At 71.7% G+C, this 57,671-nt stretch carries 43 protein-coding genes (1 of these 43 running past the window's edge); 20 read left to right on the top strand and 23 right to left on the bottom strand.

Going from position 1 to position 57,671, the window contains the following annotated elements:
• Positions 1 to 2,916, bottom strand: partial view of a condensation domain-containing protein gene (locus tag G412_RS34590; protein WP_051338375.1) — the 5' portion only. It extends 468 nt beyond the left edge of the window; the window shows 2,916 of its 3,384 coding nt (coding positions 1–2,916); its start codon is at positions 2,914 to 2,916; its stop codon lies off the left edge, out of view.
• A gap of 443 nt (positions 2,917 to 3,359) precedes the next feature.
• Here G412_RS34590 and G412_RS0115205 point away from each other — a divergent pair, with 443 nt between their 5' ends.
• The 8 genes from G412_RS0115205 to G412_RS0115170 all read left to right on the top strand — a co-directional run bounded on the left by G412_RS0115205 (position 3,360) and on the right by G412_RS0115170 (position 17,919).
• Positions 3,360 to 4,766 carry an MFS transporter gene (locus tag G412_RS0115205; RefSeq protein ID WP_078606995.1) on the top strand — a complete coding sequence of 469 codons (1,407 nt, stop codon included), beginning with the start codon at positions 3,360 to 3,362 and terminating at the stop codon, positions 4,764 to 4,766.
• A 79-nt stretch (positions 4,767 to 4,845) separates the two neighbouring features.
• The gene (locus tag G412_RS34585; protein WP_051338374.1) at positions 4,846 to 6,726 is read left to right on the top strand and encodes a non-ribosomal peptide synthetase; all 1,881 of its coding nucleotides are present in this window, start codon (positions 4,846 to 4,848) and stop codon (positions 6,724 to 6,726) included.
• A 78-nt stretch (positions 6,727 to 6,804) separates the two neighbouring features.
• Positions 6,805 to 8,010, top strand: coding sequence for a cytochrome P450 (locus tag G412_RS0115195; RefSeq protein ID WP_028812834.1), 1,206 nt, complete (start codon positions 6,805 to 6,807; stop codon positions 8,008 to 8,010).
• A 1-nt stretch (position 8,011) separates the two neighbouring features.
• A complete protein-coding gene (locus tag G412_RS0115190) occupies positions 8,012 to 9,061 on the top strand; it encodes a methyltransferase (protein WP_244283008.1) in 1,050 nt (349 codons plus the stop codon).
• The gene (locus G412_RS0115185; protein WP_028812832.1) at positions 9,061 to 9,813 is read left to right on the top strand and encodes a thioesterase II family protein; all 753 of its coding nucleotides are present in this window, start codon (positions 9,061 to 9,063) and stop codon (positions 9,811 to 9,813) included. The genes G412_RS0115190 and G412_RS0115185 overlap by 1 nt, the downstream gene beginning before the upstream one ends.
• Positions 9,814 to 9,935: 122 nt before the next feature.
• The gene (locus tag G412_RS0115180; RefSeq protein ID WP_078606993.1) at positions 9,936 to 13,244 is read left to right on the top strand and encodes a non-ribosomal peptide synthetase; all 3,309 of its coding nucleotides are present in this window, start codon (positions 9,936 to 9,938) and stop codon (positions 13,242 to 13,244) included.
• Positions 13,241 to 14,086: a thioesterase II family protein gene (locus tag G412_RS34580; protein ID WP_051338373.1), complete on the top strand. Its 846-nt coding sequence runs from the start codon at positions 13,241 to 13,243 to the stop codon at positions 14,084 to 14,086. Before G412_RS0115180 ends, G412_RS34580 begins: the two co-directional genes overlap by 4 nt.
• On the top strand, positions 14,083 to 17,919 hold the full coding sequence (locus G412_RS0115170) for an SDR family NAD(P)-dependent oxidoreductase (RefSeq protein ID WP_208857881.1): 3,837 nt from the start codon (positions 14,083 to 14,085) through the stop codon (positions 17,917 to 17,919). Before G412_RS34580 ends, G412_RS0115170 begins: the two co-directional genes overlap by 4 nt.
• A 145-nt stretch (positions 17,920 to 18,064) precedes the next feature.
• Here G412_RS0115170 and G412_RS40500 read toward each other — a convergent pair whose 3' ends face one another.
• Entirely contained in the window at positions 18,065 to 18,541 is a 477-nt protein-coding gene (locus tag G412_RS40500) for a hypothetical protein (protein ID WP_208857880.1), read from the bottom strand.
• Positions 18,542 to 19,134: 593 nt separating this feature from the next.
• Here G412_RS40500 and G412_RS0115160 point away from each other — a divergent pair.
• A complete protein-coding gene (locus G412_RS0115160; RefSeq protein WP_028812829.1) occupies positions 19,135 to 19,980 on the top strand; it encodes a metallophosphoesterase family protein in 846 nt (281 codons plus the stop codon).
• A 23-nt stretch (positions 19,981 to 20,003) separates the two neighbouring features.
• A complete protein-coding gene (locus G412_RS34570; protein WP_051338398.1) occupies positions 20,004 to 20,723 on the top strand; it encodes a 4'-phosphopantetheinyl transferase family protein in 720 nt (239 codons plus the stop codon).
• A gap of 76 nt (positions 20,724 to 20,799) precedes the next feature.
• On the opposite strand, the gene G412_RS0115150 is transcribed toward G412_RS34570, so the two are convergent.
• On the bottom strand, positions 20,800 to 21,243 hold the full coding sequence (locus tag G412_RS0115150; protein WP_028812828.1) for a MarR family winged helix-turn-helix transcriptional regulator: 444 nt from the start codon (positions 21,241 to 21,243) through the stop codon (positions 20,800 to 20,802).
• Between the two features lie 159 nt (positions 21,244 to 21,402).
• A complete protein-coding gene (locus G412_RS34565; RefSeq protein ID WP_078606991.1) occupies positions 21,403 to 22,080 on the bottom strand; it encodes a helix-turn-helix transcriptional regulator in 678 nt (225 codons plus the stop codon).
• 80 nt (positions 22,081 to 22,160) lie between these two features.
• On the opposite strand from G412_RS34565, the gene G412_RS34560 reads away from it, so the two are divergent.
• Positions 22,161 to 22,841, top strand: a complete 681-nt coding sequence (locus G412_RS34560; protein ID WP_051338371.1) for a cysteine hydrolase family protein — start codon at positions 22,161 to 22,163, stop codon at positions 22,839 to 22,841.
• 254 nt (positions 22,842 to 23,095) lie between these two features.
• Here the strand turns inward: G412_RS34560 and G412_RS0115135 are convergent, their stop codons facing one another.
• The 6 genes from G412_RS0115135 to G412_RS0115110 form a co-directional block, all read right to left on the bottom strand.
• Positions 23,096 to 24,037 carry a hypothetical protein gene (locus G412_RS0115135; RefSeq protein ID WP_028812827.1) on the bottom strand — a complete coding sequence of 314 codons (942 nt, stop codon included), beginning with the start codon at positions 24,035 to 24,037 and terminating at the stop codon, positions 23,096 to 23,098.
• A gap of 108 nt (positions 24,038 to 24,145) precedes the next feature.
• Entirely contained in the window at positions 24,146 to 25,639 is a 1,494-nt protein-coding gene (locus G412_RS0115130) for an APC family permease (protein WP_037648896.1), read from the bottom strand.
• A 155-nt stretch (positions 25,640 to 25,794) separates the two neighbouring features.
• On the bottom strand, positions 25,795 to 26,961 hold the full coding sequence (locus G412_RS0115125; RefSeq protein ID WP_051338370.1) for an aromatic ring-hydroxylating oxygenase subunit alpha: 1,167 nt from the start codon (positions 26,959 to 26,961) through the stop codon (positions 25,795 to 25,797).
• A gap of 15 nt (positions 26,962 to 26,976) precedes the next feature.
• Entirely contained in the window at positions 26,977 to 29,439 is a 2,463-nt protein-coding gene (locus G412_RS0115120; protein ID WP_028812824.1) for a GcvT family protein, read from the bottom strand.
• Positions 29,439 to 30,524, bottom strand: a complete 1,086-nt coding sequence (locus tag G412_RS0115115) for an S-(hydroxymethyl)mycothiol dehydrogenase (RefSeq protein WP_028812823.1) — start codon at positions 30,522 to 30,524, stop codon at positions 29,439 to 29,441. Before G412_RS0115115 ends, G412_RS0115120 begins: the two co-directional genes overlap by 1 nt.
• 150 nt (positions 30,525 to 30,674) lie before the next feature.
• Positions 30,675 to 31,493 (bottom strand): IclR family transcriptional regulator, encoded by an 819-nt coding sequence (locus G412_RS0115110; protein WP_078606988.1) that lies wholly within the window; start codon positions 31,491 to 31,493, stop codon positions 30,675 to 30,677.
• Between the two features lie 166 nt (positions 31,494 to 31,659).
• Here G412_RS0115110 and G412_RS0115105 point away from each other — a divergent pair, with 166 nt between their 5' ends.
• Together G412_RS0115105 and G412_RS34555 are read left to right on the top strand one after the other, a co-directional pair.
• A complete protein-coding gene (locus G412_RS0115105) occupies positions 31,660 to 32,001 on the top strand; it encodes a bifunctional 3-phenylpropionate/cinnamic acid dioxygenase ferredoxin subunit (protein ID WP_028812821.1) in 342 nt (113 codons plus the stop codon).
• Positions 31,998 to 33,179, top strand: a complete 1,182-nt coding sequence (locus G412_RS34555) for an NAD(P)/FAD-dependent oxidoreductase (RefSeq protein WP_028812820.1) — start codon at positions 31,998 to 32,000, stop codon at positions 33,177 to 33,179. The genes G412_RS0115105 and G412_RS34555 overlap by 4 nt, the downstream gene beginning before the upstream one ends.
• 110 nt (positions 33,180 to 33,289) lie before the next feature.
• On the opposite strand, the gene G412_RS34550 is transcribed toward G412_RS34555, so the two are convergent.
• The 7 genes from G412_RS34550 to G412_RS0115065 form a co-directional block, all read right to left on the bottom strand.
• Positions 33,290 to 34,540: a glycoside hydrolase family 6 protein gene (locus G412_RS34550; RefSeq protein WP_037648894.1), complete on the bottom strand. Its 1,251-nt coding sequence runs from the start codon at positions 34,538 to 34,540 to the stop codon at positions 33,290 to 33,292.
• A 161-nt stretch (positions 34,541 to 34,701) separates the two neighbouring features.
• Positions 34,702 to 35,097 carry a ribosomal maturation YjgA family protein gene (locus G412_RS34545; protein WP_244283007.1) on the bottom strand — a complete coding sequence of 132 codons (396 nt, stop codon included), beginning with the start codon at positions 35,095 to 35,097 and terminating at the stop codon, positions 34,702 to 34,704.
• Between the two features lie 27 nt (positions 35,098 to 35,124).
• Positions 35,125 to 36,276, bottom strand: coding sequence for an XdhC family protein (locus tag G412_RS0115085; RefSeq protein WP_028812819.1), 1,152 nt, complete (start codon positions 36,274 to 36,276; stop codon positions 35,125 to 35,127).
• 40 nt (positions 36,277 to 36,316) lie between these two features.
• Positions 36,317 to 37,783, bottom strand: coding sequence for an NCS2 family permease (locus G412_RS0115080; protein WP_028812818.1), 1,467 nt, complete (start codon positions 37,781 to 37,783; stop codon positions 36,317 to 36,319).
• Positions 37,784 to 38,081: 298 nt separating this feature from the next.
• Positions 38,082 to 40,466, bottom strand: a complete 2,385-nt coding sequence (locus G412_RS0115075; RefSeq protein WP_028812817.1) for a xanthine dehydrogenase family protein molybdopterin-binding subunit — start codon at positions 40,464 to 40,466, stop codon at positions 38,082 to 38,084.
• Positions 40,467 to 40,469: 3 nt separating this feature from the next.
• Positions 40,470 to 41,078 carry a (2Fe-2S)-binding protein gene (locus G412_RS0115070; protein ID WP_028812816.1) on the bottom strand — a complete coding sequence of 203 codons (609 nt, stop codon included), beginning with the start codon at positions 41,076 to 41,078 and terminating at the stop codon, positions 40,470 to 40,472.
• Positions 41,079 to 41,080: 2 nt separating this feature from the next.
• Positions 41,081 to 41,971, bottom strand: a complete 891-nt coding sequence (locus tag G412_RS0115065; protein WP_028812815.1) for an FAD binding domain-containing protein — start codon at positions 41,969 to 41,971, stop codon at positions 41,081 to 41,083.
• 401 nt (positions 41,972 to 42,372) lie between these two features.
• On the opposite strand from G412_RS0115065, the gene G412_RS0115060 reads away from it, so the two are divergent.
• On the top strand, positions 42,373 to 44,100 hold the full coding sequence (locus G412_RS0115060) for a PucR family transcriptional regulator (protein ID WP_028812814.1): 1,728 nt from the start codon (positions 42,373 to 42,375) through the stop codon (positions 44,098 to 44,100).
• A 251-nt stretch (positions 44,101 to 44,351) separates the two neighbouring features.
• On the top strand, positions 44,352 to 45,125 hold the full coding sequence (locus G412_RS0115055; RefSeq protein ID WP_244283006.1) for a hypothetical protein: 774 nt from the start codon (positions 44,352 to 44,354) through the stop codon (positions 45,123 to 45,125).
• 40 nt (positions 45,126 to 45,165) lie between these two features.
• On the opposite strand, the gene G412_RS0115050 is transcribed toward G412_RS0115055, so the two are convergent.
• Positions 45,166 to 45,939: a GntR family transcriptional regulator gene (locus G412_RS0115050; protein WP_028812812.1), complete on the bottom strand. Its 774-nt coding sequence runs from the start codon at positions 45,937 to 45,939 to the stop codon at positions 45,166 to 45,168.
• Positions 45,940 to 46,093: 154 nt separating this feature from the next.
• Here G412_RS0115050 and G412_RS0115045 point away from each other — a divergent pair, with 154 nt between their 5' ends.
• Both G412_RS0115045 and G412_RS0115040 read left to right on the top strand, forming a co-directional pair.
• Positions 46,094 to 46,975, top strand: a complete 882-nt coding sequence (locus tag G412_RS0115045) for a (2Fe-2S)-binding protein (protein ID WP_028812811.1) — start codon at positions 46,094 to 46,096, stop codon at positions 46,973 to 46,975.
• Positions 46,976 to 47,168: 193 nt separating this feature from the next.
• Positions 47,169 to 48,227 carry a DUF2637 domain-containing protein gene (locus G412_RS0115040; protein ID WP_028812810.1) on the top strand — a complete coding sequence of 353 codons (1,059 nt, stop codon included), beginning with the start codon at positions 47,169 to 47,171 and terminating at the stop codon, positions 48,225 to 48,227.
• A gap of 32 nt (positions 48,228 to 48,259) precedes the next feature.
• On the opposite strand, the gene G412_RS0115035 is transcribed toward G412_RS0115040, so the two are convergent.
• From G412_RS0115035 to G412_RS34540, 4 genes are all read right to left on the bottom strand, one after another.
• A complete protein-coding gene (locus tag G412_RS0115035; protein ID WP_078607039.1) occupies positions 48,260 to 48,745 on the bottom strand; it encodes an ATP-binding protein in 486 nt (161 codons plus the stop codon).
• Between the two features lie 88 nt (positions 48,746 to 48,833).
• Positions 48,834 to 49,628, bottom strand: coding sequence for a hypothetical protein (locus G412_RS0115030; RefSeq protein WP_157839099.1), 795 nt, complete (start codon positions 49,626 to 49,628; stop codon positions 48,834 to 48,836).
• Positions 49,629 to 49,739: 111 nt separating this feature from the next.
• On the bottom strand, positions 49,740 to 51,488 hold the full coding sequence (locus tag G412_RS0115025; RefSeq protein WP_028812807.1) for a pyruvate dehydrogenase: 1,749 nt from the start codon (positions 51,486 to 51,488) through the stop codon (positions 49,740 to 49,742).
• Between the two features lie 103 nt (positions 51,489 to 51,591).
• A complete protein-coding gene (locus G412_RS34540; protein ID WP_037648890.1) occupies positions 51,592 to 53,388 on the bottom strand; it encodes a protein phosphatase 2C domain-containing protein in 1,797 nt (598 codons plus the stop codon).
• 299 nt (positions 53,389 to 53,687) lie between these two features.
• Between G412_RS34540 and G412_RS0115015 the strand changes: the two genes are divergently transcribed.
• Both G412_RS0115015 and G412_RS0115010 read left to right on the top strand, forming a co-directional pair.
• Positions 53,688 to 54,674 carry a helix-turn-helix domain-containing protein gene (locus G412_RS0115015; RefSeq protein WP_028812806.1) on the top strand — a complete coding sequence of 329 codons (987 nt, stop codon included), beginning with the start codon at positions 53,688 to 53,690 and terminating at the stop codon, positions 54,672 to 54,674.
• 87 nt (positions 54,675 to 54,761) lie between these two features.
• Positions 54,762 to 55,244, top strand: a complete 483-nt coding sequence (locus G412_RS0115010) for a DUF456 domain-containing protein (protein WP_028812805.1) — start codon at positions 54,762 to 54,764, stop codon at positions 55,242 to 55,244.
• 525 nt (positions 55,245 to 55,769) lie between these two features.
• On the opposite strand, the gene G412_RS0115005 is transcribed toward G412_RS0115010, so the two are convergent.
• On the bottom strand, positions 55,770 to 57,131 hold the full coding sequence (locus G412_RS0115005) for a DNA-3-methyladenine glycosylase 2 family protein (RefSeq protein WP_028812804.1): 1,362 nt from the start codon (positions 57,129 to 57,131) through the stop codon (positions 55,770 to 55,772).
• A gap of 237 nt (positions 57,132 to 57,368) precedes the next feature.
• Here G412_RS0115005 and G412_RS0115000 point away from each other — a divergent pair.
• A partial coding sequence (locus tag G412_RS0115000) for an IS5 family transposase (protein ID WP_106964107.1) occupies positions 57,369 to 57,671 on the top strand: 303 nt, incomplete at its 3' end.

The raw sequence follows: 57,671 nt of genomic DNA, 5'->3' as shown, positions 1-57,671 counted from the left end.
CACGTTGAGGAAGCAGCCGATCAACTGGTCTGCCCCACGCTGCGTACGGTTCGCCGTGGGAATGCCGATCACGATGTCGCTCTGGCCGCTCAGCCGTCGCAGCACGACGGCGACCGCCGCGCAGAACACGGTGAACGGGGTCGTACGGCAGGCGCCCGCCAGCTCGCGCACCATCCTGGCCGCGTCGGCGGAGGCGGGCCGCTCCAGGAACTCGCCGCGGAAACTCGCGCGGTCGCCGCGAGGACGGTCGGTGGGAAGCCGCAGCGCGGCCGCCCCCGCCAGCTCGCGGGCCCAGAACCGGCGCAGTCGTTCGCCCTCCGCACCGGCGAGGAAGTTCTCCTCGGCCCGGGCCAGGGTGGCGAGATCGACCTCGTGCGGGGGCAGGGCCGGAGCGTGTCCGGCAGCCCTGGCCCGGTAGGCGGTGCTCAGTTCCCGCATCAGCAGGGTCATGGACACCTCGTCGGTGACCAGGTGGTGGAAGAGGAGCTGGGCCTGGTGGCGCTCGGCGCCCAGCCGGATGATCCGGGCCCGCAGCAGCGGGCCGCGGGTGAGGTCGAATCCGGTGTACGCGATCTCCTGCTCCAGCCGCCGCAGCTCCGCATCGCGGGCGGCATCGTCGTCCTGGCCGGTCAGGTCGATCGTGGGTACGTCGATCGGGGTGTGCGGCTGGATCCGCTGCACCGGCAGGCCGTCGACCTCGACGAACGTGGCGCGCAGGCCCGGCTGGTGCGCCACCACGTCATTGAGCGCGGCGGCGAACGCGTCCGGCTTCAGCGGTCCTGCCAGGTCCAGGATCAGCGGGATGGTGTGGGTGAGCGCGTCCGGGTCGGCCTGCTGGGCCAGCCACAGCTGACGCTGGCCGGACAGCAGGGGCACGTCCACGGCGGTGTCGTTTCCGCTGGTCTCTGTGGCCGGGGTGGGCGCTTGTTCCGCCGGTGCGACGACGGCTTGCGTCTCCGCGCCGTCAGGCAGCTCGGCAATGAGTTCGAGCATGCCGTCGAGTTCGGGATGGGCGTTACGCAGGTGGGCGGTCAGCTCGGCCGGGGTCGGGTTTTCGAACAGGGCCCGTACCCGCACTCCCACCCCGAGCGTCTCCTGTATCTCGGCCACCAGGCTGGTGGCCAGCAGCGAGTGTCCGCCGCAGGCGAAGAAGTCGTCGTCCGGGGCGAGTCCCGGCTGTTCCAGCACCTGTGCCCAGATCTCTGTGACCAGTCCGAGGAGCCGGTCCGTGCCCGCCGTCGTGCGGGTGTCCGGCGAAGGAGTGTCCACCACGGGGGTGGGCAGTCCGGCCACGATCTCCAGCCGGCCCCGCGTGTCGCGCCGGGCGGTGAGGCCGGTGCGGACTTTGGCCAGCAGCAGCTCGGCGGGCTGGTGCACCGACAGTCCGGGCTCCAGTTCCAGATCTTCTGCCTGTGCCCCGCTCAGCCCGGTCAGCACCGGCCAGCGCTCCGGTCCGCGCGAGCGGTCGAGCAGGAGCGTGAGGGGGGTGCCGTCGGGAAGGTCGACCCGAAGCTCCTCCGCCGGTCCGCCGACCGGCTCCTGGCCGGCCGGTACGGGGCCGACCGGAACCGGCGCGTCCAGCTCCAGCTCCGGCAGCCGCAGCGCGGGCCGCGCCAGCCACTGCTTCAGCACCCCGGCGTAATCGTCCACCAGCGCGCGTACCCCGTCCGGGGTGTAGAGGTCGCTGTCGTACTCCAGCCACAACCGGACCTGCTCGTCGGTGACTTCGATCTCGGCGACGGTGTCGAACCGACCGCGGTCGCGTTCCACGTCCAGTACCCGCACCGGCTGTCCGCCCAGGCTCAGCTCACCGACCGCGTCCACACGGGGCAGGAACAGGTGCTGGATCAACGGGGTCCGGTCGGTCGGGCGCGGGGCGGCGGCGGCCTGCACGATCCGGTTGAACGGCAGCCGGACATGCTCGACCGCGGCGGCCACCCCGGCCGAGCAGCGCGACACCGTATCGGCCAGGTCCGGCGCGCCCCCGAGGTCCAGGCGCAGCGGCACGGTGTTGGCGAGCTGCCCGACGAGCGACTCCAGTTGCGGGACGGCCCGGTTGGCGGCGAGCACGCCGAGCATCAGGTCCTCGTCGCCGGTGGAGCGGGCGATCATGGCCGCCCAGCCCGCCAGGCACAGGGCGTACGGCGAGGCGTGCAGGGTCCGGGCGGTACGCCGCACGGCGGGACCGTCGACCCCCGGCAGGACGAACCCGGTGCGTCGGCCGGCGCCGCGACGGCTGCGGCGGCGCGGGAGGTCAGGCCGTACTTCCAGGGCGGTCGGCGCGGCTCTCAGGGTCTCCTGCCACCATGCGGTGTCGGTGTCCCGGGCGGCGGGGAGCAGGGATTCGCGCTCCCATTGGACGAAGTCGCCGTACTGCAGCTCGGGTTCGGGCACCGGTGAGGGGGTGCCGGCCAGCGCGGCGGCGTAGTCGGCGGCCAGTTCCGCCAGCAGCAGCCGGACCGCGGTGGCGTCCGCGAAGATGTGGTGGACGGCCAGTGCCAGGACGTCCTCGCCCGCCGGGCCGCCGCCGTGCAGCAGCAGGAACGCGATCCCGCAGCCGGCCGCGGGGTCGATCCCGGTGCCGGCGAACCGGGACAGCGCCCGGTCCCGGTCCTGCCGCGCGTCCGCGTCATGCTCGCGGGCCGGGAGGGTGACCTCGGTGAACGGCAACTGTTCGGGCACGGGGAGCACCAGTTGTCCCGGCCGCCCGTCGTGCAGGCGTACGGCGCTGCGCAGGATCTCGTGCCGGGACAGCAGCGCGCGGACCGCGGTGCTCAGGGCGTCCGGGTCCAGTCGGCCCGGCACCGCCAGCGCCACGCACTCGGTCAGCGGGGCCTGTTCGGCCGCTGTTCCGTCGGAGGACCAGAAGTGCTCCTGGATAACCGCAAGGGGTATGAAGTCTTCGTAGCCTCTCATGGAGATACGATAACGCGGCACGCAGACATTGCCCAGTAGTGTTGCGGTACGACGGCGAAGACCGGCCCCGGCCTCGTCGTCCACCCGTACGACAGTCGCCGTACGGACGATTCCCTTCCGGCCATGCCACAATCAGTTTCGGCCGGATCGCGTCTGCACAGTCATAGCAAGGGGAGCGGCGACTGTGCTGCCACCTGCCCCAACTTGCTTGCACTGCCTGCACGTTCGAATTCAGCAAGGCCTCGCGGTGCATGCGGCCCCGTCCGGCCGGCCGGCCCGGAAGCGCAGACTGTGCTTAAAGACTGGCTGTACCGTGCAGCCTGGCCGTACTGTGATGCCGTCCGCAGTTGTGGTGTGTGGTCAGGGAGCTCGCCGACCGACGCACACGCACAACTGAATACGAGCGTCTCGCACCGAATTCCTGCTATGAGGAGCCACAGGGCATGACCTCAACCAACTCGTCATCCGGGACCGGAACCACCCCGGCAGAGGCAGAGAGCGCCGGCGGGGGGGTCCCACCCCAGTCGCCGCCGGGTGCGTCCGGCACCGCGCCGCCTCCTCCTGCCGGTGGCAAGAGCGCGAAACAGCGCTCCGTCCTGTTCCGCAACCGTGACTTCGCCCTGGTCTGGGGCGGAGAGTCGATCAGCCTGCTGGGCAGCGAGATCAGCGTGGTCGCGCTGCCCCTGCTGGCCGTCATCGGCTTCGGCGAGGGCGCGGTCGGCGTGGGCATGCTGATCGCCGCGCAATGGATTCCGTTCGTCCTGCTCGCCCCGCTGATGGGGGTGTTCACCGACCGGCTGAACCGGCGGATGATGATGCAGGTGTCCAACGCGGCCCGGTTCGTCGTCCTGGGCTCGCTGCCGCTGGCCTGGGCGATGGACGGGCTGACGATGGTTCACCTGTACGTGGCCGCACTGGTCAAGGGCGTCTTCGACGTCGTCTTCCAGCTCGCCTACCAGGCGTACCTGCCGCAACTGCTGGCGCGCGAGGACCTGGTGGACGGCAACGCCAAGACACAGCTCAGCCGCTCCGTCGCGCTGATCTTCGGGCGCAGCGGCGGCGGCGCTCTGGTCAGCGTGCTCGGCGCCGCGCGGGCGCTCACCGTCGACGCCGTCTCCTACCTGCTGGCGGCCATCGCGCTGAGTTTCGTACGGTTCCGTGAGCCCGAGAAGCAGCAGACCCACGCACGCGGCCTGCGCGCCACGCTGGCCGACCTGCGCGGCGGAATCTCCATGACCTTCGGCAACAAGCTGCTGCGGTACCTGACTCTGATGGCCACCTTCGGCAACACCGCCGTGTCCATGGTCCTCGCCATGATCATTGTGTTCGGGTACGAGGACCTGGGTCTGACCGCCGCACAGGTCGGGCTGACCCTCGGTGTCGGTGGTGCGCCGGTCGTGCTCGGCGCGATCCTGTCCCGGCGGATCAACGAGCGGCTGGGCATCGGCCGCACTCTGCTGGTGACCCACGTGATGCTGGTGGTGGCGTTCGCGCTGCTGCCCCTCGCCCAGCTCGGCGGCACCGGGTTCGCCGTGACCGTACTGATCGTCTCGCAGGGCATCTCGTCGTTCACCACGCCCGTGGGGAACGTCGGGGTCATGACCCTCATCCAGAAGGCCACACCGCCGCAGGCGATGGGCCGGGTCGGCGGGGTCTCCCTGCCGCTCGTCTGGGGCGCCAACGCCGCCGGTCCGCTGCTGGGCAGTGCGGTCGCCGTGACGGTCGGCAATGCCGCCTCCTTCTACCTGGCCTCGGCGCTCGCGCTGTGCGCCGTGCTCTGGGTCCTGGCCGGTTCGGTGACCCGGCTGACCGACGACGTACCGGAGGACATGCGGCTCGTCGTCGACTGACCGCAGGTCCGACCGACCGGGCATCAGGCAGTACGGCCGGACCGACCTGCACGGCTCTCCCCCCTTCAGAGAGGACCACATGATCAGCCAGCAGGACGCCACGGCCGTACGCGAAGCGGGTCCGGCCACCACCCTGGTCTCCCGCATCGAGGAGTTCGCCCGCAGCACCCCCGCGGCGCCCGCCGTCCGGCACGGGGAACTGGAACTGACGTACCGGGACCTGAACCGGCAGGCCGGCCAACTCGCCCGGCAGCTCGGCCGGTTGGGGGTGCGGCGCGGTGACATGGTCGCCATGTACCTGGGGCGCTCGGTCGAGTGGGTGGTCGGCATGCTCGGCTGCCTGAAGGCGGGCGGCGTATGCATGCCGTTGGACCCGGCCGTACCGGTGGAACGGTTCGACCGGGCGATCGCTGCCGGGCGCCCCGCCGCCGTGGTGACCGCGGTCCCCGCCCGGAGCACCGGCAACCCCATGCCTCCGGCCCCCGCGGGACTGCCCGTGATCGCCCTCGACGCCGGTGCGCCGGTGCCGGCCGGGGTGGCCAGCGAGGTGCCCCCGCGTCCGGCACCGCGCCGCGAGGATCTCGCCTACGCGATGTTCACCTCCGGCTCTTCGGGCGAAGCGAAGATCGTGCTGGCCCAGCACTCCTGGCTGGCGCTCAGTGCCGCCCGCAGTGCCACCATCAACGCCACCACCGCCGCCGACCGCGGCTCCTGGCTCGGCGCGGCGGGCGCCGGGATCGCGCTGCACGAGGTCGGCGGCCTGCTCTGGCAGGGCGCGCACATCGTGATCGGTGACCACGACGTGATCGCCTCCCCGCCCGCCCTGCGGGACTGGCTGCTCGCCGAGCGGATCACCCAGAGCTTCGTGATCACCCCGGTCGGCGAGGTCCTGCAGAACCTGCCCTGGCCGCGCGACTGCGCGCTGCGCCTGCTCACCCTGGGCGGTGACCGGCTGAACCGGTGGGGGCCGGCGGATCTGCCGTTCGAGGTCGCCGTCTCGTACGGCAGCCTGGAGGCGTTCCAGATAGCCAACTCCTGCCACCCGTGGCCCCTTCGGTGCACCCCCACCACGGCCACCGACGCCGACCGCGCGAGCGCCCCGCCCGTGGGCCGCCCGATCGACGGGGTCACCGTCCACCTCCTGGAGGACGACGGCATATCACCGGTCGTCGACGGCATCGGCGAGGTGTGGATCGACTCGGACTGCCTCAGCCTCGGGTATCTGGGCGATCCGGCACAGACCGCGGACAGGTTCCGGCCCAACCCGTTCGGCGCCCCCGGCAGCCGCATCTACCGCTCCGGCGACGCGGGCCGGTTCCGTCCCGACGGGATCCTGGAGCACCACGGCCGGATCGACAACATCGTGAAGATACGCGGACACCGGGTGGAGCTCGGTGATGTCGAGTGGGCGCTCGGCCAGCACCCCGACGTCGACCAGGTCGCCGTGGTGGCGACGGTGGACGGCGACCAGCGCCGCCTCGTCGCCTGTTTCGTCGCGGCGCGGGAGGTCGCGCCGCTGGAGCTGCGCAACCACACGGTGGAGCGGCTGCCGGACTGGATGGTCCCGGTCGCCTACGTACAACTGGACGCGTTCCCGCTGAACACCTCCAACAAGATCGACCGCCGTCGGCTGCCCCCGGCGGACTGGACCCGGGGGCGCCCGTCGCGCGCCTGGCGGGCGCCCGCCCCCGGCGCGGAAACCGCACTGGCCCGCCTGTTCGCGGACCTGTTGCGGGTGGACGGGGTCGGCGCGGACGACCACTTCATGGAGCTCGGCGGCGATTCGCTGCTGCTGGCCCAGTTGCAGGGCCGGATCGAGCAGGGCCTCGGCGCCCGGATCGAGCTGCCGGACCTGATGGCCGAGCCGACCGTCAGCGGCCTGGCCCGGCTGATCCCGGCGGCCACCGCCCCCGGCACCGGGGCGGCCGCACTCCCTCCGATCGTCCCCAGGCGGCGCTGAACCCGCCCGCCCGCAGCACCCCGGCACCGCCAGGCACGACACACATCGTCGACCGACGAAATCGGCATGGAGGCAGGCATGACCACCGAGGCCGCGGACGCCACCGACCGGCTGGTAACCGCTTTCGACCACCACGACCCCGGATACACCCCGCAGACCGCGGAGCGGGTGAACAGCGAGATCCGTGAGCAGGGGGTGACCTGGTCGCCGGCGTACGGCGGAATCTGGATCCTCTCCCGGTACGCGGACGTGCGCGCCGCCCTGACGGACTGGCGCACGTACAGCTCGGCCCGCGGCGTGCACTTCCCGCGGGCCGAGGGGATGCCGATGTTCTCGCCGATCGACTACGACCCGCCGCAGCAGCGCGAGATACGTGACCGGATGGCCGGTCCGATGACCGGGGACGCGGTCGGCGCGATGGTGCCGGAACTGCGCCGGATCGTCGCCCGCCTGCTCGCGCCGGTGGTCGAGCGCGGCCACGGGGACCTGATGGCCGAATTCGCGGAGCCGTTCGCGATCGAGGTGCTGGGAGTGGCCTTCGGGCTCTCCGAAACCTGCCGCAGCCGGGTCCGCGAGGCGACGCGGACGATGTGGACGTACATCTCGACCGACCGGGACGCGAGCAAGTTCTGGCCCGCCTTCCACGCCCTGCTGGCCGAGGAGATGGACCGGGTACGGCGCCGGCCGGACGGCAGTTACCTCGCCCGGCTGGCGGCGATGCGGCGGGACGGCCGGCCGCTGCCGGACGAGGAGCTGTACTCGATCATCGTCAGCTTCTGCGTCGCCGGGCACGACAACACGATGAACTCGATCACCCGCCTGGTGCACACCCTGGCCGGGGATCCCGCCCTGCAGCGGCGGCTGCGCCGCGAGCCGCGGCTGCGCCCGGCCGTCGCGGAGGAGGCCCTGCGCCGCTGGTGCCCCACCGACCGGTTCACGCGGGTCACCACCCGTGAGGTCACCGTCGCGGGCACCGTCATTCCGGCCGGTGCCCGGGTGGTTCTGCTGTTCGACGCGGCCAACCGGGATCCGGAGAAGTTCCCGGAGCCCGACGAGTTCAACCCCGACCGCGGCAACTCCCACCAGCATCTCAGTTTCGGGCACGGCATCCACCACTGCATGGGGGTGCATCTGGCCCGGGCCGAGTTCGCCGCGGTCCTTGACGAGCTGGCCCAGCAGCCGCTGTTCGACCTGGACGAGCCCAGTGAACTGCATTTCGAGAACGGTCGGCACATCATGTTCGACCGGGTGTCGGTGCGGTTCCGCACCGGGGAGGAGCGCTGAAGTGTTCACCGAGTCAAGCGCCGAGACGAGCACCGAGACGAGTACCGGCGACCCGCAGCCGACCCTGTTGATCGACCTGGCGACCGGTCTGTGGAAGGCACAGACCCTGACGGCGGCCATCGAGACGGGGGTCTTCGAGGCCCTGGCCGCCGGCGCGTCCAGTGCTCCCGAACTGGCCGGAAGGCTCGGCCTCGGCGAGCGGCCGGCCGAGATCCTGCTGACCGCGTGCACGGCGCTGGGACTGCTGGAACAGCGGGACGGGCGCTACCGCAACACCGCCGTGGCCGACCACTACCTGGTGCCCGGCCTGCCCGACTACTTCGGCGGCTATGTGCAGATGGTGGCCCAGTACACCGCGCCCGGCTGGATGCGCGCGACCGAGGCCGTACGTACCGACGCACCCACCAAGCCGGTGCCCGACCCGGACCGGAACATGTTCGAGGAGGGCAACCGGCCGAAGTCCTTCTGGGACGGGCTCTTCGCCTTCTCCACCCTGACCGCCCGCCAGATGGCTGCGGCGGTCGACTTCTCCGGTGTACGCCGGATCATGGACGTCGGCGGCGGCGCGGGGGCCACTTTGATCGAGCTCTGCCGGCAGCACCCGCACTTGAGCGGCACCGTCGTCGACCTGCCGCACGTGTGCGCACTCGCCCGGGAGCGCATCGACGCGGCCGGGATGAGCGGACGGATCAGCACGGCGGCGGCCGACTTCTTCGCCGATCCGCTGCCGACCGGGCACGACGCCGTACTGCTGTCGATGATCATGCACGACTGGGACGAGAACCAGAACCGCAAGCTCCTTGCCTCCTGCCTGGACACGCTGCCCTCCGGCGGCACCGTACTGATCAGTGAACTGCTGGTGGACGACGACAAGTCGGGCCCGGTGGACGCAGCGCTGATGAGCATGAACATGCTGGTGGGCACCTGGGGGCGGAACTACACGGGGGCCGAGTACGCCGGCTGGCTTCGCGACGCCGGCTGCGACCGGGTGCGCACGGTCCGGTTCGACTCGCCGGGGGCGAACGGCGTGGTGAGGGGAGAGAAGGCGTGATGGAACCTCAGCAGCGACGCTGGTTCCTGCGCGAGCCGTCGCCCGATGCCCGGATGCTTCTGCTGTGCATGCCCTACTCCGGGTGCGGTGCCTCAATGTTCCGGGCCTGGCCCGCCACCATCGGTGACGCGGAGGTGGTCCCGCTGCAACTGCCGTGGCGGGAGAACCGGATGCGCGAGACGCACTTCGGCACCTACGAGGAGCTTGCCGGGGCTCTGCTGGACGACGTCGGGGAAGTGCTGACCGCTCGCCCGTACGCACTGTTCGGACACTGCGGAGGGGCCCTGCCGGCGTTCGAGACGGTGCTCGGGATCGCGGAGCGCGGCCTGCCGGCACCGGTGCGGTATTTCGCGTCGAGTCAGGTGGCACCGCAGGACGGTCCCTGGGGCCGTTTCCTCGGCCTGGACGACCAGGGGCTGCGCGACGAGATCGCCGGGCTGCTGACCGCGATGGGGGCGGCCGCTTCCGCGGACGAGCTCGTCGACCTGTTCGTCGACGTGATGCAGGCCGACCTGGAAGCCAACCGGAAGTACTTCCGCCCGGCCGGCACCGTGCCCTGCCCGATCACCGCGCTGGGCTGGGACAACGACGTCGAGGTGCCGCACCACCTGATGGGCGGCTGGCAGGCCTGGGCGCCCACCGAGAAGGTGGTCCTGCCGGGGACCCACTACAGCTTCCTGGACGCGCCGCCCGAGCTGGTCCGGGTGCTGGCGGACCGGCTCACCGCGGATTCCGGTCCACGGGAGCCGTAATCCGGCGTCAAGACGGAACCGGTACGCAGTATTCGTAGTATTTCGTTGACTCTCATGCTGCCTGCTGGGTAAGGCTGTACATCATCTGTCGTGTTTTGCATGCTGACTTGGAGGACAGTGGCATGAGTCAACAGAGCGAGTTGCTTCGTCGACTGCGCCAGCTCCCGGAGGAGCGCCGGGACGCGCTGTTGGCTCGGCTGGAGGATGTCTCCGCGGGGGCCCGGTCCGCCCCGCTGTCGTACCGGCAGGAACAGCTATGGCTGTTTGACCGGTTCGCCCCCAGCAGCCTGGCCTACGGGCTCGGCTTCGCCTTCCCGATCGAGGGCCGGCTCGACCCGGAGGCGCTGCGCGCGGCGCTGGCCGATCTGCTGCAGCGCTACACCGTGCTGCGCTCGACGTTCCCCGACGAGGACACCCGCGGCACCCAGCAGGTGAAGTCGGTGCCCGAGGTACGGCTGGAGGTCGAGGACGTTCCCGACGGCCGGCTGCGCCCGCGCGCCGACGAGGTGGTGCAGGGCGAGCTGCGCCGCGGACTGGACCTCAACTCCGGCCCGATGGTCCGCTTCCGGCTGCTGCGGGCCACCCCCGAGCAGCACCTGCTGGTGCTGACCAGCCACTACATCGTCCTGGACCCGCGCTCCGCGCGGGTGCTCCAGAGCGACCTTGCCCACGCCTACCGCGCCCGAATAGGCGGCGAGGCGCCGAAGTGGGCGCGGGAGCCGGTGGACTTCGGCGCTTACGCGAGCTGGCAACGGGACTGGTGCGAGCAGGACGGCGCCCGCGAGGCCACCGAGTACTGGCGCGGCGCCCTGGCCGGCTGGGAGGGCACGGAGCTGCCCACCGACTCCCCCCGTCCGCGGCTGATCGACCTGAGCAGCGACGTGGTCCGGCTGCCGCTGCCGCTCGAACTCGCGGCAGCGGCCGACGACTTGGCCAAGGACGATGCCGAGCGGCAGGATGTCCTGCTGGCCGCCTTCCTGGTCCTGATCGCCCGGCACACCGCCCGCGGGGACCTCACCGTCGGTCTGCCGTACGACGTCACGGGCCCGTACGACGCCGGCCGGCTGGTCGGCGACATCGGAAACCTGCTGCCGCTGCGGGTCGAACTGGACGAGGCGGACAGCTTCGCCGCCGTGGTGGCCCGCGTGCGCGACGCCCGCCGGGACGGCAAGGAGCACTCCACCCTGCCGTTCAAGCTGATCCTGGACGCCCTCGGGGTGGAACCGGACGCCGGCCGGCTGCCCCTGGTCCAGATCGGCTTCACCACCACCGGCGAGAGCACCGGACCGGTCGAGGCGGACGGGGTGCGGATCGGCTGCGAGCAGGTCGACGCCGGTGCCGGGACGTTCGAGCTGGCGCTGGAGGTCGGCGACGGCGAGCAGCCCACCGTGGCGGTACGGTTCGCCACCTCGCTGTACCGGCGAGCCACGGCCGCCCGCCTCCTGGACCGCTTCCTGCAGACCCTGGGCGCGCTCTGCGAGCAGCCGGAACGGCCGTGGGGAGACGCCCCGCTGGGCACTGCGCAGGAACGCGCACAGGTGCTTGAGCACTGGAACGCGCCGATCGGCGCGCCGCTCGAAACCCCGCTGCACGAACTGTTCGCAGAGGTCGTCGCGGCCGCCCCGGACAACACCGCGCTGGTCTGGCAGGGCGGCACTTTGACCTACGGCGGTCTCGACGCCTGGTCCCGGCGGATCGCAGCGCGACTGGTGGCCGCCGGAGTCGGCCTCGGTGACCTCGTGCCGGTGGTGATGGAGCGGGGCCCGGCGCTGCTCGCCGCCGTACTCGGTGTGCTGCGCGCCGGTGGCGCCTACGTACCGGTGGACGTCGGTCAGCCCGACGAGCGGCTGGCGATGATCCTGGAGGACACCGGGGCCCGGACCGTGCTGGTCTCCCCCGGCACGGCGGACCGGGTGCCGCAGCCGCTGCGCGTGGTCCTCGGCCCCGGCCCGCAGGACGAACCTGCGACCGATGAGCAGCATGCCCCGGTCGTCGTGCCGCCCGCCTCCGCGGCGTACGTCATCTACACCTCGGGGTCCACCGGCCGGCCCAAGGGCGTGGTGGTCGAGCACCGCAACGCGGCCAACTTCACCCGCACCGTACGGGAGATGTTCGCTCTCACCCCCGAGGACCGGGTCCTGCACTTCGCCTCGCCCGGCTTCGACGTCTCGGTGTTCGAGATCTTCGGCACGCTGCTCAGCGGCGCCGCCCTGTACGTCATGGACGAGGACCAGCGGCGCTCCGTGGACGCCCTCGACGCGGTGCTGCGCGAGCAGCGGATCACCGTCATCGACCTGCCCCCGGCGATCATGGAACTGCTCGACCCGGAGGGCTACCCCGATCTGCGGGTGGCGTTCGTGGGAGGCGAGGCGTTCACCGGTGAGCTGACCACCCGGTGGGCCCGTGGCCGGGGCTTCTGGAACGGCTACGGCCCGACGGAGACCACGGTGACCGTGGTGGCCAAGCGGTGCGAGGGCGAGTGGACCTCCTCGCCGCCGATCGGCCGGGCGATGGCCAACCACCGCGCCTACGTGGTGGACGGTGCCGGTTCGGGTGTGCTCCCGCCCGGCGCGGTCGGTGAACTCGCCATCGCCGGACTGGGGGTGGCACGCGGTTACCTGGGGCGGCCCGACCTGACCGCCGACCGGTTCCGGCCCGACCCGGACGGCCCGCCCGGCTCGCGCCGCTACCTCACCGGTGACCTGGCCGTCTGGGACGAGGCCGGGGACCTGTGCTTCGTCGGCAGAGCCGACCGGCAGGTCAAGGTCCGTGGCGTACGGATCGAGCTGGGCGAGGTGGAGGCCGCGCTGCAGGCCGTGGACGGGGTCGCCCGGGCGGTGGCGGAGGTGGCCGCAGACCCGCGCACCGGCGCCCTGCTGATGGCGTACGTGGTGCCGGAGCGGCCCGGCGAGCTGCAGCTCGACACGGTCCGCTCCGCGGTGGCCGGCCGGCTGCCGTCCGCGATGGTGCCTTCCGTGCTGGTGCCGCTGGAGGCGGTCCCGCTCACCCCGAGCGGCAAGATCGACCGGCGGCGGCTGCCTGCCGTGGAGTTCGCCGCGGTGGACGAACTCTCGGACGTCGACGAGGAGAACAGCACGCCCACGGAGCGCACCATGCGCAAGGAGGTGTTCGCCCCGCTGCTGGGCGCCCGTGTCGGCAACCACGTGAACTTCTTCGCGGCGGGCGGCACCAGTCTGCAGGCCATCCAGTTGTCCTCCCGCGTGAACGCGGTGTTCGGGGTGGCACTGCCGATCGCCGACTTCTTCGCCACCCCCACCGTGGCCGGTCTGTCCGCGCTCGTCGATGCGGCGACCACGGGTCAGGGGGCGCAGCGGGACGCGCTGGCGGAGGCACTGGAACTGGTGGAGGGGCGCAGCGACGACGAGATCGCCGAGCTGGCCGCCGAACTGGACGAGGAGGGGGCGCGATGAGCGCGGGCACCCCCACGAAGGCGCCCGCGGACATCAAACCGGTGAGCTTCGCCGCGGACTCGCTCTGGGTGCGCCGGGTGCCCGGGAAGGACGTCCGGGTGCGGCTGATCTGTCTGCCGTTCGCCGGTGGCGGCGCGTCCGTGTACCAGCGGATGGCGGCGCTGATGCCCTCCTGGGTGGAGACGCTGGCGGTGCAGTTGCCCGGCCGCGAGGACCGGTCCCGTGAGGAGCCGCCGGCCCGCATCGACGCGCTGGTCACCGCCTGCGCGATCGCCCTGCGCCCGTACACGGCCATGCCGTACGTGCTGTACGGGCACTGCGCGGGCGGGCTGCTGGCGTACGAGATCGCGCACGAGATGGGCCGCCGGTTCGGGACCTGGCCGCAGCGGCTGATCGTCGGTGAGCAGCCCGCCCCGCAGGCACCGCCGCCCGCGGAGCCGCTGCACCGGCTGTCGGACGAGGACCTGCTGGCCGCCGTGAACGAGCGCGGCGGACTGCCGGAGGCGGTGGCCCGCAACGCGCAGTTGCTGGAGTTCCTGCTGCCGGTGCTGCGCGCCGATTTCGAGCTCTGGGAGAACTACCGGCACCGGCCGCGTCCCCCGCTGCCGGTGCCGATCACCACGGTTCGCGGCCTGACCGGTTCGGTGGACGAGACCGCTCTGGCCGGCTGGGCCGAGCAGACCGATGTGGGCCGCACCGGCGTGAGCGTCGAGGGCGGTCACTACTTCGTCGTCGGACTGACTCCGGAGGCGGCCCGCGAGATCAGTGGGCAGTTGCCCACCGGAGCGCCGGCCGCCCCTGCCGGATCGCTGACTGCCCCGGATGGAAGGACACTCGCGTGAGTATCACCGCCGGCACCTCCGCCACCGCCGACACCGCTGCCCCCGCCACGGCAGCCACACCGTTCTCCCTGGAAGCCATCGCCGGGATCGCCGCCGGTGCCCCGGGCGTCCGGGAGGCCGCCGCCGTGTACGACCGCCGGCTGCGCGCTCCCGGCGCGAACCGGGCGGCATCCGGGCCCGGCACCGGCGGCGTACCCGCCGGCACCGACGTCCCCGCCGACCGGCCGGCGCTGGTCCACGGCCCCGAGCCGGTCCTGCCGCCGGACGCGGTGGCGACGCTGCCGCAGGCGCTGGCCCGGGCCGCGCGGGTGGCCCCCGGCCGCGGCACCACCTATCTGCTGCCGGACGGCAGCACCGACCGGCAGACGTACGCCGAGCTGTACGAAGAGGCCCGCCGCATGCTGGGCGGACTGCGACGCCACGGCCTGGCTCCGGGTGACACCGTGCTGTTGCAGTGCGCCGACAGCCGGACCTTCGTCACCGCCTGGTGGGCCTGCGTACTGGGCGGATTCCTGCCCACCCCGGTGGCCCCCGCGCCGGAGTACGCCACGGACAACGCCGCGGTGCGCAAGCTCGTCGCGGCCTGGGGGCTGCTCGGCCGCCCGCCGGTGATCGCCGATCCCGGACTGCTCGAAGGGGTACGTTCACTGGCCGGCCGGCTGCCCGGCGGCGAGGCCCTGCGGGTGCTGGCCGCCGACACGCTGCTCGACCCGGAACCGGCCGACTGGACGGTCCCCGACCCGGACGCGCTGATCGTCAACCTGCTGACCTCGGGCAGCACCGGCACGCCCAAGTGCGTGCAGCACCGCCATCGCACCATCGTCGCCAGGAGCTACGCGGCGATCGCCGCGAACGGCTTCACAGAGCACGACGTCTCGCTGAACTGGATGCCGCTGGACCACGTCGGCGGCATGATCATGTTCAACGTCCGGGACGTGTTCCTGACCTGTGAGCACGTCAATGTGCGGACGGAGTCGGTGATCCGCAGACCGCTGCTGTGGCTGGACTGTCTGGACCGGTTCCGGGCCACCAGTACTTGGGCGCCGAATTTCGCGTTCTCGCTGGTGTGTCAGCGCGCGGAGGAGATCGCCGCCGGATCGTGGGACCTGAGCCGCCTGACCAACATCTGCAACGCCGGTGAGGCCGTGGTCGCCCGTACCGCCCGCCGCTTCGTGGAACTGCTCGCCCCGCACGCTCTGCCCGCCGACGCCATGGTGCCCTGCTGGGGAATGTCGGAGACCTCGTCCGGGGTGACGTACACCCGCATGCACCGTGACGACCCGGCGGCCGGCACCATCTCCCTGGAACCCGCCTCGCTGGACGGCGGACTGCGCGAGCTGCCCGTGGGCACGCCGGGCGCGGTGGTGGTGACGGAGGTCGGCGCCCCGGTGCCCGGCGTGGCGCTGCGGATCGTGGACCCGAAGGGCGAGGTGCTCCCCGAGGGCCGGGTCGGCCGGCTGCACGTGTCCGGCCGCACCCTGCTGAACGGTTACGCCCACAACGAGCGGGCCAACCTGGAGAGTTTCACCGGCGACGGCTGGTTCGACACCGGTGACCTGGGGTTCCTGCGCGACGGCAGGCTGTTCCTCACCGGCCGGCAGAAGAACATGGTGATCGTCAACGGGGCCAACTTCCCCGCACACGAGATCGAAGCGGTGGTGGAGCAGGTCCCGGGCGTGCTGCCCGCCTGCTCCGCGGTGGCCGGGGTGCCCGACGAGGACACCGGCACCGACGCCTTGGTGGTCTTCTTCGTGCCCGACACCGACGACGTGCCCGCCCTGGTGGACGCCATCCGTTCCGCCCTTGCCCGCGACCTGGCCCTGCGCCCGGCCGATCTGGTGCCGGTGACGGGCCAGGAGTTCCCCCGGCAGAACGGCGGGAAGGTGCAGCGCGAGCGACTGCTCGAAGGCTGGCGCGACGGGCGGTTCGACGATCGGTGTTACGGCGGTGAGGCGGACGGCGCCGTCCCGGACGGCCCGTCGGGCGACGAGGCCGGTATCCCAGCACTGGCGGTCGCCTGGGAACCGGCCGGGACGCCGCTGCGGCAGCGGCCGGCCGGTCCCCTGGTGGCCATGGTCAGCGGTACCGCCCCCGACTGGCTGGACGGGCTGGCCGATGTTCAGGTCCCGGTCGGCGCGGACCCCGTGGAGCTCGTCCGAGCCCTGGAGCAGGCCTTCGAAGGAGTCGGCGGGCAGCTCACGGACGACCGGGCCGGGGAGGACCGCGGCCTCGTGCCGCAGGTTTTGTTCGTGGCCGCCGGGGACCCCGCGGCGGCGCCCGCCGATGGAGACACCGGTGTGCCGGCGCAGTTCCTCGCCGTGGCTTCGGCTTTGTCGCGGGTACGTCCCGATGCCGAGCTCACCGTATTCACGCGGGGCGCCGCGCAGGCGGCACCCGGTGACCTGGTGGTGCCGGGGCGGGCGGGGCTGACCGCGCTGGTGCGTACCGCGCGCTCGGAGCGGCTGCTCGCCCGTACCGCGATGATCGACGCCCCGGCGGACGCCGACGCGGCCGCACTGGCCGCGCTGGCGGGCCGTCAGCACGACAGTGACGTGGTCGCCGTGCGCGACGGCAAACCGCTGCAACAGCGGCTGCGCACCGTGCCGTTGCCGGAGGTCTTCGACGTACCCACCGATGTGCTGCCCCGTGGCGGGACCTGTCTGCTCACCGGCGGTCTCGGCGGCCTGGGACGGACCGCGGCAGAGCACCTGGTGGTGGCGCACGGGGCTCGGCTGCTGATCGTCGGGCGGACGCCGGAGGCGCAGCTGGACACCGAGGCGCGGGACGCTCTGGAGATTCTGTCCGCGGTCGGTGAGGTCCGTTACCGAGCCGCCGATGTCGCGGATCCCGACGCGCTGGCCCGTGAGGTGGTGGAGGCGGAGTCGTCCTGGGGCCGTGGGCTCGACCTGGTGTTGCACCTGGCGGGGGCCGCGGTCGCGGCGCAGTGGGAGTCCTTGTCGGAGCACGAGCTGCGGTCGGAGTCCGTGCAGTGGCTGGACCGGATGCTGCGCCCGAAGGCCGGTGGCTGTGTGGCCGTGGACAGGCTGCTGGCCACTCGGCCGGACACCGTGGTGGTGCTGTTCTCGTCCGTGAACGGGTTGTTCGGCGGCACCGGATTCGGTGCCTATGCGGCGGCCAACGCGGTGTTGGACGGCTGGGCCCAGCGCTGGGCCGCAACGGGCCGGCGGGCGCAGAGTCTGGCCTGGAGCATGTGGGACGGTCCTGGGATGAACCAGGGCAGTCCGCTGGTCGCGGCGGCCCGGCATCGCGGGTTGACGCTGATCGATCCGGCCCGTGGCACGCTGGCGCTGCTGGGTGCCCTGCGGGCCGGGCCGGTGCATCTGCTGATCGGTGCGGACCCGGCGAACGAGCAGATCAAGATGCTCCTGGCGGCGGACCAACTGCGCGGCGGCACCATCGCCGTGGCAGTGGTGCCGGAACCGGGCGAGGACCCTCAGCGCGTGCGGGCCGCTGTGTCCGCCCAACTGGCCGGTCAGGGGATTTTCGCCCGGGTGGTGGTGACCTCGCGGATCGAGCGGGACGGCAGTGGCTCCCCCGACCCGGCGGCCGTGCTGGCAGCTCTCGGCGCGGGCGGTGCCGGCTATGTGGCACCTGACGGGCAGCTGGAGGTGCTGGTGGCGAAGGCCGCGGCCGAGGTGCTCGGGGTCTCCCAAGTGGGCCGGGACGAATCGTTCTTCAGCCTGGGGTGCGACTCGATCAGGGCGGTGCAGCTCGCAGAGGCGCTGAGCAACCAACTGGGCGACCGGGTCACTGTGGGCTCGCTCTACGAGTCACCGACGGTCCGTTCTCTGGCGGCCGGGATCGCCGGCTGAGCAAGGGTGTACCTCCCGGGGCAGTGGTACTGCCCCAGGGAGGTACATCCAGCACGAAGATCCCCCGTACTCCATCAGCAGCACCTGAATTCTGCCGATGGGCACTTGTTCCTGCCGTCTGCGCGCCGACGCCTTACTCGGGTTCCTAGCCGCGCCGCCTTCGGGGGCTCGACTTCGGTTCCTCCAGGTGACCCAGACGACGCAGCCTGTCCACCCATGCCTGCGCGGTGTAGCGGGGAACGTCGTAGTGCTGCGCCACCTTCCCCACACTCCTGAGCTTGAGGAAGACTGCCTTCACCTCATCCGCGTCGGGCATCTTGCGGTAGGGGCGTTCTGCCTTCTCTGCGACCGGAGGGGCAGACACTGCCGCACGCTTGTGGCTCTCCGGTTCGTCCTTGGAGCGGGAAGACGGGCCGGCAACCCCGCTCATCGCCTGAGCCAGCATCTCGAAGTCGATGTCGAGTGCGGCTCGTGGGGAAACCCCACCTTCTTCCGAGGCCCGGACGATCAGCTCAACTATGCGCGGTGCCCCACCGGGAACGCTCATCATCACTGCGGTGATCGTTGCCGGTTCCTCTTCGGCGCCCGCACCTGACGCTTCGACTGTGATGGTCCATTTCACGCCACACCTGCAATCATGATCCCTCCGATCGTCACTCGTGCGACACGAGGGTCCTTCATAGAGTCACGCACGAGCGTGTCAACTATAGCCACCTTCTATGGAAAAAAGCTACGACCAGTCGACGAATGACTCACAAAGAGTCCACTGATCCGCTAGTATCCGCTCCCCACACACACGGCAGGGCTGACGTGTTCCCGTCCGGCGAGATGAGTCACTCGGACGTGTCCGTGCCGTGATGGCCCGGTTGTCCGGGTTGGAGACGAGATGATCAAGCTTCTCGACTTGGCCTAAAGCGCTTTCCTTGACGGTGTCGTGGGCGCCCCCTCTCTGTCACCTCAGGGTGAGACGTCCGGCTTCGGCGGGGGTTGGGCGTGAGAGGGCACGACAGGATCGCTGCGTCATCATCACGACATCTTCAGCCGCCGCATCGCCGGCCAGACCGTCGAGTGCGCCGAATCAGCCGACCGGGCAGACGGGTTACACGACACTTGCTCGTACACTACAAGTGTGGTCTGTCAGTGAAGCCTCTGCTAGAGAGTAGGCGACATGCGCCAGGAACGAACAACGGGACCCTACGTACCGGCGGTAATGGCATGACCAACCTTTTCGCCGTCAGTGACCTGCATGTTCAGTACCCGGAAAATCGCAGGATAGCCGAGGAGCTGCAACCGGAGTCGGACGGTGACTGGCTCCTGGTCGCCGGGGACGTCGGTGAAATGACTGCAGACATCATCGATACGATGAAGATTCTGCGCGATCGCTTCGGCACCGTGGTCTGGGCGCCCGGAAACCACGAACTGTGGACTCCGCCGGGTGACCCGGTCCAACTCCGCGGCGAGGCACGCTACTTGTACCTGGTCGACGTGATGCGCGGCATGGGGGTGCTGACCCCCGAGGACCCGTACCCGCTCTGGGAAGGCCCGGCAGGGCCGGTGGCGGTGGCCCCGCTGTTCGTCCTGTACGACTACACGTTCCGGCCTCCGGGTACTCGCACCAAGGAGGAGGCGCTGAATGCCGCCTACCAGGCGGGTGTGGTCTGTTCCGACGAGTACCTGTTGCATTCTAACCCGTACCCCAGCCGTGACGCCTGGTGCAGGGCCCGGCTGGAGTACACGCGCGGGAGACTGGACGCGATCGATCCCGCGCTGCCCACCATCCTTGTCAACCACTTCCCGCTGGTCCGCGAGCCCACCCGAATACTGCGCTATCCGGAGTTCGCGCAGTGGTGCGGGACGGAGGAGACTGCGGACTGGCATGTGCGTTACCGCGCGGTGAGCGTCATATACGGGCATCTCCACATCCCCCGCACCATTGAGTGCGACGGGGTGCCGCATCGTGAGGTCTCACTCGGTTACCCGCGGGAGTGGCGCCGTCGTCCCGCGCCTCCGCAGGGGCTGGCGCGCATTGTTCCCGCTTCCCTGATGGAGAGTTCCGCGTGACTGTCACCTCTGTTACGGGCCGGCTGCTCAAAGGGGTGCTTCCGCCGGAGATCGCCCTGGAGGAACTGTTCGCCGACCCCTATGTCGAGCTGTTCCCGGAAGAAGCCGAGCTGGTGGCCGCCTCCGACGCCAAGCGACAGAGAGAGTTCGCCACCGTGAGACTCTGCGCGCGCAGGGCACTCGTGCGGCTGGGAATCGAACCTGGCCCGATCGTGCCCGCTTCGGACGGCCCGCCCTGGGCCGGCCGGGCCCCGCGCTGGCCCGACGGCGTCGTGGGCAGCATGACGCATTGCGAGGGTTACCGGGCGGCGGCGGTGGCGCGCCGGGGAGCGGTCGCCTCGGTCGGCGTGGACGCCGAGCCGAACGCGCCGCTCCCCGCGAACGTCGCGGACACGGTGATGCTGCCGGAAGAGCAGGACACGGTTTCCCGGCTCTCCGTGCTCCATCCCGAAGTCGCCTGGGACCGTTTGATGTTCAGCGCGAAGGAGAGTGTCTTCAAGGCGTGGTATCCCCTCACCCGAAGATGGCTCGACTTCCCGGAGTGTGTGATCACTCCAGACCCCCACCTCGGTACCTTTACCGGAACCCTGCGCGTGCCCGGGCCCGTGGTGGCCGGCGAGCGCATCGACCGGTTCACCGGACTGTGGCGAACCTCGACCGGACCGGGGAAAGGCCACCTGGCCACAGCGGTTGCCGTTCCGGCGCGCGGAGTTGAGGGTGCGTCTGGAGACGGCCGGGAGTGACCTGGAGCGTTCGGCACGCGAATCAGTCCGAAGCCATGGTCGCCCCGCCCGAGTAGGCGCGGCCCTCAGGTGCTTGTCAGGGCGCCTGCACCAAGGGGGGCTCGCCCAAGGGCGTGGTCAGTACCTCGCGCAGCGCACTTACGGCGGCGATACCGATGCGTTCGGCGAGGACGTCCTCGATGACGGCGAGGGTGGCCTGGGCGCGCCGGTGAACACGGACGCCTTCGGCGGTGGCGCGGATCAGGCGGCTGCGGGCGGAGGCCGGGTCGGGGACCTGCTCCAGCAGCCCCATCCCGATGAGGCCGTGCACGGCCTGGTGGGCGGTCTGCCGGGTGACGCCGATCCGGCGGGCGAGTTCGGAGACCGTGGTGCCCTCGTCGTCGAGGGTGGCGAAGACCGCGGCCTGGGCGACGGTCACCGGCTGCTCACCCGCCGCCCGCATGCTGGCCAGCAACGCGTCGTCGAACCAGCGCTTGGCCTCGCTGAGCAACTGAGGCAGGTTCCGTGCGGGGGTGGTCATGGCTCCTCGGGGGACGGGGGTTCGAGCATAGCGACAGGTCGGCGGTGACCCCGGTCGGGCGAGAGGGGCACGGCGCCGACCACGGGTGGGCGGGCCTGTCGGACGAAGCCGTCGTCCTTCACCGCGTGCCCTGCCCGCACAGCGCAGGTAAGTAGGGTGTCAGAGCGACGGCAGAGGAGTGCCGCACCGGCCGCAGTACCGGGCGTCGCGCTCCGCCGCGAGACGGCCGCAGTCGGGGCAGACGCGGTCCAGCAGGCAGGCCGCCTCACCGCCTTCCTCCTGCGTCCCGGCTCCGGCCGCCCCTGTCACTTCCCGCAGCCACGACCGCTCCGCGCGACTGGTGGCACGGGCGATGAGGAGCATGCCGCGACGGTACGGATCGTCCGTGTCATCGGCGCGCAGCGGGCGGTCTTCGCCGGAGTCGGAGTCGGAGGAGTCGGAGTCGTAGAAGAAGCTCGCCGGCCGCTCCAGGAATTCGAGGCGCCGGCGCAGGACCGCCTGCCGGTCCGCGGCGTCCGGGAGGTGGGAGAGGAACGCCAGGATCGTGAAGTACCGGGTGCTGTCGCTGACTTCCAGATCGTCCGGTTCCCGGAGTCGCCGCAGCAGCTCGGCGCCGCCGGCGGCGGTCAGGGTGAGGGTGTGCCGCTGGGCGGCCGCGGCACCCGGTTCGATCCGCCGGTCCAGCAGCCCCGCCTTGACCAGGCGGTTGATCGCCGGATAGAGGCTGCCGTCACTGACCGGCCGCGTGTGGCCGGTCAGGTGGGCGATCCGGCGGCGCAGTTGGTACCCGTGCAGCGGGCCCTCGGCCAGGAATCCCAGAATCGCGAGCTCCAGCATGCTGCTAGTGTCGCACATCGAATCGAGGTACCTCGTGTCGAGGTAACACGCGAGGTGGGAGACGAGCCAAGGGGGCCGGTATGGCGTACTCCGAGGAATGGGTCACCGCACGGGCGCGTGACGCCTATGTACACGGCCGGGCGTCGTTCGGCGTACGGCCCGAGCGCTCGGCGCTGCTGGTCATCGACATGCAGGACGAATTCGTCCGGCCGGGCTGGAGCCCGTACTGGGTACCGGCGGCCACCCGGATGGCGCCCCGGCTGCGCGGGCTGGTCGAAGCGTGCCGGATCGCCTCGGTGCCGGTCATCTGGACCGTCTTCGACGACACGCATCTCGGCCTGGACCGGCCGCACGCCCTGCGTTACCTGCCGCACGCCGACACCGACTGGCGCAGGCCGGGCCCCGCCGAGGTGTGGGAGGAGATGGGCCGCCGCCCCGACGAGGTGGTGATCCGCAAGCCTTCCTACGGCGCGTTCTACGACACTCCGCTCGACACGATCTGCCGCAACCTCGGCCGCGACACAGTCGTCGTCACGGGGACGCTCACCAATTACTGCTGCGGCACCACAGCCCGGCAGGCGTACGAGCGCGGTTACAAAGTCGTGTTCGGCGCAGACGTCACCGCGACCGACGACGAGTCCCGGCAGGAACCGGAACTCGCCGTACTGCGAAAGGGGTTCGCACGTGTACTGACCGCCGAGGAGATCACGGACCGGCTGATCGGCCGGCCCCGCAGCTCGGGCCCGGCCGACGGCTCGTGACGTCAGGAGTGCTGCTCGCGCTTCCTCGGCTCCCCGCCCGCCTCCGGTGCGTACGCCGAGCAGTCGGGGTTCCGGCAGGGACCCGGGCGCCAGATGGGGACGAAGACCCCTAGGGACTTGTGCCGTTTGATTTCGGACGTGACAGGGTGCTTGCAGACCGGACAGACGTGTCGGGCCCGCGTTTCGGTCTCACGCTCATTGCTGCCCATGTCTCTAATTTATGCCCACCCCGCGAAATAGGACAGACCGGACACTCAGGTCAGCAGCTTGTCCCGCCAGCGCACGAAGAGCCGCTCCGCGTCGCCGCTGTACGACCACGGGATCCGGGTGGCCCGGTTGTCCAGGAGGCGGAAGACGGCAGTGGCCTCCCCTTCCATTCCGGCGTGGACCAGCCCGTGGGCCAGGTAATTGAGGTCGGCGACGTCCTGCGCCTGCGGGACCGTCCGATGCTTGATCCACTTCTCCAGGGCCGTACGCAGGTCCCAGCGCGCCCGGTCCCCGTTCCAGTGGAAGGTGAGGCCGATCGCCGTCCTGCCCTCGGCCTCCGTCTGGAAGCGGTACTGCTCGGCCCGCGCCACCTGCGGCATGATCGCGAGCGGCGAGCCGGCCGGGGCGTACGACGCGGCCTCCCAGGCGAAGTTGTTCGCCTCGCCGTGCGAGCCGTGCCAGCGGGCGGAAAGGTAACGCAGTGCCTGGTGGTGGCCTTCCCGGTGGTACAGGTCGCGGTCCCTGAGCTCCTTCCACCAGTGGCCCATGTTCGGGTCACCGCCTTCGTACAGCCTGCCGAGCGCCACCAGCGAGACGTACGGGTGCGGGTCCTCGGGGGCGAGGTCGGACGCCTGGAGGCACATGCGGGCCGCCCGGTCCAGGCTGTCCTTCCCCGGCATCGTCCCGGTGCGCGCGCCGGCGAACATCCGCATCACCTCGGTCTCCGCGCGCAGCACCGCCGCGTCCGGGTTCGTGGGGTCGGACGCCTGCCAGACGTCCACGGTGCGCCGGTTCGCCGCCGCGTCGGCGAGCAGGCGCAGCCGGTGCGCGCGCCGGTCCCAGTCGTCGCGGGAACGCTCGGCGAGCAGGTCGCGGGCGCCCTCCCAGCGGCCCATGACCATGTCCTGGCAGCCCTCCGCGAGGGCTCGGTCACCGAACGCCTGGTCGTAGAGCGGTGCTCCGGAACGGCGGCGCAGCCAGGCGGCCATGGGCGGGTTCCCTCTCTGGTCGGGCGCGGGTACGGCACGGGTAAAGGGGACCGGTACAGGACGTGTACAGGCACTCGCACACGTACTGGCCGGTACGGACCGGATGCGTCAGAAGTCGGTGAGGATCTCGTCCCGGCGCCCGGCAGCCGCAGGCGCCGGCTCCGCCCCCCGCCCTCCGTAGAACTCGTCCGCCGCCTCCGCCTGCTCCGGGTCCAGCGGCCTCGGCCGGTAGTACGAGCTGCCCTGGAACCAGGACAGGACCATCGGCACCAGCCCCAGAGCCAGCGCCCCGAGACCGATGGCGAGGGCACTGCCGCTCAGCTCCGGGACGGACCTGGCGAAGATCCACAGCATGAAGAGCGCTCCGCCGAGCGGCCACAGCCCGATGAAGACCAGATTGCCCAGGGACTTGAGCAGCACCCTGCGGTAGGCGACGACGGCAGAGAGCCCGGCGAGGGCGTAATAGAACGCGATGTGCAGACCGATTCCGCTCACCGCGTCCCGGACGAACTGCGCGCCGGAGCCCACCGTCGCCGAGACCAGGATGAGCAGCAGCGCGACGAGCGCCACGGCCGCCGTGGCCACCCAGGGCGTCTGCCACTCCCGGTGGGTGCGGGAGAAGACGGCGGGAACGGTACGGTCGCGGCCCATGGCGAAGAGCGTGCGGGTGGCCTGGAGGAGCGTGGTCTCCAGCGTGGCGATCATCGACAGCGTCACGGCCAGCACGAGCAGCCGCCCGCCCCATCCCGGCCAGATGGCCTCGCCGAGTACGGAGAGGAATCCGGCGGGGTTGTCCCGCACCGCGTCGGCGCCGATGAGGACGTTGGTGGCGATGGTGAAGACCACGAAGACGACCAGCGCCACCAGTACGCCGACGATGCCGCCCAGGCCGAAGGTGCGGCGGCTGTTGCGGGTCTCCTCGCTGAGGTTGCTGGTCACGTCCCAGCCCCAGTAGCTGACCCCCGCGATGAGGGCGCCCGCCACGAAGGTGTGCGACGCGTCGAAGTGGCTGAAGCCGAACCAGGAGAGCGAGAAGTCGGCGGCGTTGCGGTCCTTGGTCAGGGCGAGGGCGGCGAAGAGGAGGAGCAGCCCGAGCTGCGTACCGGTGAGGACGGTCCTGGCGTGCGGGCTGATCCGGGCGCCGAGGGCGACGACGGTCGCCATGAGCAGGAACCAGCCGATGCCCACGGCCGTGGCCAGTGCGGTGCGTCCGGCCAGTTCGGGGTCGATGAGTGCGAGGGTGGCCGTGCCCGCGGGCAGGGTGGCGGAGACGAGGAAGACGGTCGTCGCCACGACCAGGGCCCAGCCGCTCAGGAAGCCGAGGAAGGGGTGGAGCGCGCGGGCCACCCAGGTGTAGGTGGCTCCGGCGTTGACTTCGAGGCGCCCGAGGTGCCGGAAGGCGAGCGCGATGCCGATCATCGGGATCGCGCAGTACAGGAGCACAGCCGGGCCGGCGACGCCGACGGCGAGCACGAGCGCGGGGAGCGTCGCGGCGATCGTGTGGGCGGGGCCGCAGCCGGCGACCGCCATGACGACGGAGTCGAAGGTGCCCAGGGCGCCCGCCCGCAGGCCGCCCCCTTCGGAGCCGGGCCTCTTGCTCAACGGTTGCGCCTTTCCGGTGACGTACGTGAAATGCCTGCCTCGGGCAGGAGACAGATCTTGCACATGGTCACCGGTTCGACACAAGGGGTTGAGTGCGGATTCCTACCATTCGAGAAGGTCGTACAGAGGAGAGCCTCTGCCACACTGGACTAGACCTACGGATTTCGTTGCGCAGGCCCCTCCCCCAGCATTTCGGTCACCCAGTTGTGAAACGCCCCGATGTGGTGCTCCGCCGGGACGAGTACGCCGCCCTTGCGGTACGCCCGCGAGGCCATGGCCGGCTGGGTCCGTTCGCAGGCATCGAAGTCCTGGACGTTCACGCGGTGGAACAGCTCCACGGACTTGTCGAGGTCCGCTCCCGACGCGACGACTCCGGGGGCGTACAGCCAGTCGCACTCCACCACCGTGCGGTCCTCGGCCAGCGGGAACATCCGGTGGACGATCACATGGTCGGGCACCAGGTTCACGAAGACCTGGGGCCTGATGGTGACCGCGAAATAGCGGCGGTCCTGCGCGTCGGTGATGCCCGGCAGCCGGCCGAAGCCCGCGCTGCCGTCGACGGTGAAACCCTGCGCCTCCTCACTGAACTCGGCGCCGTGCCCGACGTAGTACTGCGCCGCCAGGCCGTCCGCGAGCTCCGGTAGTACGTCGGTCAGTTCGGGGTGGATCGTCGCGCAGTGGTAGCACTCCATGAAGTTCTCGACGATCAGCTTCCAGTTGGCCGCGACGTCGTAGCTGATGCGCCGCCCCAGGGTCAGGCCCTCGGTCTCGTACCGCTCGATCGTCACGGTGTCGCCGAGCCGCTCCACGACGGCGCCGATGACGGTGTCCTCGAAGGACGGCGGCTCGTCGGCGAGGCAGATCCAGGCGTAGCCGAGCCATTCCCGCAGCGCGACCTTCACGAGGCTGTATTCCGTGCGGTCGATGTCGGGCATCTTCCGGAGGTTGGGGGCCGCGACGAGTGTGCCGTCGAGGGCGTACGTCCAGGCGTGGTACGGGCACTGAAGGTTGCGCCGTACCTCCCCCGCGCTCTCGGTGCACAGCCGCGCGCCGCGATGACGGCAGACGTTGAGGAAGGCTCGCAGTTCGCCGGTGCGGGTGCGGGTGACGAGTACGTTCTCCCGGCCCGCCTGGACCGTACGGAAGGCTCCGGGGCGGTCCAGATCGGCGCTGCGGACGGCGCAGTACCAGAGCGACTCGAAGATGCGCTCCTGCTCGCTGCGGAAGATCTGGGGGTCGGTGTAGAAGTGGCCGGGCAGGGTGGAGATCAGGCTGCCCGTGCCGCCGAGGCCGGCCACGATCGCGTCATGGGTGGGTGGCATCTCGCGAGACCTCGCTCACTTGAGAATGTGGGTCATCTGCGGGTCGAAGAGGGGCTCTTCGGCGACGGTCGCGGCCGTCTTCTCGCCGAAGTAGGTGATGTGGACGGGGGTGCCGGGAGCGAGCGGCGGCAGCCAGGCGTAGGCGACGCAGCGGCCGAGGGTGTAGCCGTAGCCGGCGCTGGTGACGTAGCCCGCCGGGCGCCCGGTGCCGTCGATGGTCACCGGCTCCTTGCCCAGGACCACGGCGGCGGGGTCGTCGAGCGTGAGCGCGGTGAGTCTGCGCGCCGGCTCCCCGCGCGCTTCCAGGGCCAGCAGGGCCGCACGCCCGGTGAAGTCGCCCTTGTTCATACGGACGGCGAAGCCGAGACCCGCTTCGTACGGGGTGTGTTCGGCGGTCATGTCATGGCCCCAGGCCCGGTAGCCCTTCTCCAGACGGAGGCTGTTGAAGGCGGAGCGCCCGGCCGCGACGACGCCGTGCCGCTGACCGGCCTCCCAGAGCGTGTCCCACAGCCTGAGCCCGAGGTCGGCGGTGGTGTAGAGCTCCCAGCCGAGCTCCCCGACGTAACTGAGACGCATGGCCGTGACCGGGACGTGGCCGATGTGGGTCCGCCGCGCCTTGAAGTAGCCGAGGCCCTGGTGGGAGAGGTCGTCGCGGGTCAGTGGCTGGACGAGGTCGCGGGCGAGCGGGCCCCAGACCCCGACGCAGCAGGTGCCGGCCGTGATGTCGCGGATCTGTACGTCGTCGGGGGCGCCGCGCAGCAGCAGGTCGAGGTCGGCGGGCGAGTTCGCGCCGAGCTGGAAGTGGTGTTCGGCGAGGCGGGCGACGGTGAGGTCGGAGAGAATGCCCGCCGCCTCGTCGAGGAGCAGCGTGTAGGTGACCGAACCCGGTTTCTTGGCCAGGTTGTTGGTGGTGGTCCGCTGGAGGAAGTCGAGGGCGCCGGGCCCGGTGACTTCGAGCCGCCGCAGCGGCGTCATGTCGTACAGGGCGACCTTCTCGCGGGTCGCCTTCGCCTCGGCGGCGGCGATCGGTGACCAGTGCGTGGCGGACCAGTCGTCGCGGGCCGGGAGCCCGGTGAGGGTCTCGGCGAGCGGGGCGTTGGCTTCGTACCAGTGCGGGCGTTCCCAGCCGCCGCCCTCCAGGAAGTGGGCGCCGAGCTGGAGCTGGCGGGCGTAGAAGGGGCTGACGCGCAGCGGGCGGGGCTCCTGCGGCGGCTGGAGCGGGTGGATGATGTCGTACACCTCGACGAACTGCCGCGCCGCCCGCTCCTCGGTGTACGCCGGTGAGCGCTGCGCGGTCTCGAAGCGCGTCAGGTCGCATTCGTGCAGGTCGATGGAGGGGCGGCCCTCGGTCATCCACTCCGCGAGCGCCTTGGCGACCCCGGCGGAGTGGGTGACCCAGACGGCTTCGGCGAGCCAGAAGCCGCGCAGTTCGCGGGTCTCGCCGAGGACGGGCATGCCGTCGGGGGTGAAGGAGAAGACGCCGTTGAAGCCGCTCTCGACGCGGGTGGCGGCGAGGGCGGGCAGCAGGGCCCTGGCGTCTTCCCAGCTCGGTGCGAAGTCGTCCTCGGTGAAGGGGTACGAGGAGGGCATGACGGGGGCGTCGTCGTAGCGCGGGACGGTGAACGGGTCGACGGGCAGCGGGCGGTGGGCGTACGAGCCGATGCCGACGCGGTCGGTGTGCTCACGGAAGTACAGGTCGCGGTCCTGGTGGCGCAGGATGGGCCGGGTGGCTTCCCGGTCCGCGCCCGCGAGTTCGTCGAGGGGGGTCGTACGGGCGTACTGGTGGGCGAGTGGCAGAAGGGGGATGTCGACGCCCGCCATGCGTCCGATCACCGGCCCCCAGAAACCGGCGGCCGACACCACATGGTCGGCGGGGAAGGTGCCCTGGTCGGTGACGACGCCGGTGACGCGGCCGCCGCGCTGCTCGATGCCGGTGACGGTCGTACGGTCGAGGATGCGGGCGCCGCGTGCGACGGCCCGCTCCCGCTGCGCGCGGGAGGCCGGCAGAGCGCGGGCGAGGCCGTCGCCCGGAGTGTGGAAGCCGCCGAGCACCAGGTCCGGGTCGAGGAAGGGCCACAGCTTGAGGCACTCGCCGGGGCCGACGACTTCCCCGGCAACGCCCCAGGAGGCGGCGAGTCCGGCCCTGCGGTGGAGGTCGGCGAGGCGGGCGGGGGTGGTGGCGACTTCGAGGCCGCCGACGGGGTCGAAGCAGGCCCGCCCGTCCGGCGCCCGCAGGCCGCTGAACTTCTCCACCGTGTAAGTGGCCAGGTCGGTCAGGCACTTGGACGCGTTGGTACGGAAGACGAGGCCGGGCGCGTGCGAGGTGGAGCCGCCGGGGGCGGGCAGCGGCCCCTGTTCGAGGACGGTTACGTCGGTCCAGCCACGGGCGGTGAGTTCGTCGGCCAGCGAGCAGCCCACGATGCCCGCGCCCACGACGACCACACGCGGGCCGGCGCCCCGGCCTCGTACCGCCGCCATCAGAGCACCACCACCGAGCGGAGCACCTCGCCGCGCCGCATCCTGGCGAAGGCCTCCTCGACGTCGTCCAGGCCGATCGTCTCGCTGACGAACGCGCCGAGGTCGAGCTTGCGGCTGAGGTACTGGTCGATGAGGATCGGGAAGTCCCGGCTGGGCAGACAGTCGCCGTACCAGGACGACTTGAGGGCGCCACCGCGCGAGAACACGTCGATCAGCGGGATGTCGAGCCGCATGTCGGGCTCCGGTACGCCGACCTGGACGAGCACCCCGGCGTGGTCGCGCATGTAGAAGGCCTGGCGGTACGTCTCGGGGCGGCCCACCGCGTCGATCGCGACGTCGACACCGAAGCCGCCGGTGAGTTCACGTACTGCCTCGACCGCGTCCGTACCACGGGAATTGACGGTGTGGGTGGCGCCGAAGCGGGTGGCGCCGTCGAGCTTGGCGTCGTCGATGTCGACGGCGATGACGCGGCGGGCTCCGGCGAGGGCGGCTCCGGCGATGGCGGCGTTGCCGACGCCGCCGCAGCCGATGACGGCGACGGTGTCGCCGCGCCCGACGCCCCCGGTGTTGACGGCCGCTCCGTAACCGGCCATGACGCCGCAGCCGATGAGACCGGCGGCCTCGGGGCGGGCGGCGGGGCTCACCTTCACGGCCTGACCGGCGGCGACGAGGGTCTTCTCCGCGAAGGCGCCGATGCCGAGGGCGGGGGTGAGCGGGGTGCCGTCGAGGAGGGTCATGGGCCGGGTGGCGTTGCGGCTGTCGAAGCAGTACCAGGGGCGGCCTCGGCGGCAGGACCGGCAGTCGCCACAGGGGGCGCGCCAGGCGATGACAACGTAGTCGCCGGGAGTCAGGTCGGTGACGCCTTCCCCGACGGCTTCGACGATGCCGGCGGCCTCGTGGCCCAGCAGGAACGGGAAGTCGTCGTTGATCGCGCCCTGTCGGTAGTGCAGATCGGTGTGGCAGACCCCGCAGGCCTGGACGCCGACCAGGACCTCTCCCGGTCCGGGGTCGGGGACGGTGATCGTCTGTATCTCTACGGGTGCGCCCCTCTTGACGGCGACGACCGCACGGACCTCATGAGGCACGATCCGACCCCTCTCTTGTTGCGCAATGCACGACTGGTTGCGCGATGAGAGACATACTGGGAACGCGATCAGGAGGCCGTCAAGGGGGCGAAGCCGGACTGGACGGCTGCCGCGTCCGTAAGTCCGGCCCAGCGCCGAGTTGACGGTGGATCAGGCGCGGTAGCCCATGCGGTACGACAGCTCCCCCGCCGCGTCGACCGCCAGCTTCGCCAGCTCCACCAGCCGCACCTCGTCCATCCGGTACACCGGCCCCGACACGCTCACCGCGCCGATCACCTGCCCGTCGTGCGCCCGCACCGGCGCCGCGACCGCGCTCAGCCCGACCTCCATCTCCTCGGCCACGACGGCGTACCCGTCGCAGGAGATCTCCGCGAGCTGGGCACGCAGTTCGGCCGCAGAGGTCACGGTGTGCTCAGTGAATCTCGGCAGCCGGCGCGCCAGGAAGGCCTCCCGCATCGCCGTCGGCATCCCCGCGAGCAGCACCTTCCCGCTGGACGTGGCATGCAGCGGCGTACGCCGTCCCAGCCAGTTCTGCGCGGTGACGGACGCCGCGCCGCGCGCCTGCATGACGTTGACCGCCGCGTCGTCGTCGAGGACCGCGATGTTGACCGTCTCCCCCGCCTCGTCGGCGAGTTCGCGCACGACGGGCGCGCTCTCCTGCGAGATGTCCAGCCGCCCCGCGGCGGCCCCCGCGAGTCTGAGCACCCCGGCGCCCAGGTAGTACTTCCCCCGGTCCTTCGACTGCCCCACCAGGCCGCGGTTCTCCAGCACACCGAGCAGCCGGAACGCGGTCGACTTGTGTACGTCCAGCTCGTCGGCGATCTCCGTGACCCCCGCCTCACCCAGCCTCGCCAGGATCTCCAGCACACTCACCGCGCGGTCCACCGACTGAACGGAACTCGCGCCCGCCTTGACCCGCTTCGCCTCGTCCGGCTCCTCCACAGTGACTTCGCCGCCCTTGCTCGCCATGTGTCCGCTCTCACCACCTGACGGCCGATTGACGGCCGACTTCCATGGGAGCCCTTGACGCAGCGGCTCCCGATCCGGATTGTGTTCCGCATCTGTTGCGCATCACGCGCGTCGATGCGCGATATGGAACGTCATGTTACCGAAGAGTGAGCTCAAGGGGGCTCTGGTGATTCCTGTCTGCCACCTCGACGACCTGCCCGAGGGCGAGTCCGTCCGCCTTTCCACCGAGCCGCCGATCGCCGTGTTCCGTACCGCCGGCGCGCTCTACGCGATCGACGACACCTGCTCCCACCAGGACGCCTCGCTCTCGGAGGGCTGGCTGGAGGGCTGCTTCGTCGAATGCCCGCTGCACGCCGCGCTGTTCGACCTGCGCACCGGTCAGCCCACCTGCCTGCCCGCCCGCCGCCCGGTCCGCACCCACCGGGTCTCGGTCGACGACAGCGGTTTCGTCCACGTCGAGGTGGCCGCTGATGCCCGGGCCGCCACCAGGGAAGGAAGCGCCGCGTGAAGACCGTCGCCGTCGTGGGAGCCTCGCTCGCCGGGCTGTACGCGGCGCGGGCCCTGCGCGCCGAGGGGTACGACGGCAGGCTGGTGATCATCGGCGATGAGCTCCACCGGCCGTACGACCGGCCTCCCCTCTCCAAGGAGTTCCTCACGGGCGCGATGGACGAGGACCAACTCGCCCTCAGCGACGCCGGGGAGGAGGCGGAGCTGAACGCCGAGTGGCTGCTCGGCGTACGCGCCCAGGGGCTCGACGCCCGGGGGCGCGCCCTTCGCCTGGACGGCGGCCGTACGGTCACCGCCGACGGCGTGGTCATCGCCACCGGCGCCACCCCGCGCCGGCTGCCCGGCGCCGCCGCACTGAGCGGCGTACACACGCTGCGGACCCTCGACGACGCGCGGGCGCTGCGCGCCGAACTGACGGGTCGCCAGTCGGCACGTGTCGTGGTCGTCGGCGCAGGCTTCATCGGCTCCGAGGTCGCCTCCTCCTGCGTCGCGCTCGGCCATCACGTGACCGTCGTGGAGGCCGCGCCACTGCCGCTCCTGCCCCAGCTCGGCGAGGCCATGGCAACGATCTGCGCCTCGCTGCACGCCGACCGGGGAGTGCGGCTCATCACCGGCACCTCGGTCGCCGCCCTGAGCGGCGCCGGCGCGGTCACCGGCGTACAGCTCACCGACGGGCGGCTGCTGCCCGCCGATGTGGTCGTCGTCGGCATCGGAGCCGCACCCACCACCGGCTGGCTGGACGGCTCGGCGCTCGCCGTCGACGACGGCGTGCTGTGCGACGGCGGCGGCGTCACCACGCTGCCGCAGGTGGTCGCGGTGGGCGATGTGGCGCGGGTCGCGGGCACCCGCTCCGAGCACTGGACCAGCGCCACCGAGCAGCCCACCGTGGCCGTGCGCAACCTGCTCGCGGGGCGCACGGTGGAGGCGGCGCGCCCGCTGCCGTACTTCTGGTCCGACCAGTACGGCGTACGGATCCAGTTCGCCGGCCGGCGGCCGGCGGACTGCACGGTGCGGATCACCGACGGCACGCCCGAAGAGCGCAGCTTCCTCGCGGTCTACGAGCGCCCGGACGGCACCGTCACCGCCGCGCTCGCCCTCAACCGCCCGCGCGCCTTCATGCGGCTGCGCCGGGAGCTCACTTCGGGCGTACCGGCGGGGCACGCGAGCCGCTCGCGCTGACAGGCACGGACTCCACCGGCTGTCCCGACAGCCCGCCGCCCCGCTCTCCGGGTTTCGTCCGGGGGGCGGGGCGGCGGTCGGTGAGCAGGCCAGAACCCGGCGAGAGAGGCTCAGCGCCCGCGACCGGGCAACCGGTCTTCCGCGGGCATGATCGCCGGGTTGGCGAGCCGCACCAGTTCCAGGGCCTGGTCGGGGAACCAAACACCCGCCTTCGGGTCGATCACGCCGCGCTCGGGGTCCTTGGGGCCCTGCGTACCGCGCAGGCACTCGCCGTCCGACTCCCCCGGAGTCTTGATCCACAGGTTGGCGTCGTTGAGCGGGTCCCCGGTGCGGGTGGTGGGCCGGGCCCCGAGGCCGCGTCCCGGCGGATTGCACCAGTCCTGCGCGTCACGGTACTTGCCGGCGGGCGGGGTCCAGGGGCCCTGGCCGTTGCGGCTTGTGTCGGTGACGAAATGCTTCATACGGTCGGGGGCGAAGGGCACATGACGGTCGAGCCAGCGCTGGGCATCGGCGCGGCGCCACTTCTGGGTGGGGCAGGCGGACGCCTTGCCGCCCTTGTCGACGTACACCAGGCAGGACGAGACGAGCCTGCCGTACCAGGCGTTGGCGTGGTCGGTGCTGTAGTTGGAGACGTTCACGGAGAAGCCCGTGGCGCGTGCGACACCCCCCTTGATGAGCCGGGGCACGATGCTGTCCACGGTGTGCCAGGCCGGGTGCCCGGCGTCGACGTACACCTTCGCGCGGGGCAGCGCGCCGAGGGTGGCGACGGCGTCGGCCACCTGGGCGTAGCGCGCGGCGGTCGCGGTCACCCTGGCGGTCTCGGTGTCCTTGCCGTCCTTCGCCTCGCCGCTGGGGCAGTCGGCCGGCACCAGCGCCAGCGCGTCGGGTTCGACGACGACGAGCGCGCGGCTGTCACCGATGCCCTCCGCCACCGCGCCGACCCACGCCCGGTACTCGGTGGTGTCGCGCAGGCCGCCCGCCGAGTACAGGGAGCAGTCGCGACCGGGCACGTTGTAGAGCACCAGCGTGGGCGTCGTCTTGAGCCGGGCGGCGTCGCGGACAATGCCGCGCGTCTCGTTCCTGACCTCGTCGGGGGTGCGGCCGGCGAGCCAGACGGCGTGGGGGGTACGGGCCATGGCCCGCAGCCCGGCCGCCTCGCGCGGCCGCTTCGCGCTCTCCAGCTCGTCGGCCTGGCGGTACGCCGCCGGGTTGGCCTCGGGGGCGTAGAGGCCGGTGGCGACGGTGCCGGCCGGGTCTTCGGTGGCGGTGGCGTGCGGCGCGCCCAGAAGCAGCGCCGATGCCAGGCCGGTGGTCAGGGTGAGGGGGAGGGCGGTGAGGAGGATGGGTCTTGTGTTGCGCACAGGTTCGCTCCTGGGTCGCGGGCGGCGACGGGTTGCGAGAGCACTCCCACAACCGGCGCACGGCCTCGTCGAGTGCAGTGGTCCAAGGCGAATCCGGCGGAACCGGTGCTGGCTCCGCCCCGGACGCCGGCCCGAAGGGCGTCCGGGGAACGGCCGCGCCACTACGCGTGGCGCAGGCCGCCCGGCCGGGGCACCACGGCGCATATGAGCAGGAAGAGGCCCGCGCCCACGGCGTACCAGAGCAGATCGGGCGCGTTGAAGGTCGAGCCGAGCACGAGCCGGGCGACGACACTGCGTGCGGCCAGCTCGGCGGGTACGCCGGTGAGCTGGGCGCATTCGACCGCCCAGCTCACCAGGAGCGCGATGCCGCCGGCCACCCACGGCCTGGTCGCGGGCGCGAGGAGGACGACGAGCGTGCACAGCAGGACGGTGTAGAGCGCGTCCCCCGCGTACTTGGCGACATCGCCGTCCACGGCACCGCGGACGCCGAGCCCCGCGCACAGAGTCAGGCACGCGGCCACGGCCGCCAGGATGCGGGTCCGGCGAAGATCACTCACGTCGGACACTGTACGTCCGTACCACCGTCAGGCGACGGAACCTATCCGGCCCGCCGGTGCCTGAGGACCCTCGTGGTGGATCGGGGTGTGCGCGCCGGTGAGCGAGACGCCGCTGCCGCCGCGCCGGGCCGCCACGATCTCCGCGGCGATGGACAGCGCGGTCTCCTCGGGTGTACGGGCACCGAGGTCGAGGCCGATCGGGCTGCGCAGCCGGGCCAGTTCGAGCTCGGTGACGCCGACCTCGCGCAGCCGCCTGTTGCGGTCCTCGTGGGTGCGGCGGGAACCCATCGCGCCGACGTACGCGACCGGCAGCCGCAGGGCCTGCTCCAGAAGAGGTACGTCGAACTTCGTGTCGTGGGTGAGGACGCAGAGCACCGTACGGCCGTCGGTCTCGGTCGACTCCAGGTAGCGGTGCGGCCACTCGACGACGATCTCGTCGGCCTCGGGGAAGCGCGCGGCGGTGGCGAACACGGGCCGGGCGTCGCACACGGTCACGTGGTAGTTCAGGAATTTGCCGACGCGCACCAGCGCGGAGGCGAAGTCGACGGCACCGAAGACGATCATGCGCGGGGCGGGGACGCTCGACTCGACGAGGAGCGTCAGCGGCGGGCCGCAGCGTGAGCCGTCCCCGCCGATGAGTACGGTGCCGGTCCGTCCGGCGTCGAGCATGGCGCGGGCCTCGCCCGCCGCCGTACGGTCCAGTTCGGGGTGTCCGCCGAGGGATCCCTCGTACGAACCGTCGGGGCGGACGAGCAGGGCGCGGCCCATGACGTCGGCCGGCCCGTCGGTGATCCGCGCGACCGCCGCCGCATCCCCACGTGCGGCGGTGGCCAGCGCTGCCGCGAACACCTCCCCGCCGGGAGAGTCCGCGCGTACCGGGGTGACGAGGATGTCGATCACGCCGCCGCAGGTCAGGCCCACGGCGAACGCGTCCTCGTCGCTGTATCCGAAGCTCTCCAGGACGGTTGCGCCGTCCCGGAGGGCCTGCCGGCACAGTTCGTACACCGCGCCCTCCACACACCCGCCGGAGACAGAGCCGATCGCCGAGCCTTCGGAGTCGACCGCGAGGGCCGCTCCCGGCTGCCGGGGCGAGCTGCCGTGTGTCGCCACGACCGTGGCGACGGCGAAGTCGCGTCCCTGCTCGACCCACCGGTTGAGCTCTTCGGTGATGTCCAGCATGACTGTCTCCTTACGGGGTGTGCAGGGCCGGGGCGGCGGGCTAGCCGACGCCCAGCCAGGACTCGATGGGGTGGATCGCGAAGTACACGACGAAGATCGCGGTCAGGCCCCACATGAAGGCGCTCACCTCGCGGGCCTTGCCCTGCGCCACCTTGATGACGACGTAGGAGATGACACCGGCGGCCACACCCGTGGTGATGGTGTACGTGAACGGCATCAGGACCACGGTGAGGAAGACCGGGATCGCGACGGCGCGGTCGCTCCAGTCGACGTGCCGGGCGTTCTGCATCATCATCGCGCCGATGACCACCAGGGCCGCGGCAGCGACTTCCTGGGGCACGATCGCGGTGAGCGGGGTGAAGAAGAGGCAGGCCGCGAAGAACGCGCCGGTGACCACGGAAGCGAGGCCCGTACGGGCGCCCTCGCCGACGCCGGTCGCCGACTCGACGAAGACGGTCTGGCCGGAGCCGCCGCCGACACCACCGATGACACCGCCGGCGCCGTCGATGAACAGGGCCTTGGACAGGCCGGGCATGCGGCCCTTGTCGTCCGCGAGCTTGGCCTCGCTGCCGACACCGATGATCGTGGCCATGGCGTCGAAGAAGCCCGCCAGCACCAGGGTGAAGACGATCATGGTGACGGTGATGTAGCCGACTTCTCCGAAGCCGCTGAAGGACACTTCGCCGAAGAGCGAGAAGTCCGGGGCGGAGACCGCGCTGCCTTCCAGCGTCGGCGCGCCGGAGAACCAGGCCTTGCCGGGGATGTCGGCGATCGCGTTGAGGATCGCCGCGATGACGGTGCCCACGACGATACCGATCAGGATGGCGCCGGGGATGTTGCGGGCCTGGAGGGCGAAGATCAGCAGCAGCGTGACGGCGAAGATCAGGACGGGCCAGCCCGCCAGTTCACCGGCCGGGCCGAGGGACACGGGACCGCCGCCGAGGGCCGGGTTCTCGTGCACGAAGCCGGCCTTGACGAGACCGATCAGCGCGATGAAGAGCCCGATGCCCATGGTGATGCCGTGCTTGAGGGCGAGCGGGATCGCGTTCATGATCAGCTCGCGGAGGCCGGTGATCACCAGGAGGCAGATCACCGCACCGTAGGCCACACACATGGCCATGGCCTGCGGCCAGGTCATGACCTGGATGACCTGTGAGGCGAGCACACCGGAGACGCTGAGACCGGCCGCGAGGGCGAGCGGGACCTTGCCCCAGAAGCCCATGAGCAGGGTGGTAGCGGCAGCGGCGAGAGCAGTCGCGGTGATGAGGGCGGGCTGGCTGAGGGCGTTGCCGGCCACGTCCTTGCCGCCGAGGATCAGCGGGTTGAGCAGGAGGATGTACGCCATCGCCATGAAGGTGGTGATGCCGCCGCGGACCTCCGTCGCAACGGTGGATCCTCTGTCGGTTATGTGGAAGTACCGGTCGAGCCAGGACCGGCCGGCGGGCTGGCGCGTACCCGCGCCGGCCTCCTCCGCCATGGTCGTCGGCTCTGTGGACTGCTGGGTCATGGTGCCTGTCTCCCAAGGTTCAAAGGGGCACCCGCATGGAGATTGGAAACGCGGGATTTGGGATGCTGCGAGGGCTGCACGACCCGGGGGACGGCCCGAGACGAACTGAACGAAACTGACTGAGCGGAAAAGCGTGGTACTGCGTGTACTGCTGGTACTGCGTGTAGTGCTGGTGCTGCTGGTCCTGCGACAACCGCGAGCGGTGCGGTGTTCGCAGACCCCGGGCGGTGTCAGGCGGGGAAGTGTGACGTTCCTGGAGGCACGGCACCGCCCGGGGAGCTTTGGCGGAACTCGGTGATCAGGTGCCGGTGAGGTGTTCGGGACGTACCGGCGTCCTGTTGAGTTCCAGACCCGTCGCGTCCCGGATCGCCGCGAGGACGGCCGGGGTCGACGAGAGTGTGGGGGCCTCGCCGACGCCACGCAGACCGTACGGCGCGTGATCATCGGCCAGTTCGAGTACGTCGACGGGGATGGTCGGCGTGTCGAGGATGGTGGGGATCAGGTAGTCCGTGAAGGACGGGTTGCGCACCTTCGCGGTCTTCGGGTCGACGATGATCTCCTCCATGACCGCGACGCCCAGGCCCTGGGTGGTACCACCCTGGATCTGGCCGGCGACGGACAGCGGGTTGAGCGCCTTGCCGACGTCCTGCGCGCAGGCCAGCTCGATGACCTTCACCAGACCGAGCTCGGTGTCGACCTCCACCACCGCGCGGTGCGCGGCGAAGGAGTACTGGACGTGGCCGTTGCCCTGGCCGGTCCGCGGGTCGAACGCCTCGGTCGGACGGTGACGCCACTCCAGCTCCAGGTCGACCGCCTCACCTTCGAGTACGTCGGCCAGGTCGGCCAGTACCTCACCGCCGTCGGTGACGACCTTGCCGTCTTCGAGGAGCAGCTCGGCGGTGGTCCAGGCGGGGTGGTACGAGCCGAACTTGGCCCGCCCGGTCTCCAGGACCTTCTCGCGGACGTTCTCGCAGGTGTTCTTGACCGCGCCACCCGTGACGTACGTCTGGCGGGACGCGGACGTGGAGCCCGCCGAGCCGACCTGCGTGTCCGCCGGGCGGATCGTCACCTGCGCGACACCGAGTTCGGTGCGGGCGATCTGCGCGTGGACGGTGACACCGCCCTGGCCGACCTCCGCCATCGCGGTGTGCACGGTCGCGACCGGCTCGCCGTTGATGACCTCCATGCGCACCCGGGCGGTGGAGTAGTCGTCGAAGCCCTCGGAGAAGCCGACGTTCTTGATGCCGACCGCGTAGCCGACGCCCCGTACGACACCTTCGCCGTGCGTGGTGTTCGACAGACCGCCGGGCAGCGCGCGTACGTCGGCCTGCTCGCCGGCCGCGAGCCACTGCTGCTCGGGCGGCAGCGGCATGGCCTTGACGCGGCGCAGCAGCTCGGCGACGGGCGCCGGGGAGTCGCAGGGCTGGCCGGTCGGCAGGAGCGTGCCCTGCTCCATGGCGTTGATCCGGCGGAACTCCACCGGGTCCATGTCGAGCTTCGCCGCGAGCTTGTCCATCTGCGCCTCGTAGGCGAAGCACGCCTGGACGGCGCCGAAGCCGCGCATGGCGCCGCAGGGCGGGTTGTTCGTGTAGAGCGCGAGCGCCTCGATGTCGACGTCCTCGACGACGTACGGGCCGACGCTCAGCGACGAGGCGTTGCCGACGACCGCCGGGGAGGCCGACGCGTAGGCGCCGCCGTCCAGCACGATCCGGCACTTCAGGTGCGTGAGCTTGCCGTCCCTGGTCGCGCCGTGCTCGTACCAGAGCTTCGCCGGGTGGCGGTGGACGTGGCCGAAGAAGGACTCGAACCGGTTGTAGACCATCTTGACCGGCTTGCCCGTACGGAGGGCGAGGAGGCAGGCGTGGATCTGCATCGACAGGTCCTCGCGGCCGCCGAAGGCACCGCCGACGCCGGAGAGCGTCATGCGGACCTTCTCCCCGGGCAGGCCGAGGACGGGGGCGATCTGGCGCAGGTCCGAGTGCAGCCACTGGGTGGCGACGTACAGGTCGACGCCGCCGTCCTCGCCGGGTACGGCCAGGCCGGACTCGGGGCCGAGGAACGCCTGGTCCTGCATGCCGAAGACGTACTCGCCGCGGACGATGACGTCGGCGCGCCGGGCGGCATCGTCGGCGTTGCCGCGGATGATCGGCTGGCGGTGCACGATGTTCGGGTGCGGTACGTGGCCGATGTGGTGGTCGTCGCGGTTCTCGTGGACCAGCAGCGCGTCGGGCGCGGTGGCCGATGCCTCGTCGGTGATGACGGGCAGCTCAACGTAGTCGATCTTGATTTTGGCGGCGGCGCGGCGGGCCGTCTCGGGGTGGTCGGCGGCGACGATGGCCACCGGCTCACCGTGGTGGCGGACCTTGCCGTGGGCGAGAACCGGGGTGTCCTGGATCTCCAGGCCGTAGTTCTTCACCTCGGTGGGCAGGTCGTCGTACGTCAGCACGGCGTAGACGCCGGGCATGGCCAGGGCCTCGGACGTGTCGATCGACCGGATCTCGGCGTGCGCGGTGGTGGAGCGCAGCGTGTGGCCCCAGAGCATGTCCTCGTGCCACATGTCCGAGGAGTACGCGAACTCGCCGGTGACCTTGAGGGTGCCGTCGGGGCGGAGGGTGGACTCGCCGATGCCGCCCTTGGTCTTCGACCCCTGGTTGATGCTGGTGGGGGTTCCGGTGACGCCCATGGCTCAGACCCCGCTTCCCTGGCGGTCCTGGGGGGCGGCCGCCAGGCGCACCGCGTCCAGGATCTTCTCGTAACCGGTGCAGCGGCACAGGTTGCCCGAGAGCGCCTCGCGGATGTCCGCGTCGGACGGCTCGGCGTTGCGCTCAAGGAGCTCGTCGGCCGCGACCAGCAGACCCGGAGTGCAGAAACCGCACTGCACGGCGCCGGCGTCGATGAACGCCTGCTGGATGGGGGCGAGCTCTTGACCCTCACCGGTCTGCGAGTCGGCGACCCTGTCGGAAGGGCGAGCGCTCCACTGCCGGGCGGCCTGGAGCGACGTACCGCCACTGCCGCAGGCGCCGGTCGCGCAGCCTTCTTCGCGCTGCTTGGCGAAGTCGGCGAGGCCTTCGACCGTGACGACCTCGCGGCCCTCTGCCTGGCCGGCGGCGACGAGACACGCACAGACGGGGACACCGTCGAGGCGGACCGTACAGGAGCCGCACTCGCCCTGCTCGCAGGCGTTCTTGGAGCCCGGCAGGCCCATGCGCTCACGCAGGACGTAGAGCAGGCTCTCGCCCTCCCAGACGTCGTCCGCTTCCTGCTTGCGGCCGTTGACCGTGAAATTCACGCGCATGGCTATGCAGCTCCTTCAAGGGTGCGGCCGGTGCCGCGGTACTGCTCCCAGGTCCAGCCCAGCGTGCGGCGGGCCATGATCCCGACGGCGTGACGGCGGTACTTCGCGGTGCCGCGCACGTCGTCGATGGGGTTGCAGGCGCCGGAGGCGAGCTCCGCGAACTGCTTGGCGACCGAGGGGGTGATGATCTTCCCGCTCTCCCAGAATCCGCCTTCTTCGAGCGCGGCGTTCAGGAAGTCCTCGGCGGCGCGGGCCCGCAGCGGCGTCGGGGCGGCCGAACCGATGCCGGTCTTGACCGTCCGGGTCGCGGGGTGCAGTGCGATACCGAACGCGCAGACCGCGATGACCATGGCGTTGCGGGTGCCCACCTTGGAGAACTGCTGCGGCCCGTCGGCCTTCTTGATGTGGACGCTTCTGATCAGCTCGTCCGGCTCCAGCGCGTTGCGCTTCACGCCGGTGTAGAACTCCTCGACCGGGATGAGGCGCGTCCCGCGCACCGACTCGGCCTCGACCTCGGCCCCCGCGGACAGCAGGGCCGGATGCGAGTCACCGGCGGGGGAAGCGGCACCGAGGTTTCCGCCGACCGAGCCACGGTTGCGGATCTGGGGCGATCCCACAGTGTGGGCGGCGAGCGCGAGACCCGGCAGTTCCGCCCGCAGGTGGTCCATGATCTGGGTGTACGGGACGGAGGCGCCGAGCTGTACGGTCTCCTCCCCCACCTCCCACTCGCGGAGTTCGGGGATGCGGTTCAGGTCCAGGAGGTACTCGGGGCGGCGGTGGTCGAAGTTGATCTCGACCATGACATCTGTGCCACCCGCGATGGGCACAGCCGTGGGGTACTCGGCCTTGGCGGCGAGCGCCTCCTCCCAGCTGGCAGGGCGAAGGAAGTCCATAAGGCTCACTTCTTCTCAATCGGGTGGTTCGCGTGTCGCTGGGGTGGAGACGGCCAGCCGCCGGCTGCCGGACCTAGTCGTTCAGAGCTGTTTGGGTCGCTCTGGGACGTTCATCTGCTGTTCACGTGGCTTGGCCCCAGTACACAAGCCGGATCTCCGCCTGGTGCAGTCACCGAAACCATGAAGGAGTTGGCTGGTAACTGCTTGCGTCTTGTAGATTCGAACGAAAGGAGGAAGTCGGCAACCTCACGGTCCCCTTTCGGAACCACAGGCACACCCCTTGGAAACCCCAGGCGCAGCCTCTGGAAATCCCAGGCACTACCCTCCACAAACCACCAGCACGGCCTCCACAACCGCATCACATTCCATCCACATCTAGAGACAGATCGGCGGCGACCACCATGCGGCTGCGCGCACTGCTTGAGACCGACGCGCTGGGCCTGCGGCTGCTCGGCGGCGAGGAAGAGCTCGACCGCACCGTGCGCGGTGTGATGACCACCGACCTGCGGGACCCCAGCCGCTATCTCTCCGGCGGTGAGCTGGTGCTCACCGGCCTGGCGTGGCGGCGTACCGCCGAGGATTCCGAGCCCTTCGTACGGATCCTGGCGAGCGCGGGCGTCGTCGGGCTCGCGGCGGGCGAGGCGGAACTCAGCGCGATCCCGAGCGACCTGGTCGAGGCGTGCGCACGCCACCGGCTGCCGCTCTTCGCCGTCAGCGAGGCCGTCGCCTTCGCGACCATCACCGAGTACGTGGTGCGCCAGGTGTCCGGCGAACGGGCCGGTGACCTGGCGGCCGTCGTCGACCGGCACCGCAGGCTGATGACGTCGGGCCCGGCAGGCGGCGGCCCCGAAGTGGTGCTCGACCTGCTGACGTCCGACCTGGACCTGCGCGCGTGGGTGCTCTCGCCCACCGGCCGCCAGATCGCGGGCGCGGGCGACTCGCTGCCGCCGGCCGTGGGAGCCGTCCTCGCCGGCGAGCACCTGGCCGCGAGCCGCACGGGGCGCCGGGCGCCGCACCGGGCCGCTGTGCAGGGCACGACGTACTCGCTGTTCCCGATCAGGAGCGCGGCGCGCGGAGCCGCCGCTGCCGCCGCGTCCCGCGACGTACGCGAGAGCGTGCTCTCGGACTGGCTGCTGGCGGTGGAGGCGGACGCGGGCGACTGGCCGGCCGCCCGGCTCGACCTGCTCCAGGGCGTGACGCAGCTGATCGCCGTCGAACGCGACCGGCGCGACGCGGCCCGCACCGTACGCCGCCGCCTCGCCCAGGAGGTCCTGGAGCTGGTGCAGACGGGAGCGGCCCCGGCCGAGATCGCGGCCCGTCTGCGGGTCGCCGCACCGGTGCTGCTGCCGGGCCTCGGCTCGGCGCCGCACTGGCAGGTGGTCGTGGCACGGGTCGAGTGGCTGGAAGGCGGCCCGGCGGGCGTTCCGGGCGCGTCGATCCAGGCCGGGCCCGTGGCGCAGACGCTGCTGGAGGAAATACTGGTCGACCCGGCCGTGGCCGGTTCCGACTCCTCGGACCGGATCGCGGTGGCGCACGCGGGCGACGAGGCGATCGCGCTCGTACCGCTGCCGGCGGTCGCGCCCACGGGGACGGGGGACGGGGACGAAGCCCACGCCACCTCGGTCTCCCGCATCGGCCTGCACGCCGACGTACTCCTGGAAGCGGTGCGCGCGCCGCTCTCGGGCGGCCTCGCCGACGACGGGCGGCTGACACTGGGTGTCAGCGCGGCCGTGCATTCGGCGGAGGGGCTGCGCGGGGCGCTGGAAGAGGCCCGGCACGCCCGCCGGGTGGCGGCGGCGCGCCCCGGCCGGGTCTGCGCGGCGGGCCACCACGAGCTGGCGTCGCACGTGCTGCTGCTGCCGTTCGTGCCGGACGACGTACGCCGGGCGTTCACCGCGCGGCTGCTGGACCCGCTGCGGGACTACGACCGGCGGCACCGGGCGGAACTCATTCCCACCCTCGAAGCGTTCCTCGACTGTGACGGTTCCTGGACGCGCTGCGCTGCCCGGCTGCATCTGCACGTGAACACCCTGCGCTACCGGGTGGGCAGAATCGAGCAACTGACGAGTCGTGACTTGTCGCGTCTTGAGGACAAGCTGGACTTCTTCCTCGCGCTGAGGATGAGCTAGGCAAGGCCGGCCGGTCCGGCGTTGTCCGGGGCTTGCCCCCCCCCGGGCGGCGGAGCCGCTAATGTCACAGCCAGGGAGGGGCGGGCAGGGGAAGACCCAAATGGCCGCACCGACCGGTCGATTGTGAATTCGTTCACCTGAGCTCTTGGCCCGGAGTGCCAATCCGTGCTGAGATTCGCCCACTACCGCACGACCGTTACTCACAGCTCAATGACGTGCTGCTCGGGGAGGGCAATGTGGCGCATACCGCCATGTCTGGTTCTGGAACGACCGCAGGGGACGGAAGCCCACTCCAGACCGCGGTATGGCGGCTGCGCTCGCGCGGCTGCTGGACCGATGCCGCGGCCCTGCTCGAACCGCATGAGGGCGCCGCCGCGACCCCTGCGGCCGCGCTCCAGCGGGCGTCGCTGCTCGTAGAGCGCTGCCTGTTCACCGAGCGCGGCTGGGCGGAGGCGGAGGACGCCCTGCGTACGGCGGAGGCGGTTGCCCAGAGCGACGACGAGCGGGGCGCGGCGGCGTGCGAGCGCGGCCAGCTGGCGTACGCCTCGACGGTGCTCGGCGCCCGTGACCGGGCCGACGAGGCGCGCTCAGCGCTCGGGCGGGCGGCGGCGCTGATCGACCCGACGGCGCCGGGCCGCCCGCTCCTCGACTTCCGGCGCGGCCTGATCGCCGAGCACCTCTCCGACTCCCCGCAGTCGGCCCGTGCCGCCTACGTTCGCGCCCACGCGGGCGCGACGGCGCACGGCGAGACACTGCTGCTGTCGTTCACCTGGCGCCATCTGGCCGGACTGTCCCTGCGCGAGGGCGAGTTGGCGGACGCGAGGCACGGCTTCGCGGAGTCGCTGCGGATACGGGAGGAACTTGGTTACCTGGTCGGCACGGCCCCGGCCCTGGCGGCCCTGGCCGACGCGGAACCGGAACCGGAGGCGAGCCGCCTGCGGGCGGAGGCCGGCCGCCTGTTCCGGCTGCTGGACGGCGTACCGACGTGGCTGGCGGCGCAGCTCTCGCCGTCCGCCGCGGTGTGAGCCCGGCCGCGCGGGCCCCGGCGGTCGCCGTCGCCCCAGGTCAGCGGTCCGCGCCCGCGAAGTGTTCGCTGACCAGGGACTGAACAACCGTCAGGTCCTGTGCGGCCAGGGCGTCCAGCAGGGCCAGGTGTTCGGCGGCGTCCGCCAGGAGGTCTGCCCGGCGGCCCAGGGGGTCGCCTGCGAGCAGCGGCCACTGGGACCGGCGGTGGAGGTCGTCGGCGACGGTGACGAGTTGGTGGTTGCCGGAGAGCGAGAGGACCGCGCGATGGAACGCGCGGTCCGATTCCGTGTACGCCGCCCGGTTGCCGGTCGCCGCCGCCGCCGTCGTGGCTTCCGCCAATGGGCGCAGCTCGCACCAGCGGGCGGCCGGGATCGTACGGGCCAGGCGGAGCATGACCGGGACCTCGATCAGGGCCCGCACTTCCGCCAGCCCGGCGAGCTCCGCCGCGCTGCGGACCGTGACGCGAAAGCCTCGGTTCGGCACGACCTCCACCGCGCCCTCCAGCGCGAGCTGCTGCATCGCCTCGCGGACCGGGGTGGCGGAGACGCCGAAGCGGGCACCGAGGCCGGGGCCGGAGTAGACCTCACCGGGGACCAGTTCGCCGCTGACGAGGGCGGCGCGCAGGGCGTCGAGGATCTGGCCGCGGACGGAGTGGCGCTGGACGAGGCGGGGGGCGGGGGGCTCGCTGTGGGTGTGCTCGCCGCGCGCCTGCTCTGGGGGGCGCACGGAGGGCACCTGCGCCGAGGCGGGCACCGGCACTGAGGCAGACATGTGCCCGTACGCGGCCTCGCGCGCTCTGCCCTGCTGCTCCATGGGGTCCCTCCGGTGCTGTGTCCCCTATGCACGATAAGCGGGCGGCATCACCTGCGGGGTCCGGGGGTGCCCTTGAGCGTTCAGGGGCAAACAACGGAACCATCGGGTAAGGTAAGGCTTACCTGCAAACGATCGCGATTCGGTGGTCCCCTGCATGACCGTCCCCGCCCTTTTCCCCGGCGTCGCCGCCTCCCCCGTCGCGGCCTCCTACGCCCGCCTCACCGAGGTCTTCGCCGGACTGCGCATCGCCGAGCTCGCGGACGGCGAGCAGGCTCCGCGCGGCGGCGGCTGGGTCGGGGCAGCCGAACTCGCGGCCGGCGGCGCCGCGCTCGACGCCTTCCTGGCCTGGGACAACGCCCAGGTGCTGCGCGACTACGGCCGGCAGGCCCGGCCCGACGTCGTCGCGAGTTTCGGTCTGCACCGGTACGCCTGGCCCGCCTGCCTGCTCATCACCGCGCCCTGGTTCCTGCACCGCCGGGTGCCGCGCGTGCCCGTCGAAGACGTCGCCTTCCAGCGGACGTCGGGCCGCATGGCCGTACGGGTGCGGGAGTTCGCCTGCCTGCCGGGCGACCCGGCCGCCGCACTGCCCGGCGCCCGCGTCGTACCGGACGAGGAGGCCCTGCGCGCCGAGGTACGGGACGCCGTCGCCGAGCACCTCGGGCCCGTGCTCGACGGCTTCGGGCCCAGGATGCGGCGCGGCAAGCGCGCGCTGTGGGGCATGGCGACGGACGAGATCGTGGAAGGGCTCTGGTACATCGCGCACCTGCTCGGCGAGGAGCGGCGCGCCATGCGCGAGCTGGAGGCGCTGCTGCCGGGTACGACGAAGCCGTACGCCGGGACGGCCGGCTTTCGCGAGCTGACCGGACCCAACGGCGAATCGCTGCCGACCCGTGACCGCGCGAGCTGCTGCCTCTTCTACACACTGCGCCCCGAGGACACCTGCGTGACGTGTCCGCGTACGTGCGACGCCGAGCGCGTACGCAAGCTCAGCGGGGAAGCCGCGGCGACGGCCGCCACCGCTGTCGCCGCGGTCTGACGGCACGCCACCCGATCAGGTGGCATAAATCGAACTCAACCGGCCGGATCAGTAAGGCAGTTCGACCAGATGGCACCTATTCGCGTGCCCTGGCGGTCTCTTGGCGCCCTCTTGCACCGAAAGCCTCTTTAGGCCACTTGGGTTACGCCAATATGGCGCCCCAATAGCCCTACCGCGATGCAAGGGACACCGCATGAGACTGACCGACATATCGCTGGACTGGCTGCTTCCGGGTGGCGTGATGCTCGCAGGGGTCCTGGCGGCGGTTGCGGTGCTCGCGCGCGGCAAGCGCGCCGGTGGCAAAGCCGCAGCAGACGACTCCTGGGAACGCACGGAGGAACGGCGCAGGCGGAAGGAAGCCGTCTACGGGACCGCTTCATACCTGCTGCTCTTCTGCTGTGCAGCGGTCGCCGCCGCCCTCTCGTTCCACGGCCTGGTCGGCTTCGGCCGGCAAAACCTCAGCCTCTCCGGCGGCTGGGAGTACCTCGTCCCGTTCGGCCTCGACGGCGCCGCCATGTTCTGCTCGGTCCTCGCGGTGCGCGAGGCCAGCCACGGCGACGCGGCGCTCGGCTCGCGTCTGCTGGTGTGGACGTTCGCCGGTGCGGCGGCCTGGTTCAACTGGGTGCACGCGCCACGGGGACTTGGCCACGCGGGCGCCCCGCAGTTCTTCGCCGGGATGTCGCTCTCGGCCGCCGTGCTCTTCGACCGGGCGCTGAAGCAGACCCGCAGGGCCGCGCTGCGCGAGCAGGGGCTGGTGCCGCGCCCGCTGCCGCAGATCCGGGTCGTACGGTGGCTGAGGGCACCCAGGGAAACCTTCGGCGCGTGGTCGCTGATGCTCCTGGAAGGCGTGCGCACGCTCGACGAGGCGGTCGAGGAGGTGCGGGAGGACGTACGGGAGAAGGAGCAGAACCGTATGCGCCGGCGCGACCACCAGAAGCTGGAACGCGCCCAGTTGAAGGCCATCAACCGTCAGCACCGCGCCTGGGGGCGCGGTCGCGGCGGCGGCCGGCAGGTCGTCGAGGTTTCTGCCATCGCCCCCGGCTCTGGCTCCGCACCGCCGCAAGCGGTCGCGGAGCCTGCCATACCGGAAACCGGACAACTGCCGCTTCGACAAAGGCCCTCCCTTCAGGCCGTGAAAGGCGCTGAAAAGGTGACGACCGTCGACCTCACCGCCGAGGACGACACGCAGGCTCTGCCACGGCTCGACTCGCTCGAACGCAAACTCAAGGATCTTGAGCAGCAATTCGGCTGAGCGGCACGGTGGTCGCGGCGGCGGGCGGGCGGTTACGCCGGCCCGCCGCCGCTCATGTCGAGTTCGAACCAGACCACTTTCCCCACGCCCTGCGCCCTGACGCCCCACGCGTCCGCGAGCGCCTGCACCAGGAGGAGGCCCCTGCCGTGCGTACCGTCGTCGGCGGCCGGCACGCGTAACCGCGGATGGCGGGCGACGAAGTCTCGTACCTCGACGCGGAGTCGGGAGGCGGTGACGGTGGCAGTGACCTCGGCGTCGTGTTCCGTGTGGACCAGGGCGTTGGTCACCAGCTCGGTGGTCAGGAGCTCGGCGACGTCCGTGCAGCTCTGGTCGCCCCGGTGGCGCAGCAGTTCGCGCAGAGCGCGCCGTACCTCCGGGACCGCTGTGAGATCCGAGCGCCCCAGTCTGCGTCGAAGCTGAATGGGCGCCCCCTCCCTGTCCCCCTCCTCCGCCCCCGCTGTCGCCGCCGAAGGACCTTGCACGGCGGCCCTGCGTCCGCCCGCCTGTTGCCTTGTCATATCCCCCACCCGCACGCTGGACCGACCTTTCTCGAACAGGTTCACGGGATGCATGCCCCGAACGCGCAATGGCACTCATGTCCAATAGTCAATTAACCGGTGTGAGTGGCATATCCGGATCTGGGCGGTGGTCCGGCCGGGGCTCCAGCCCGAGTTCCGCGTCCAGGCCGAGCGCGAACGCGAGGTCGACATTCAGGTCGGTGTGGGTCTCGAACGTCGTGCCGATGCCGGCGGCGGCCGACCGGCTGAGAACATCCGCCCCCAGGCCCGCGTCGATCCGCGCCCTCGCCCCCGCGTCCAGCACCAGCCGCCCGGCCGTCGCGATGTTCGCGTCACCGGCCACCGTGTGCGCGAGGAGCGTCGTCCTGGTGTCTTTCAGTACGCCGAGCCGGGTACCGGACCTGCCCTCTCCCACCGTGGCCGTCACGACGTGCGTCCTGAGGTCGACGGCGAAGTCCTTGACGTAGACGACCGCCCTGTCGCCCTTCGACAGCCGGACGCCACCGTCGAACACGACCTTGCCGCCCCGCAGCTTCCCGTCCCCGTGCGCGATCCTGCTGCCCTCGCGGGCCTTGAGACCGACACCGCCCGCGCCCAGCCGGACCGCGCCGTCGACGGGGGCGGCCGCGATGCCGTTTCCCGCCGGGCCGAGAGCCGGGCCCAGGTCCAGCTTCAGCAGCCCCGCCCTGATCGGGGTGCCGGGCGCCGGGGCGCCGGCCTCGGCCACGGGGGGCGCCTTCGCGGCCTGCGGTCCGGCCGCGGCGCCCCAGACGGAGGTGGCCGCGTCCGGAAGCGCGGCGATCGCGGCGGGCGTGGCGATGACGACGGCGGCCGCGGCCGCGGCGGAGATGCGGCCACGGCCGAAGCGGCGAGGGAGATACATGCGCTTCACAGGCCCTCTCGATGGCTGGGTGATTAGCAGTCACTCGCCGTGAGACCTTCCGCGACACGCCGCTTCCGCCCCGCCCCCGCCCGTCATTCCACTCGTACGGACCTACGGCCTCGGCACATTGCGCAGGTTCGAGCGGGCCATCTGGAGCATCCGCCCCACCCCGCCGTCCAGCACGATCTTGCTCGCGGACAGCGCGAAGCCGCTCACCATCCCGGCGCGGATCTTCGGCGGGATCGACAGGGCGTTCGGGTCGGTGACCACGTCCACCAGCGCCGGGCCCTTGTGCTTGAAGGCGTCCTTGAGGGCTCCGGCCAGGTGTTTCGGTTTCTCCACCCGTACGCCGTACGCCCCGCAGGCTCGCGCGACCGCCGCGAAGTCCGGGTTCTTGTTCGCCGTACCGAACGACGGCAGGCCGTCGACCAGCATCTCCAGCTCCACCATGCCGAGGGAGGAGTTGTTGAAGACGACGACCTTCACCGGCAGGTCGTACTGGACGAGCGTGAGGAAGTCGCCCATCAGCATGCTGAAGCCGCCGTCGCCGGACATGGCGATCACCTGGCGGCCGCGGTCGGTGAACTGGGCGCCGATCGCCTGCGGCATGGCGTTGGCCATCGAGCCGTGGGTGAACGAGCCGATGATGTTGCGGCGCCCGTTGGGGGTGATGTAGCGGGCGGCCCACACATTGTTCATCCCCGTGTCGACAGTGAAGACCGCGTCGTCGTCGGCCAGTTCGTCGAGGACCGAGGCGACGTACTCGGGGTGGATCGGCACCCGCTTGCCGGCCTTGCGGGTGTACGCCTTCACCACGCCCTCCAGCGCGTCGGCGTGCTTCTTCAGCATCCGGTCGAGGAACCTGCGGTCGGACTTGGCCTTCACGCGCGGCGTCAGGCACGTCAAGGTCTCCCGTACGTCGCCCCAGATCGCGAGGTCGAGCTTGGAGCGGCGGCCGAGGCGCTCGGGCCGTACATCGACCTGGACGATCTTCACGTCCTCGTCGTGGGGAAGGAAGTCGTTGTACGGGAAGTCCGTGCCGAGGAGGATCAGCAGATCGCACTCGTGGGTGGCCTCGTATGCCGCGCCGTAACCGAGCAGGCCGCTCATGCCGACGTCGTACGGGTTGTCGTACTGGATCCACTGCTTGCCGCGCAGCGCGTGCCCGACCGGGGATTTGACGCGCTCCGCGAACCGCATGACCTCCGCGTGGGCGCCCGCCGTGCCGCTGCCGCAGAAGAGCGTGACCCGTTTCGCCTCGTCGACCATGCGGGCGAACTTCTCCAGCTCCGCCTCCGCGGGGCGTACGGCGGGACGCGTCGTCACCAGCGCGTGGTCGCCCGCCCGCTCGGGGACCTGCTCGGACGCCACGTCACCGGGCAGCGACACCACACTGACTCCGCCACGGCCGACGGCGTTCTGGATCGCGGTCTGCAGGACGCGCGGCATCTGCTTCGGGCTGGAAATCAGCTCGCTGTAGTGACTGCATTCGCGGAACAACTGGTCGGGGTGGGTCTCCTGGAAGTAGCCGAGGCCGATCTCGCCTGCCGGGATCTGCGAGGCGAGGGCGAGCACCGGGGCCATGGAGCGGTGCGCGTCGTACAGGCCGTTGATCAGGTGCAGATTGCCGGGGCCGCAGGAGCCGGCGCAGGCGGCGAGGGTGCCGGTGAGCTGGGCCTCGGCGCCGGCGGCGAAGGCCGCGACCTCCTCGTGCCTGACCTGGATCCAGTCGATGCCGGAGGTGCGGCGGACGGCGTCGACGACGGGGTTGAGGCTGTCGCCGACGACACCGTAGAGGCGTCGCACCCCGGCTTTCACGAGGATGTCGACGAACTGCTCCGCCACCTTCTGCTTGGCCATGGGATGCGCACGCCCTTCCGGGAGAGGGAGATGGTCGGCCGGTCCTGCGGCTACGGTGCTGTGCCCGTGCCGTGCCGAGTCCATCAACCCATGCGGTACGCCGTTACGCCTCCCAGACCGCCACCGCCGTACGGTCGTCGGCGTACCCCTTCACCCGCAGGCAGGTGTCCGCGAGGTACGCGGCGAGGCCGGGTGGTTCGGCGGGGGCCCAGCGTTCGGCCAGTTCCTTGGCGAGGGACGGCTCGTCGCGCAGGGGCTCGGCGAGGCCGCCGCTGCACAGGAGGAGGGTGTCACCCGGGCGGGCCACCGAGGCCCGGAAGCGGAAGGGCTCGGTGCGCGGGGGCACGCTTTCGGCGTATGGGGGCGGGGGCGTCGGAATGCCGAGGTCCATGGTGAGGCGGTCGCCCTCGGGGGTCTGGGACGGGGGTGAGCCGAAGCCGACGACGGGCGCGCCGGTGACGGCGGCGGGCTCGGGAACGGGCGGCTCTATGTCCTGCCAGGCGCCGTCGCGCAGCCGGAACAGGCCGCCGCCGCCGATGCCGAAGAAGACCCTGGTCCGGCACGCGGGGTCGGCGGGGAGGAGGAGGCAGCGGAGGCTCGCCGTGTACTCCTCGGGTTCCACGCCGAGTTCGGCCGCGCGGGCGCGCAGCTTGCCGTAGCCGCGGTCGGTGAGGCGGTGCAGGCCGGACTTGAGGTCGCCCCTGCGACCCGCCCTTATGTCGTCGGCGAGGCGGGCGTGGCTGCGGCCGACGGCTTCGCCGATCCAGCGGCAGGCGTCGGCGGCGGCCAGATGCGCGTTCCCGGCGGCGCGGGCCCCGCCGGCCACCGCGACCAGGACGAGCGCGCCCACGCCGCTGCCGAAGCGGGCGGTGAGCAGGGCGTCGCGGCGGGGTTCGCCGCGGTAGCGGGCGGAGTCGCCGCGGACGGAGGCGGCGCGCAGGGTGTACGTGCCGTACCGGGCGCCGTCGAGCACGGTGTCGGCGACGAGGGCGCCGAGTTCGCGGGGGTCGGCGGCGGGCAGGGCTGTGGGCTCGGCGTCGTAGGTCGGCGGGCGGTCCCCGACGAAGTCGGCGCGGGGGCGGCGGTCCTGGTCCTCCTCCCGGCGCCCGTCTCTGCCGGCCCCGGCGTTTTCCGGGAGGCGCTCGGCGTACGGGTCCGGCGGCGCCCCGCCGTACGGGGGCGCGGGATGTGCCGGCTGCGGGGGTACGGGCGGGGGTGGCGCTGCGGCGTCCCGGCGGGCGCGGGCCTGCGGCGTGCGGTGGGGCGCGGCGGCAGCCCCTGGCCGCCGGTCTTCAGCGGGCGGCCCCGACTCCCGCCTGGCGGGCGGCACTTGGGGCACTTCCGGCGGCTCCCAGGGGGCACGCTGGCGCGCGATGGCGGGAGGCGGGGGCGGGGGCGGGGGCGCGGGCCGGGGCTTCCCGGTCGGCGGCGCGGGGGGCGGCGGGGGCGGAGGAGCCGGTGCGGATTTCGGTGGAGTCGGCGCCGGCGCTGACTCCGACGTCGACGTCGACGGAACCTGCGGCTCCGTCGCGTGGGGTCCCGCGGGCGGCGGAATGGGCGGGACCGGAGGGTGTTTCTCCGCCGGTTCGGCGGGCCGGTCCGCTGCCCACCAGGGCGGCGGCTCCGGGGCCGGTCCGGTTCGCGGCGCGTCCGGCCGCCTCGGGACCGGGGGTTGCGGCGGTGGGGGCGGAGGGCGGCGTACGTCCGCTGCGGCGGTCGCGTCGGCCGCCTCGCGTCCCGGTGGTGGCGGCGACAACGTGTCCTTCGCCGAGTGGAAACGGGCGTCCAGGGTGTCGTCGTTCCCCTGCGCGGGCCCCGTGTCCGGGACGGGCTCGTCGTCGTACAGCCGACCCCACCACTCGTCCTCGTTGGCGGCGCGCCTCTCCCCCTGCTGGCTCATGCCCCTATTGTCCACCGCAAGGGCCGTACGAAAACGGGGCATCAGGAAAAAGAAGTCCGCCGGGCGACCCCACTTCCACGGGACGGACGCCCGGCGAACGGTCTTTCGGCCGGCGCCAAAAGCACTGTCCTAGGAGGCGGTTGGTGCTGAGGTGGCGCCACATTGGCAGAGTGACGGGTGGTGCGGGGATGATGTCTGCGGCGGGTTTACGCCGTGGCCGCTTCCCGCCACGAGCCGGTGGGCAAGATCGGGGCGCGGGGGGGGGCGGAACCGAAGCGTCCGGGGAGGGGTGTGGAGGGGTGCTGGGAGCCATTGGTCTCGACGAGGCCCAGGAGTCGACGTACCGCGCGCTTGTCGCGCTCGGTGCCGCGGAGGTCCCCGACCTCGCACACCGGCTGACGCTTCCGGAGGCCGATACGGAACGCGCGCTGCGCCGCCTGGAGCGGCGGGGGCTCGCCGCCCGGTCGTCGGCCCGTACGGGGCGCTGGGTGGCCGCGCCACCGGGGGTCGCGCTGGGCGCGCTGCTGACCCAGCAGCGGCACGAGCTGGAGCAGGCGGAGGTGACGGCGGCGCTGCTCGCCGAGGAGTACCGGGCGGAGGCCGCCGAGCCCGCCGTGCACGATCTGGTCGAGGTGGTGACGGGGGCGAGCGCGGTGGCGCACCGCTTCGTACAACTGCGGCTCGGCGCGACCGAGGAGGTCTGCGCGCTGGTGACGGGGAATCCCGCCGCGGTCAGCGGCATGGACGGCGAAGCGGATGAGCGGGCGGCGACGCGTGGCGTGACGTACCGGGTGGTGCTGGAGCGGGAGGTCCTCACCCTCCCCTCGGGGATCGCCGAGCTGTCGGCGGCGCTGGGGCGCGACGAGCAGCTCCGGGTGGTGGAGGACGTGCCGACCAGGCTCGTGGTCGTGGACCGGACCGTCGCAATGGTGCCGCTGACGGGACGCGGCGCGGAGCCCGCGGCCCTCGTCGTGCACGCGAGCGGGCTGCTGGAATCTCTGACCGGGCTCTTCGAGGCGGTGTGGCGCGAGGCGCTGCCGCTGCGGCTCGGCGTGGACGGAACCACGGTGTCGGAGGAGGGGCTGCCTGGCCCGGACGCCACGGACCTTCAGGTGTTGTCGCTGCTGCTGGCCGGGATGACGGACGCGAGCGTCGCGAAGCAGCTCGAGCTGGGTCTGCGGACGGTGCAGCGGCGGGTGAAGGGACTGATGGAGCTGGCGGGGGTGACGACCCGGCTGCAGCTCGGCTGGCATGCGTACGAGCGCGGCTGGGTGGCCAGACGCTGACCGGAAACGCGGGGCATTCCGCCGGCCCCCCACCACGGGCGGCCCCTCCGACCTGCGGGGACAGCCCAGGTCCCGCACCCTGGGAAGATGGGCGTGTGGCAGCTCCTCCTGGTCGGCCTCGTCATGCTGGCCGGCCTGCTCGGCGTACTCGCGCCGGGCGTACCGGGCCAGGCGATCGTCTGGGCGGCCGTGCTGTGGTGGGCGCTGGAGGAGAAGACCGCGCTCGCCTGGGGCGTACTGATCGGAGCCACCGCCCTGCTGCTGCTCAACCAGGCGCTCAAGCCCCTCCTGCCGGCCCGCCGCCTCCAGGAGTCGGGCGCGCCGCCGCGAACGTTGATGGTGGGCGGGATCGCGGGGATCGCCGGGTTCTTCCTGCTGCCGGTGGTGGGCGGGATCGTCGGGTTCGTCGGAGGGATCTACGGCGTGGAGCGGGCGCGGCTCGGCAGCCACGGCGGCGGCTGGGCCTCCACCCGTACAGTCATGCGCGCCATCGGATACCGGGTGCTCGTGGAGCTGTTCGCCTGCCTGCTGGTGGCCGGCGCGTGGGCGGGTGCGCTGGTCTGGGGCTGAGCGTCTGGGCTGAGGGGCTGAGGCTGAGGCTCTGGGGCTGAGGGCAGACCCCCGGATCTCCGGGCACGAGCCGGGCCCGCCCGCGACTACAGCCTGGTGCCGACCAGTTGGGGTTGTGGGCCCCCTCCGGAAGTCCGGGCCGTCGGGCCGGTGTGCGGGGCGAGCGCGCGTACCTCAGGACGCAACCCCTGGGACAGATGCCAACCGCCGACCCCGAACACCGCACTCGTGACCGACGACATCGTTCATGAGCCTGAAGCCGTGAGGCGTGGGAGGCGTCCGAGGTGAGGCAGCGGCGTGACCGCATGCAGTGATCCCCGAGCACGCGTACCTCAGGACACAACCCCTGGGGCAGATGCCGACCGCCGACCCCGAACACCGCACTCGTGACCGACCACAGCGTTCGTGAGACTGAAGCCGTGAGGCGTGGGGGGCCTCCGGGGTGACGCCGTGCTGCGGGCCGGGCCGCAGCAGCCGGGGGCGCGGTTCAGCGGGGAGTTGGACCGGCAGGGGGGTGTTCGGGCGTTACGGCGTCCATCGGTGCCGCACGGCGTACGACCGCCAGGGCCGCCACCCGGCGGTCACCGGCTCGTCCCCCTCACCGTCCGGCGCCACATCCGGATCCCCGAGCGCCCGCATCCGGATCAGGCCGGCGGTCCTCGCGGTGATCCCCGGCAGCGCGCGCAGTGCCCGCTCCGCCTCGTCGCGGTCCGCTCCGGGATCCAGGCGTACGTCGCCGTCGGCGAGCGCGGTCGCCAGCGCCCGCAGCGCCGGGTCCTCGGCCCCGGTGAGTGCGCCCGGCTCGGGGAAGACGTGCGTCAGCGCGCCGCACGGCTGGTCGAGAACCTTCCCGTACGCCTCGATGAGGCCGACCGCGGCCTCACGGCCCACCAGCGCCCGTACCGCGAACTCGTCGGGGTCCGCGGCGCCCGGTGAGCGCAGGCCCGGCCGGGCGGCGACCAGCGGTGCCAGCGCCGGGTCGGCCGCGAGCCGCTCGTCGACGGCGTACGGGTCGGCGTCGAGGTCGAAGAGCCTGCGCAGCCGCTGGACGGCGGTGGTCAGGTCGCGCAGGTCGGTGAGGTGGACGCGGGCTTCGAGCCAGCCACTGTGCGGGGCCTCGTCCACGGCGGCGATGCCCGTTCCGTACGGCAGGCGCAGGGTGCGCCGGTAGGTACGGGCGCCGGGCTCACCGGTCATCTCCTCGACGCGCGGCACGGCCTCGCTCGCGAGCAGGTCGAAGACCTGCCTGGCGGCGTACGCCCCGCGATAGGCGAGTCGCAGCGGAATCCCGGCGGCGAGGGCGGGGCCCGCGCCGGTGCCCGCCGTCTTCGTGCCCGACTCCGCGCGCAGGAGGCTGGGGGTGCGGGCGTAGATCTGGCGGATGGTGTCGTTGAACTGCCGCACGCTCGCGAAACCGGACGCGAACGCGATCTCCGTGACGGGCAGTCCGGTGGTCTGGAGCAGTACGCGGGCGGTGTGCGCGCGCTGGGCGCGGGCGAGCGCGACGGGGCCGGCGCCGAGTTCGCCCGTCAACTGCCGCTGCACCTGCCGAGTGCTGTAGCCGAGCCGGGCCGCGAGTCCGGGCACGCCTTCGCGGTCTACGATCCCGTCGCCGATCATCCGCATCGCGCGCCCGACGACATCGGCGCGTGCGTTCCAGTCGGCGGAGCCGGGAACGGCGTCGGGGCGGCAGCGGCGGCAGGCCCGGAAGCCGTTGCCCTGGGCGGCGGCAGCGGTGGGGTAGAAGCGCACGTTCCCGCGCTTGGGGGTGACGGCGGGGCAGCTCGGCCGGCAGTAGATGCCGGTGGTGGTGACGGCGAAGAAGAACTCCCCGTCGAAACGCGCGTCGCGGCTGGTCACCGCCTCGTACATGCTCACTTCGTCCATCACGCCATCCAGTGTGCGGCAGTGGAGGGCGGCGGACTGGCGGGATTCGGACACGGCGTCCGGGGTGGTGGCGGGGTGGCGGGGTGGCGGGGTGGCGCTCAAATGCCGGAGGGGCTGGACGGTGCGGCCGAATCCAGCCCCTCCGGCGTTTGAGGACGGGGAGAGAAGGCCCCGCGCGGCGGGGCCGCGGAGGGCCCTAGGTCGTGTCCGGAAAGTGGGTAAGTCGTTGGTCCGTTAGTGGTGCGTCGACATGAACTGACGGATGAGTCGTGGGCGTTGATCGCTCCGTTGCTGGCGCCGGGACGGATGGGCCGACCGGTCCGGGACCGGCGCCAGGTCGTGAACGGGATCTTGTGGAAGCTGTCCACCGGGGCCGCCTGGCGTGACCTGCCCGAACGGTACGGGCCGTGGAAGACGGTCTATGAACGCTTCCGGCACTGGTCCGCCGACGGCACCTGGGACCGGCTCCTCGCGCATGTCCAGCAGCACTCCGATGCCGTCGGAGCTGTCGACTGGACCATCGTGTGCGTCGACTCCACC

It is taken from the genome of Streptomyces flavidovirens DSM 40150 (assembly GCF_000429085.1).
Classification (GTDB): Bacteria; Actinomycetota; Actinomycetes; order Streptomycetales; family Streptomycetaceae; genus Streptomyces; species Streptomyces flavidovirens.
Note: the sequence above shows the minus strand (reverse complement) of the source record. Positions and strands in the feature narration are given on the sequence as shown.

What these genes read in the sequence shown, in the direction of transcription:
- G412_RS0115065 (WP_028812815.1), bottom strand. Translation starts at nt 41,971, where the DNA reads ATGGACTTCCTTCGCCCTGCCAGCTGGGAGGAGGCGCTCGCCGCCAAG.
- G412_RS0115035 (WP_078607039.1), bottom strand. Translation starts at nt 48,745, where the DNA reads ATGACAAGGCAACAGGCGGGCGGACGCAGGGCCGCCGTGCAAGGTCCT.
- G412_RS34560 (WP_051338371.1), top strand. Translation starts at nt 22,161, where the DNA reads ATGGCGTACTCCGAGGAATGGGTCACCGCACGGGCGCGTGACGCCTAT.
- G412_RS0115135 (WP_028812827.1), bottom strand. Translation starts at nt 24,037, where the DNA reads ATGGCCGCCTGGCTGCGCCGCCGTTCCGGAGCACCGCTCTACGACCAG.
- G412_RS0115050 (WP_028812812.1), bottom strand. Translation starts at nt 45,939, where the DNA reads ATGGAGCAGCAGGGCAGAGCGCGCGAGGCCGCGTACGGGCACATGTCT.
- G412_RS0115120 (WP_028812824.1), bottom strand. Translation starts at nt 29,439, where the DNA reads ATGGCGGCGGTACGAGGCCGGGGCGCCGGCCCGCGTGTGGTCGTCGTG.
- G412_RS0115060 (WP_028812814.1), top strand. Translation starts at nt 42,373, where the DNA reads ATGCGGCTGCGCGCACTGCTTGAGACCGACGCGCTGGGCCTGCGGCTG.
- G412_RS0115150 (WP_028812828.1), bottom strand. Translation starts at nt 21,243, where the DNA reads ATGACCACCCCCGCACGGAACCTGCCTCAGTTGCTCAGCGAGGCCAAG.
- G412_RS0115045 (WP_028812811.1), top strand. Translation starts at nt 46,094, where the DNA reads ATGACCGTCCCCGCCCTTTTCCCCGGCGTCGCCGCCTCCCCCGTCGCG.
- G412_RS0115055 (WP_244283006.1), top strand. Translation starts at nt 44,352, where the DNA reads ATGTCTGGTTCTGGAACGACCGCAGGGGACGGAAGCCCACTCCAGACC.
- G412_RS0115040 (WP_028812810.1), top strand. Translation starts at nt 47,169, where the DNA reads ATGAGACTGACCGACATATCGCTGGACTGGCTGCTTCCGGGTGGCGTG.
- G412_RS0115160 (WP_028812829.1), top strand. Translation starts at nt 19,135, where the DNA reads ATGACCAACCTTTTCGCCGTCAGTGACCTGCATGTTCAGTACCCGGAA.
- G412_RS34565 (WP_078606991.1), bottom strand. Translation starts at nt 22,080, where the DNA reads ATGCTGGAGCTCGCGATTCTGGGATTCCTGGCCGAGGGCCCGCTGCAC.
- G412_RS0115180 (WP_078606993.1), top strand. Translation starts at nt 9,936, where the DNA reads ATGAGTCAACAGAGCGAGTTGCTTCGTCGACTGCGCCAGCTCCCGGAG.
- G412_RS0115195 (WP_028812834.1), top strand. Translation starts at nt 6,805, where the DNA reads ATGACCACCGAGGCCGCGGACGCCACCGACCGGCTGGTAACCGCTTTC.
- G412_RS0115205 (WP_078606995.1), top strand. Translation starts at nt 3,360, where the DNA reads ATGACCTCAACCAACTCGTCATCCGGGACCGGAACCACCCCGGCAGAG.
- G412_RS34540 (WP_037648890.1), bottom strand. Translation starts at nt 53,388, where the DNA reads ATGAGCCAGCAGGGGGAGAGGCGCGCCGCCAACGAGGACGAGTGGTGG.
- G412_RS0115080 (WP_028812818.1), bottom strand. Translation starts at nt 37,783, where the DNA reads ATGACCCAGCAGTCCACAGAGCCGACGACCATGGCGGAGGAGGCCGGC.
- G412_RS0115030 (WP_157839099.1), bottom strand. Translation starts at nt 49,628, where the DNA reads ATGTATCTCCCTCGCCGCTTCGGCCGTGGCCGCATCTCCGCCGCGGCC.
- G412_RS0115075 (WP_028812817.1), bottom strand. Translation starts at nt 40,466, where the DNA reads ATGGGCGTCACCGGAACCCCCACCAGCATCAACCAGGGGTCGAAGACC.
- G412_RS0115110 (WP_078606988.1), bottom strand. Translation starts at nt 31,493, where the DNA reads ATGGCGAGCAAGGGCGGCGAAGTCACTGTGGAGGAGCCGGACGAGGCG.
- G412_RS34580 (WP_051338373.1), top strand. Translation starts at nt 13,241, where the DNA reads ATGAGCGCGGGCACCCCCACGAAGGCGCCCGCGGACATCAAACCGGTG.
- G412_RS0115005 (WP_028812804.1), bottom strand. Translation starts at nt 57,131, where the DNA reads ATGGACGAAGTGAGCATGTACGAGGCGGTGACCAGCCGCGACGCGCGT.
- G412_RS0115185 (WP_028812832.1), top strand. Translation starts at nt 9,061, where the DNA reads ATGGAACCTCAGCAGCGACGCTGGTTCCTGCGCGAGCCGTCGCCCGAT.
- G412_RS0115085 (WP_028812819.1), bottom strand. Translation starts at nt 36,276, where the DNA reads ATGCTGGACATCACCGAAGAGCTCAACCGGTGGGTCGAGCAGGGACGC.
- G412_RS0115070 (WP_028812816.1), bottom strand. Translation starts at nt 41,078, where the DNA reads ATGCGCGTGAATTTCACGGTCAACGGCCGCAAGCAGGAAGCGGACGAC.
- G412_RS0115010 (WP_028812805.1), top strand. Translation starts at nt 54,762, where the DNA reads ATGGGCGTGTGGCAGCTCCTCCTGGTCGGCCTCGTCATGCTGGCCGGC.
- G412_RS0115025 (WP_028812807.1), bottom strand. Translation starts at nt 51,488, where the DNA reads ATGGCCAAGCAGAAGGTGGCGGAGCAGTTCGTCGACATCCTCGTGAAA.
- G412_RS0115125 (WP_051338370.1), bottom strand. Translation starts at nt 26,961, where the DNA reads ATGCCACCCACCCATGACGCGATCGTGGCCGGCCTCGGCGGCACGGGC.
- G412_RS34585 (WP_051338374.1), top strand. Translation starts at nt 4,846, where the DNA reads ATGATCAGCCAGCAGGACGCCACGGCCGTACGCGAAGCGGGTCCGGCC.